Annotated in this window: 51 protein-coding genes and 1 riboswitch (2 of these 52 only partly in view); of the genes, 23 read left to right on the plus strand and 28 right to left on the minus strand. The window is 71.1% G+C overall.

Annotated features, from left to right (window positions below; genetic code table 11):
- On the plus strand, positions 1–415 hold the 3' portion of the coding sequence (locus tag ABZ642_RS04470; RefSeq protein WP_360476915.1) for a TetR/AcrR family transcriptional regulator. It extends 188 nt beyond the left edge of the window; 415 of the gene's 603 nt are visible here — the last part of the coding sequence; the start codon falls outside the window, past its left edge; the stop codon is at positions 413–415.
- Between the two features lie 61 nt (positions 416–476).
- On the opposite strand, the gene ABZ642_RS04475 is transcribed toward ABZ642_RS04470, so the two are convergent.
- The 9 genes from ABZ642_RS04475 to ABZ642_RS04515 form a co-directional block, all read right to left on the minus strand.
- Positions 477–800: a multidrug efflux SMR transporter gene (locus tag ABZ642_RS04475; protein ID WP_360476918.1), complete on the minus strand. Its 324-nt coding sequence runs from the start codon at positions 798–800 to the stop codon at positions 477–479.
- Positions 801–876: 76 nt separating this feature from the next.
- Positions 877–1,887 carry a ribosome small subunit-dependent GTPase A gene (gene rsgA, locus ABZ642_RS04480; RefSeq protein ID WP_360476921.1) on the minus strand — a complete coding sequence of 337 codons (1,011 nt, stop codon included), beginning with the start codon at positions 1,885–1,887 and terminating at the stop codon, positions 877–879.
- Positions 1,888–1,899: 12 nt separating this feature from the next.
- Positions 1,900–3,252 carry a 3-phosphoshikimate 1-carboxyvinyltransferase gene (aroA, locus tag ABZ642_RS04485; protein WP_360476924.1) on the minus strand — a complete coding sequence of 451 codons (1,353 nt, stop codon included), beginning with the start codon at positions 3,250–3,252 and terminating at the stop codon, positions 1,900–1,902.
- A 284-nt stretch (positions 3,253–3,536) separates the two neighbouring features.
- The gene (locus ABZ642_RS04490) at positions 3,537–4,250 is read right to left on the minus strand and encodes a M50 family metallopeptidase (RefSeq protein ID WP_360476927.1); all 714 of its coding nucleotides are present in this window, start codon (positions 4,248–4,250) and stop codon (positions 3,537–3,539) included.
- A gap of 180 nt (positions 4,251–4,430) precedes the next feature.
- On the minus strand, positions 4,431–10,331 hold the full coding sequence (locus tag ABZ642_RS04495; RefSeq protein ID WP_360476930.1) for an amino acid adenylation domain-containing protein: 5,901 nt from the start codon (positions 10,329–10,331) through the stop codon (positions 4,431–4,433).
- Positions 10,328–11,098, minus strand: coding sequence for a class I SAM-dependent methyltransferase (locus ABZ642_RS04500; protein ID WP_360476934.1), 771 nt, complete (start codon positions 11,096–11,098; stop codon positions 10,328–10,330). Before ABZ642_RS04500 ends, ABZ642_RS04495 begins: the two co-directional genes overlap by 4 nt.
- The gene (locus tag ABZ642_RS04505; RefSeq protein ID WP_360476935.1) at positions 11,092–11,850 is read right to left on the minus strand and encodes an alpha/beta fold hydrolase; all 759 of its coding nucleotides are present in this window, start codon (positions 11,848–11,850) and stop codon (positions 11,092–11,094) included. Before ABZ642_RS04505 ends, ABZ642_RS04500 begins: the two co-directional genes overlap by 7 nt.
- A gap of 80 nt (positions 11,851–11,930) precedes the next feature.
- Entirely contained in the window at positions 11,931–13,430 is a 1,500-nt protein-coding gene (locus tag ABZ642_RS04510) for an AarF/UbiB family protein (RefSeq protein WP_360476938.1), read from the minus strand.
- 100 nt (positions 13,431–13,530) lie between these two features.
- Positions 13,531–14,094, minus strand: a complete 564-nt coding sequence (locus ABZ642_RS04515; RefSeq protein ID WP_360476941.1) for a hypothetical protein — start codon at positions 14,092–14,094, stop codon at positions 13,531–13,533.
- Between the two features lie 380 nt (positions 14,095–14,474).
- Between ABZ642_RS04515 and ABZ642_RS04520 the strand changes: the two genes are divergently transcribed.
- The 10 genes from ABZ642_RS04520 (at position 14,475) to ABZ642_RS04565 (ending at position 24,792) form a co-directional block, all read left to right on the plus strand.
- The gene (locus tag ABZ642_RS04520; RefSeq protein WP_360476943.1) at positions 14,475–15,290 is read left to right on the plus strand and encodes an SOS response-associated peptidase; all 816 of its coding nucleotides are present in this window, start codon (positions 14,475–14,477) and stop codon (positions 15,288–15,290) included.
- Between the two features lie 56 nt (positions 15,291–15,346).
- Positions 15,347–15,979, plus strand: coding sequence for an alpha/beta family hydrolase (locus ABZ642_RS04525; protein WP_360476946.1), 633 nt, complete (start codon positions 15,347–15,349; stop codon positions 15,977–15,979).
- A 256-nt stretch (positions 15,980–16,235) separates the two neighbouring features.
- Entirely contained in the window at positions 16,236–16,919 is a 684-nt protein-coding gene (gene sigR / locus ABZ642_RS04530) for an RNA polymerase sigma factor SigR (protein WP_351704908.1), read from the plus strand.
- Positions 16,916–17,254, plus strand: coding sequence for a mycothiol system anti-sigma-R factor (rsrA, locus tag ABZ642_RS04535; protein ID WP_360476949.1), 339 nt, complete (start codon positions 16,916–16,918; stop codon positions 17,252–17,254). The genes sigR and rsrA overlap by 4 nt, the downstream gene beginning before the upstream one ends.
- A gap of 135 nt (positions 17,255–17,389) precedes the next feature.
- Entirely contained in the window at positions 17,390–18,709 is a 1,320-nt protein-coding gene (locus tag ABZ642_RS04540) for an HD-GYP domain-containing protein (protein ID WP_360476952.1), read from the plus strand.
- Positions 18,706–20,121, plus strand: coding sequence for an HD domain-containing protein (locus tag ABZ642_RS04545; RefSeq protein ID WP_360476954.1), 1,416 nt, complete (start codon positions 18,706–18,708; stop codon positions 20,119–20,121). The genes ABZ642_RS04540 and ABZ642_RS04545 overlap by 4 nt, the downstream gene beginning before the upstream one ends.
- A 114-nt stretch (positions 20,122–20,235) precedes the next feature.
- Entirely contained in the window at positions 20,236–21,216 is a 981-nt protein-coding gene (locus tag ABZ642_RS04550) for a hypothetical protein (RefSeq protein WP_360477606.1), read from the plus strand.
- A gap of 169 nt (positions 21,217–21,385) precedes the next feature.
- Entirely contained in the window at positions 21,386–22,036 is a 651-nt protein-coding gene (gene def / locus ABZ642_RS04555) for a peptide deformylase (protein WP_351704917.1), read from the plus strand.
- A gap of 294 nt (positions 22,037–22,330) precedes the next feature.
- On the plus strand, positions 22,331–23,416 hold the full coding sequence (cyc1, locus tag ABZ642_RS04560) for an epi-isozizaene synthase (protein ID WP_360477609.1): 1,086 nt from the start codon (positions 22,331–22,333) through the stop codon (positions 23,414–23,416).
- A complete protein-coding gene (locus tag ABZ642_RS04565; protein WP_360476957.1) occupies positions 23,413–24,792 on the plus strand; it encodes a cytochrome P450 in 1,380 nt (459 codons plus the stop codon). Before cyc1 ends, ABZ642_RS04565 begins: the two co-directional genes overlap by 4 nt.
- Positions 24,793–24,872: 80 nt before the next feature.
- On the opposite strand, the gene ABZ642_RS04570 is transcribed toward ABZ642_RS04565, so the two are convergent.
- On the minus strand, positions 24,873–25,838 hold the full coding sequence (locus ABZ642_RS04570; protein ID WP_360476960.1) for a helix-turn-helix domain-containing protein: 966 nt from the start codon (positions 25,836–25,838) through the stop codon (positions 24,873–24,875).
- A 93-nt stretch (positions 25,839–25,931) separates the two neighbouring features.
- Here ABZ642_RS04570 and ABZ642_RS04575 point away from each other — a divergent pair, with 93 nt between their 5' ends.
- Positions 25,932–26,192: a hypothetical protein gene (locus ABZ642_RS04575; RefSeq protein WP_360476963.1), complete on the plus strand. Its 261-nt coding sequence runs from the start codon at positions 25,932–25,934 to the stop codon at positions 26,190–26,192.
- On the opposite strand, the gene ABZ642_RS04580 is transcribed toward ABZ642_RS04575, so the two are convergent.
- The 6 genes from ABZ642_RS04580 to ABZ642_RS04605 form a co-directional block, all read right to left on the minus strand.
- Positions 26,105–27,133: a ribonucleotide-diphosphate reductase subunit beta gene (locus ABZ642_RS04580; RefSeq protein WP_360476966.1), complete on the minus strand. Its 1,029-nt coding sequence runs from the start codon at positions 27,131–27,133 to the stop codon at positions 26,105–26,107. The genes ABZ642_RS04575 and ABZ642_RS04580 overlap by 88 nt on opposite strands.
- A complete protein-coding gene (locus ABZ642_RS04585; protein ID WP_360476969.1) occupies positions 27,133–29,499 on the minus strand; it encodes a ribonucleoside-diphosphate reductase subunit alpha in 2,367 nt (788 codons plus the stop codon). The genes ABZ642_RS04580 and ABZ642_RS04585 overlap by 1 nt, the downstream gene beginning before the upstream one ends.
- Before the next feature lie 146 nt (positions 29,500–29,645).
- Positions 29,646–29,724: riboswitch (cobalamin riboswitch) on the minus strand.
- Between the two features lie 48 nt (positions 29,725–29,772).
- Positions 29,773–30,309 (minus strand): GNAT family N-acetyltransferase, encoded by a 537-nt coding sequence (locus tag ABZ642_RS04590; RefSeq protein WP_360476972.1) that lies wholly within the window; start codon positions 30,307–30,309, stop codon positions 29,773–29,775.
- Between the two features lie 111 nt (positions 30,310–30,420).
- Positions 30,421–32,049, minus strand: a complete 1,629-nt coding sequence (gene mctP / locus ABZ642_RS04595; RefSeq protein WP_360476974.1) for a monocarboxylate uptake permease MctP — start codon at positions 32,047–32,049, stop codon at positions 30,421–30,423.
- The gene (locus tag ABZ642_RS04600; protein ID WP_360476977.1) at positions 32,046–32,315 is read right to left on the minus strand and encodes a DUF3311 domain-containing protein; all 270 of its coding nucleotides are present in this window, start codon (positions 32,313–32,315) and stop codon (positions 32,046–32,048) included. The genes mctP and ABZ642_RS04600 overlap by 4 nt, the downstream gene beginning before the upstream one ends.
- A 123-nt stretch (positions 32,316–32,438) precedes the next feature.
- Positions 32,439–33,203, minus strand: a complete 765-nt coding sequence (locus tag ABZ642_RS04605; RefSeq protein ID WP_360476980.1) for a GntR family transcriptional regulator — start codon at positions 33,201–33,203, stop codon at positions 32,439–32,441.
- Between the two features lie 358 nt (positions 33,204–33,561).
- Between ABZ642_RS04605 and ABZ642_RS04610 the strand changes: the two genes are divergently transcribed.
- The 4 genes from ABZ642_RS04610 to ABZ642_RS04625 all read left to right on the plus strand — a co-directional run bounded on the left by ABZ642_RS04610 (position 33,562) and on the right by ABZ642_RS04625 (position 38,366).
- Complete coding sequence (locus ABZ642_RS04610; protein ID WP_360476983.1) at positions 33,562–34,848, plus strand: extracellular solute-binding protein; 1,287 nt, start codon at positions 33,562–33,564, stop codon at positions 34,846–34,848.
- A 204-nt stretch (positions 34,849–35,052) separates the two neighbouring features.
- Entirely contained in the window at positions 35,053–36,039 is a 987-nt protein-coding gene (locus ABZ642_RS04615; protein WP_360476986.1) for a sugar ABC transporter permease, read from the plus strand.
- Positions 36,036–36,872 carry a carbohydrate ABC transporter permease gene (locus tag ABZ642_RS04620; protein ID WP_360476989.1) on the plus strand — a complete coding sequence of 279 codons (837 nt, stop codon included), beginning with the start codon at positions 36,036–36,038 and terminating at the stop codon, positions 36,870–36,872. The genes ABZ642_RS04615 and ABZ642_RS04620 overlap by 4 nt, the downstream gene beginning before the upstream one ends.
- 9 nt (positions 36,873–36,881) lie before the next feature.
- Positions 36,882–38,366 (plus strand): glycoside hydrolase family 3 protein, encoded by a 1,485-nt coding sequence (locus ABZ642_RS04625; protein WP_360476992.1) that lies wholly within the window; start codon positions 36,882–36,884, stop codon positions 38,364–38,366.
- Positions 38,367–38,484: 118 nt separating this feature from the next.
- Here ABZ642_RS04625 and nagB read toward each other — a convergent pair whose 3' ends face one another.
- Positions 38,485–39,270 carry a glucosamine-6-phosphate deaminase gene (nagB, locus tag ABZ642_RS04630; RefSeq protein WP_360476995.1) on the minus strand — a complete coding sequence of 262 codons (786 nt, stop codon included), beginning with the start codon at positions 39,268–39,270 and terminating at the stop codon, positions 38,485–38,487.
- A gap of 573 nt (positions 39,271–39,843) precedes the next feature.
- Between nagB and ABZ642_RS04635 the strand changes: the two genes are divergently transcribed.
- Positions 39,844–41,310, plus strand: a complete 1,467-nt coding sequence (locus ABZ642_RS04635; protein WP_360477612.1) for a PAS domain-containing sensor histidine kinase — start codon at positions 39,844–39,846, stop codon at positions 41,308–41,310.
- Positions 41,311–41,514: 204 nt separating this feature from the next.
- Here the strand turns inward: ABZ642_RS04635 and ABZ642_RS04640 are convergent, their stop codons facing one another.
- A complete protein-coding gene (locus ABZ642_RS04640) occupies positions 41,515–41,772 on the minus strand; it encodes a WhiB family transcriptional regulator (RefSeq protein ID WP_010353616.1) in 258 nt (85 codons plus the stop codon).
- A 320-nt stretch (positions 41,773–42,092) separates the two neighbouring features.
- Positions 42,093–43,061 carry a diacylglycerol kinase family protein gene (locus ABZ642_RS04645; RefSeq protein WP_360476998.1) on the minus strand — a complete coding sequence of 323 codons (969 nt, stop codon included), beginning with the start codon at positions 43,059–43,061 and terminating at the stop codon, positions 42,093–42,095.
- A gap of 134 nt (positions 43,062–43,195) precedes the next feature.
- Here ABZ642_RS04645 and ABZ642_RS04650 point away from each other — a divergent pair, with 134 nt between their 5' ends.
- Positions 43,196–43,636 (plus strand): hypothetical protein, encoded by a 441-nt coding sequence (locus ABZ642_RS04650; protein WP_360477001.1) that lies wholly within the window; start codon positions 43,196–43,198, stop codon positions 43,634–43,636.
- 24 nt (positions 43,637–43,660) lie between these two features.
- Here the strand turns inward: ABZ642_RS04650 and ABZ642_RS04655 are convergent, their stop codons facing one another.
- The 3 genes from ABZ642_RS04655 to ABZ642_RS04665 all read right to left on the minus strand — a co-directional run bounded on the left by ABZ642_RS04655 (position 43,661) and on the right by ABZ642_RS04665 (position 45,701).
- The gene (locus tag ABZ642_RS04655; RefSeq protein ID WP_360477004.1) at positions 43,661–44,737 is read right to left on the minus strand and encodes an RNA polymerase sigma factor SigF; all 1,077 of its coding nucleotides are present in this window, start codon (positions 44,735–44,737) and stop codon (positions 43,661–43,663) included.
- A 17-nt stretch (positions 44,738–44,754) separates the two neighbouring features.
- On the minus strand, positions 44,755–45,168 hold the full coding sequence (locus ABZ642_RS04660; protein ID WP_004925829.1) for an anti-sigma regulatory factor: 414 nt from the start codon (positions 45,166–45,168) through the stop codon (positions 44,755–44,757).
- Positions 45,169–45,440: 272 nt separating this feature from the next.
- Positions 45,441–45,701 (minus strand): UBP-type zinc finger domain-containing protein, encoded by a 261-nt coding sequence (locus tag ABZ642_RS04665; protein WP_351704979.1) that lies wholly within the window; start codon positions 45,699–45,701, stop codon positions 45,441–45,443.
- A gap of 61 nt (positions 45,702–45,762) precedes the next feature.
- Here ABZ642_RS04665 and ABZ642_RS04670 point away from each other — a divergent pair, with 61 nt between their 5' ends.
- On the plus strand, positions 45,763–47,358 hold the full coding sequence (locus ABZ642_RS04670; RefSeq protein WP_360477008.1) for a Na+/H+ antiporter: 1,596 nt from the start codon (positions 45,763–45,765) through the stop codon (positions 47,356–47,358).
- A 20-nt stretch (positions 47,359–47,378) separates the two neighbouring features.
- Here the strand turns inward: ABZ642_RS04670 and ABZ642_RS04675 are convergent, their stop codons facing one another.
- Positions 47,379–48,260, minus strand: a complete 882-nt coding sequence (locus tag ABZ642_RS04675; RefSeq protein ID WP_360477011.1) for a pyridoxal-phosphate dependent enzyme — start codon at positions 48,258–48,260, stop codon at positions 47,379–47,381.
- 33 nt (positions 48,261–48,293) lie between these two features.
- Positions 48,294–48,884 (minus strand): N-acetylmuramoyl-L-alanine amidase, encoded by a 591-nt coding sequence (locus ABZ642_RS04680; RefSeq protein ID WP_360477014.1) that lies wholly within the window; start codon positions 48,882–48,884, stop codon positions 48,294–48,296.
- A gap of 287 nt (positions 48,885–49,171) precedes the next feature.
- Between ABZ642_RS04680 and ABZ642_RS04685 the strand changes: the two genes are divergently transcribed.
- The 4 genes from ABZ642_RS04685 (at position 49,172) to ABZ642_RS04700 (ending at position 52,698) form a co-directional block, all read left to right on the plus strand.
- Complete coding sequence (locus ABZ642_RS04685) at positions 49,172–50,578, plus strand: family 2B encapsulin nanocompartment shell protein (RefSeq protein ID WP_360477017.1); 1,407 nt, start codon at positions 49,172–49,174, stop codon at positions 50,576–50,578.
- A 113-nt stretch (positions 50,579–50,691) separates the two neighbouring features.
- Positions 50,692–51,792, plus strand: coding sequence for a family 2 encapsulin nanocompartment cargo protein polyprenyl transferase (locus ABZ642_RS04690; RefSeq protein ID WP_360477020.1), 1,101 nt, complete (start codon positions 50,692–50,694; stop codon positions 51,790–51,792).
- 354 nt (positions 51,793–52,146) lie between these two features.
- Positions 52,147–52,356: a hypothetical protein gene (locus ABZ642_RS04695; RefSeq protein WP_360477023.1), complete on the plus strand. Its 210-nt coding sequence runs from the start codon at positions 52,147–52,149 to the stop codon at positions 52,354–52,356.
- A gap of 9 nt (positions 52,357–52,365) precedes the next feature.
- On the plus strand, positions 52,366–52,698 hold the full coding sequence (locus ABZ642_RS04700) for a DUF952 domain-containing protein (RefSeq protein ID WP_360477026.1): 333 nt from the start codon (positions 52,366–52,368) through the stop codon (positions 52,696–52,698).
- Here the strand turns inward: ABZ642_RS04700 and ABZ642_RS04705 are convergent.
- The 4 genes in view from ABZ642_RS04705 to ABZ642_RS04720 are tightly spaced (at most 37 nt apart) and all read right to left on the minus strand, a layout consistent with a single transcriptional unit that may run on beyond the window.
- The gene (locus tag ABZ642_RS04705; RefSeq protein ID WP_360477029.1) at positions 52,695–53,435 is read right to left on the minus strand and encodes a VOC family protein; all 741 of its coding nucleotides are present in this window, start codon (positions 53,433–53,435) and stop codon (positions 52,695–52,697) included. The genes ABZ642_RS04700 and ABZ642_RS04705 overlap by 4 nt on opposite strands.
- A 19-nt stretch (positions 53,436–53,454) precedes the next feature.
- Positions 53,455–53,871: a VOC family protein gene (locus ABZ642_RS04710; RefSeq protein ID WP_360477032.1), complete on the minus strand. Its 417-nt coding sequence runs from the start codon at positions 53,869–53,871 to the stop codon at positions 53,455–53,457.
- 37 nt (positions 53,872–53,908) lie between these two features.
- Positions 53,909–55,213 carry a Clp protease N-terminal domain-containing protein gene (locus ABZ642_RS04715; protein ID WP_360477035.1) on the minus strand — a complete coding sequence of 435 codons (1,305 nt, stop codon included), beginning with the start codon at positions 55,211–55,213 and terminating at the stop codon, positions 53,909–53,911.
- A protein-coding gene (locus ABZ642_RS04720) for a tetratricopeptide repeat protein (protein WP_360477038.1) crosses the window boundary here: on the minus strand, positions 55,194–56,480 show its 3' portion. Its footprint extends 30 nt past the window's final position; the window shows 1,287 of its 1,317 coding nt (coding positions 31–1,317); its start codon lies off the right edge, out of view; the stop codon is at positions 55,194–55,196. The genes ABZ642_RS04715 and ABZ642_RS04720 overlap by 20 nt, the downstream gene beginning before the upstream one ends.

Here is a 56,480-nt window from a genome sequence, read left to right on the forward strand (position 1 = left end):
CGCGGGGGTGGAGCGGGCGCTGGGCAGCCATACCGAGACGCGGGAACGCCTGACGGCGACGGCCGAGTGGATGGCCGCGGCTGCGCGTGAGAACGCGCTGGTACGGGCGATGCTCACGGGGTGCTGGAGCGAGCGGTTGCCGTCGCCGACGCTGGCCGCGGTGCCGTCCTCCTCGGCGGTGCCGGCGCAGCGGAGGGCGGACGGGCCGTTACCCACGCCCGGGGACTTCGTGCAGATCGTGCGGGACCGTGCGGTGGCGGTGCTGTCCGGGCCGGGAGCCGTGCGGGGGAACGGCGAGCTGACCCGGTCGTGCGAGCTCGTGGTGCGGCTCGCGCTGTCGTGTGTGGCCGCGCCGCCGGGGGAGGGCGGGGTGGCGGAACTGGTGCGGGGGGCGCTTTCGCGGCAGCCGGTGTGAGAGAGAAGGCGGAGGTGGGGTGGGTTGTGTTTCACGCGCCACGTCCCTCCGGGGGCGTGTGTCAGTGCGTGGAGCCCGAGAGCTGGAGGCCGATCACGCCCGCGATCACCAGGCTGATGGAGATGATCTTCAGGGTGGAGACCAGGTCGCCCAGGAAGATCATGCCGTAGATCGCCGTGCCCGCCGCCCCGATGCCCGTCCACACCGCGTACGCGGGGCCCACGTCCAGCTTCTTGAGGGACAGGGTCAGCAGACCGAAGCTGCCCAGGGCGAAGGACGCGAACGCGATCGTCGGCCAGAGCCGGGTGAAGCCGTGGGAGAGCTTGAGGCACACGGCGAAGCCGGTCTCCAGAATTCCGGCCACGATCACCAGCAGCCACGCCATGTGCCGTCCTCCCGTAAGTCCAGCTCGGTGCGATTATGCACTTACCGAACTCGGGTCAGGACAAACAACGCGGTGGTCAGTCGCCTTCCTTGCGCTCGCGTGTCGCGAGGAGCCGGCGCAGCGAGTAGAGGCGGGCCGGGTCCGCGTGGCCCTCGGCGACCCACTCGTCCAGCGCGCAGTCCGGCTCGTCGTGGCTGCACGCGCGCGGACAGTTCACGGTGCCGGGCTCCAGGTCGGGGAAGGCGAGGATCACCCGGGACGGGTCGATGTGCGCCAGCCCGAAGGAGCGGACGCCCGGGGTGTCGACGACCCAGCCGTCGTCCCCTGTCAGGGGAAGGGCCAGGGCCGAGGTCGTGGTGTGGCGGCCTCGGCCGGTCACCGCGTTCACATGGCCCGTGATACGCCGGAGGTCCTCCGGGACCAGGGCGTTCACCAGCGTCGTCTTGCCGACGCCCGAGTGGCCGACGAACGCCGTGATCTTGCCGTCCAGATGGTCCTGGACGACGCGGGCCGCGTCCCCCGTCTCCAGTTCCTCACGGCTCGTGACCACGTAGGGGATGTCCAGGTCGCCGTACAGCTCCAGGAGCTTGTCCGGCGGGGCCAGGTCCGACTTGGTCATGACCAGGAGCGGGGTGAGACCGGCGTCGAAGGCCGCGACCAGACAGCGGTCGATGAGACGCGGGCGGGGCTCCGGGTCGGCCAGGGCCGTGACGATCGCCAGCTGGTCGGCGTTGGCGACGACCACCCGCTCGAACGGATCGTCGTCGTCGGCGGTGCGGCGGAGCACGGACGTCCGGTCCTCGATGCGCACGATCCGGGCCAGGGAGTCCTTCTTGCCGGACAGGTCACCCACCAGGGCCACCCGGTCACCTACCACCGCCGCCTTGCGGCCCAGCTCGCGCGCCTTCATCGCCAGGACCGTGCGGTCCTCGACCAGGCAGGTCAGGCGGCCCCGGTCGACGGTGAGGACCATGCCCTCGGCCGCGTCCTCGTGCGCGGGGCGGATGTGGGTACGGGGCCGGGTGCCCTTGCGGTTGGGACGCTGGCGGATGTCGTCCTCGTCGGTGTGCTTGCCGTAGCGGCGCATCGTCGTACGCCCCTAGGCCCCGTCGCTCCCGAGCATCCCGGTCCACAGGTCGGGGAAGTCCGGCAGGGTCTTGGCCGTGGTCGCCACGTTCTCGATCTGGACGCCCTCCACGGCCAGGCCGATGATCGCCCCGGCGGTGGCCATGCGGTGGTCCTCGTAGGTGTGGAAGACCCCGCCGTGCAGCCTGCGCGGGCGGATGTGCAGGCCGTCCGCGGTCTCGGTGACGTCACCGCCCAGCTCGTTGATCTCCTTGGTGAGCGCGGCCAGCCGGTCCGTCTCGTGCAGACGCAGATGGGACACGCCCCGGAGGGTGGAGGGGGAGTCGGCGAGCGCGGCGACCGCCGCGATGCCCGGGGTCAGTTCGCCCACGTCACCCAGGTCGACATCGATGCCGTGGATCCGGCCGGAACCGGTGAACTCCAGGCCGTACTCGGTCAGTTCGCAGGAACCGCCCATCTCGGTGAAGATCTCGCGCAGCCGGTCACCCGGCTGGGTGGTCCGCGACGGCCAGTCCGGGATCAGCACCTTGCCGCCCGTCACCAGGGCGGCGGCGAGGAACGGCTGGGCGTTGGAGAGGTCCGGCTCGACGGTCAGGTCCCGGCCGAGCAGGGCGCCCGGGGTGACCCGCCAGACGTTCGGCTCGCCGCCCGACTCCGGGGTGTCCACCTGGGCGCCGACCGCGCGCAGCATGTCGACGGTCATCCGGATGTGCGGGAGGGAGGGGAGGCTCGCGCCGGTGTGGCGGACCTCCACGCCCTGGTTGAACCGCGGGCCGGAGAGCAGCAGGGCCGACACGAACTGGGACGAGGACGAGGCGTCGATCGAGACCGGGCCGCCCTCCAGGGCGCCGCTGCCGTGCACGGTCAGCGGGAGCGCGCCCCGGCCGTCGTCGTCGATGCGGGCGCCGAGGGCGCGCAGGGCGTCGATCACACCGTGCAGGGGGCGCTCGTAGGAGCGGGGGTCGCCGTCGAAGCGGATGTCGCCGGCGGCGAGGGTGGCGACGGGCGGGAGGAAGCGCATCACGGTGCCGGCGTTGCCGACGTCGACGGTGACGGGGCCGCGGAGCCCTGCGGGGATTACGCGCCATGCCTCGCCGGAGCCGTCGGGGCCGCCCGCGACGGAGGAGCTGGACGACACCGTCTCGTCGATGCCGACACCCATCGCACGCAGGGCTCCGGCCATCAGCAGGGTGTCGCGGGACCGGAGGGGCCGGCGCAGCCAGCCGGGTTCGGAGGCGAGGGCGGCGAGGACGAGGGCGCGGTTGGTGACCGACTTGGACCCCGGCACGTGGACCGTCGCGTCGACGGCCCCGCTTGCGTGGGGGGCGGGCCAGAGGGCGGTTGGTGCGGTGGGGTTTGCGGCCATGGGGTCACTTTAGTGCGCGGCCGGGGTGGGAGTGCGGGTCGCTCCGCGGGGGAGGCCGTTGTTCGGGTGCGGGTCGCTCCGTGGGGGAGGCCGTTGTTCGGGTGCGGGTCGCTCCGTGGGGGAGGCCGTTGTTCGTGTGCGGGTCGCTCCGCGGGGAGGCCGTTGTTCGGGTGCGGCGTTGTGGGGGCTGGTCGCGCAGTTCCCCGCGCCCCTTGGTCGGCTGCGTCTGCGTTGGCTGTGTCTGCGGCGGCCGTGTCCCTTGGTTGGCTTCGTCTGTGTGCTGCTTACATTCCGAGCAGCCAGCGGCCGCCGCCGATCAGGGAACACAGCGACACCGCGTGGAACAGGAACAGCCACATGCCCGCCGGTACGTGGGTCAGGCGGGACAGCTGGTCCGCGTCCGAGTCGCCGGCGCCGCCCCGTGACCGCTTCGCCTGGAGTTCGAAGGCCGGGCGTACCCCGCCCAGCAGCAGGAACCAGACCACCGCGTACGCGAACGCCGCCTGTACCTGGGGTCCCGCCAGCCAGGACACCAGCAGGAAGGCGCCGCCCGTCAGGAACACCGTCAGGACGCCGTACGCGTTGCGGATCATCACGAGCATGGCGATGAGCAGGGCCGTCGCGGCCCACAGCAGAAGAGTGATGCGGCCGGCGCCGAGCAGGGCCGCGCCGCCCAGGCCCAGGAGCGGGGGCGCGGTGTAGCCGGCCGCCGCCGTGAGGATCATGCCCAGACCGTGCGGCTTGCCCCGGCTCAGCGTGAGGCCGCTGGTGTCGGAGTGCAGCCGGATGCCGGTGAGCTGGCGGCCGGTGAGCAGGGCGACCAGGCCGTGGCCGCCCTCGTGGGCGATCGTGATGGCGTTGCGGGATATCCGCCACACGGTGTGCGGGACGACCACGGCGGCCGCGGCGGCCAGTGTCGCGATCACCACCCACAGGTCCGGGTCGGGCTGTGCGCCGGTCAGCTCGTCCCAGAGAGAGGTCGCTGTGCTGGTGTCCATGGTCTGCGGTCGTTCCCTCTCGTCGTACGGAGTCGGCAGTCTGACACGTATGTATGTGTGGTCGGCGTGTCAACGGCCAAGAGAGAGGGAACGTCCCCGGATCACTGCCCTCGGGCCTGGATCACTGTCCTCGGGCGAGGTCCCTGTCCTCGGGCCCGGATCCCTGTCCTCGGTCCCGGATCAGACCGCTCCGCTCACCTCCCCGCGGCGCCGGTCCACCGCCGTCGCCAGGTCGGCGACCGTCCGGGCGGTGAAGACCTCGCGCAGGCTGATCGAGATCTGGAAGCGGTCGCGGATCCCGGCGATCAGCCGGGTCGCGGCCAGCGAGTGCCCGCCGAGGTCGAAGAAGTTGTCCTGAACGCCCACCCTGGGCACGTCCAGCAGCTCGCGCCACAGGGCGGCCAGCTGGTGCTCGGTGGGGGTGCGCGGAGCGACATAGCCGGTGGTCGTGCCGGCGGCCTGCCGCGGGGCCGGCAGCCGGCGCCGGTCCACCTTGCCGTTGGCGGTGAGCGGCCAGCTGTCCAGGGTCAGGACGTGCTCGGGAACCATGTGGGCGGGCAGCCGCTCGCGGAGCCAGCCGCGCAGCCGGTCCGGAAGGGGCGCCTCCCGCGGTGGCACGGGAGCGGCCGCACGGTCCACCCGGCCGCCGACCAGGGTGTGCACCAGCAGATGGCGGTCGCCCAGGGCGAACAGCGGCCTGAGCGGCTCGAAGTCGAGTTCGCCGATGGGGCACAGGCCGACGTCGGTGCCCGCCGCCCAGTCCATGAGGAGCTGCCCCATGTAGCCGGCCTCCAGCAGGCACAGGTCGCGGGCGAGCGAACCGTACAGCGGCTCGATCGCCGCGAGGTCGGCGACCAGGAACAGGGTGAACCCGGCCGCGTCGACGAGGGCGCGGTTGTGCCCGGCGTGCACCTCGGCGCCGATCCTCGCGTCCTCGCCGAGCAGCACCACGGCGTCGTGCCGCGGGTCGACGTAGTACGCCCCGGGCGCCAGGTCCGCCACCGCACCGGGCTTCACGTGCAGATACGTCTGGACGGGATACAGGCCGCCGGCCGACGGATAGCGGCACTTGGCCAGCCCGTCCACCTCGTCCTGCCCCAGCAGGCCCAGACCGGCGGCCAGTTCGGCGAGGGCGACCGGCGCGCCGAGGAACGCCCGGTCGCTGCGCCGCCGGACCGGCCCGGCGGGGACCCGGGGCAGCGGGACCCGGGGCCGACCGGGCTCCCGGCGCAGTCCGTGCCGGGCCAGCTTGAACTCCGCCCGGGCCAGCGGGTCGAGCAGTGTGATGCCGGCCCGGCGCCCGGCCTCGAAGTCCGCCGTGCCGTCCCGCGGGCCGGGGATGACATAGGCGACCAGACCGTCATGGCCGGGCCGGTCCGCGCCGGAGGTGGCGGCGACGACCGCCGAGCCGACCTCGGGATGGGCGAGCAGCGCCGACTCGATCTCGCCGGGTTCGATGCGCTGACCGCGGATCTGGACCTGGAAGTCGGCCCGGCCCATGAACTCGATGGTGCCGTCCGGCAGCCACCGGCCCAGGTCCCCGGTGCGGTACATCCGCTCCCCGGTCCCCGGGTGCGCCACGAAGACCGCGTCGGTGCGCTTCGGGTCGCGCCAGTAGCCGTCGGCGAGGCACACCCCGGAGACGTACATCTCGCCGGTGACCCAGTCCGGGCAGTCCCGCAGCCGCTCGTCGAGCACGTGGTAGCGGACGTTGGCGATCGCGGTGCCGTACGGGATGCTCCGCCACTCGGGGTCGGTCTCACCGACCGGGAACCAGATGCTCCACACCGTGGTCTCGGTCGGACCCCCGATGGAGACGACCTCGACGCCCGGCACCAGCTCGCGCAGCCGGCCCGGTACGGGGAGCGGGATCCAGTCGCCGCCGAGGATCACCAGCCGGAGCGGGGCAGGGCGGGCCCCGCTCTCCAGGAGCATCTCCATCATCGCCGGGACCGAGTTCCACACCGTGACCCGGTGGCGGGCGATCAGTTCCGCCCAGTGCGCCGGGTCGCGGCGGTCGGCGGCGGCCGGGACGACCACGCTGCCGCCGGCGCCCAGCAGCCCGAAGAGGTCGAAGGCCGACAGGTCGTGGTGGAGCGCGGTTACGGCGAGGCAGCGGTCCGCCTCGGTGACCCGGTAGGTCTCGATCGTCTGCACCAGGCAGTTGACCAGCGCCCGGTGCGGGACCATCACGCCCTTCGGTTCGCCCGTCGATCCGGACGTGAACATCGTGTAGACGAGGTCGTCCGGGCTGCCGGGCGCCGGCAGCGGGGTGTCGGCGACGGCGGGCAGCGGCCGGTCGACGCAGAGCCGCGGGCGCCCCTCCGGGTCCACGTCGAGGTGCGACTGGGTGAGGACGAGCGCCACCTCGCCCCGGTCGAGCAGCTGCCGCACGCGCAGGGCGGGCAGGTCCGGGTCGACGGGCAGATAGGCGGCACCCGAGAACAGCACGCCGTAGGCCGCGACGACCTGTTCCCAGCCCTTCTCCATGACGATGGCGACGAGCTGTCCGGGCCGGGCGCCGCGCGCGTGCAGCCAGCGGGCCACCTGCCGGGAGGCGTCGGCGAGCTGGGCGTACGACAGGGTCCGGTCCGGGGCGATCACGGCGGGGGCGTCGGGGCGGAGCGCGGCCTGCCGTTCGAACAGTTGCTGCACCTGGAGGTCGGGGACGGGGCGTTCGGGGCCGGCGTGGGTGTGTTCCGGCAGGGCGAGCGGTGCCGGCCGGATCCAGGCGTCCACGTCGGTGGCGAGCCGGTGCAGCAGGGCCGTCTGGGCGTCGAACATGGCGTCGACCAACCCGTCCGGGAACAGCGCGTCGACCGAGTCCCAGTTCAGCAGCAGCGCGCCCTCCTGCTCATGGGCCTGGCAGTCCAGGGTGACCTGCGGCGTCTGGGAGATGGTGAACACCGGGGTGAGCAGCCGTTCCAGCGGGGTGCGCTCCGTGGCCGCGAAGGCGAGGTTGCTCGTCATCACCACCGGCATCAGCGCCCGGTCGTAGCCGCCCTGCAGGCGCATCAGCTCGCGCAGCACCTCCACCCCGGTGACGGCCGCGTGCCGCAGATCGTCCCGGAGTCGCCGCTGCACCTGACGGGCCCGTTCCAGGAAGGTCTCGGCACCTCGGTGGTCGACCTCCAGGAGTGTGAAGGAGGCGAACTGGCCGAGCACCTCGTCGTACGACGGGTCGCGCACCGGACGGGTCAGGCGCGGCACGTTGAGCGTGAAGTGGCGGCTGTTGCTCCAGACGGCCAGTACCTCCGCGTACACCGCGAGCAGCAGGGCGCTCGGGGTCAGCCCGGCCCGGCCCGCGCGCTCCTTGAGGTCCTGCCAGGTCCCGGCGGACAGCACGGTGTCCCGGCGCGCGAAGCGCGGTACGTCCACGGCCGCGGCCCGGGCCGGCAGCTGCGGCGCCGGGGGCAGTTCGGGCAGCCGGCGCCACCAGTAGTCGTAGGCGCGCCGGTACTCGGGGGTGTCCCTGCGCCGGGTCTCGGCGTGTACGTGGTCGCGGAACGAGCGGGCGGGGGCGGGCGGTTGGGCGTCGGGCTCGCAGTAGAAGCGGGAGAGGTCGTCGAAGAGCAGCCGGCCGGAGGAGAAGTCGGCGATCAGCGAGTCCACGCTGAGATGGATGCGCAGGCCGTCGTCCAGCCGGGTGGCGGCCACCTCGAACAGCGGCCACCGGTCGGCGGGCCGCACCTCGTGCGACAGGCGCTCCCGCACGGCCGCCAGCCCGGCCTCGGCCGCGTCCTTCTCCCGCCCGCGCAGATCGGTCACCCGGATCTCGTAGGGCGGCACCTCGGGCAGGATCCGCTGCTCGTTGCGGTCGGGCAGCATGACCGCGCGCAGCATCTCGTGCCGGTCGATCACCCGCCGCCAGGCGTGCTCGAATCGGGGCAGGTCGAGGTCGGGCGCGTCGAACTCCACGTACACGTGGGTGGAGACGTTGCCCAGCTCGAAGGTGCCGGTGCGGCCCAGGCAGTAGGCCTGCTGGGTGTCGGTCTGGGGGAAGGGGGCGTGTGGGTGGTCCGGCGGGGTCGGAGCCGGAGCCGGGGCCAGGAGCGGAGCCGAGGTCGGGGTCGGAGCTGGAGCCGGAGCCGAGGTCGGTGCCGGTGCCGACGAGGACCGGGGGTGTTCTGCGACGGCCGCCGCGAGCTCGGCGATGGTCCGGGCGTCGTAGAGCACGTCCTCGGAGAGGGCGATTCCGAGGTCCCGCTCGATCCGTCCCGCGAGCCGCAGCATGGCCAGTGAGTCCAGGCCGAGCCCCGGCAGCGAGTCCTCGGGCCCGGGCCGCCGCCCGGAGGCGGGGGCGAGCGAGGCGACGAGGTCGGTCAGACAGCCCTCCACGGACGCCCCGTCGTAGTCCTCCACGGACGCGCCGTCGGCCCACTCGCCCACCACGCTGAGCGACCCGGCGACGAACGCCGCCCGGGTGGCCCGACGGCGGATCTTCCCGCTGGACGTCTTCGGCACGGTCGAGGCGCGGACCAGGACGAGCCGGTGCAACCGCACGTCGAACTCCGCGGTGATCGCCCGCGCGACCGCACCCGCCACCTCGGCCGCGGGCGGCGCGGCCACCCCCCGCCGCACCTCCGCGACCACGACCAGCCGCTCCGCACCGTCCCCGTCGTCGATGCCGACGGCGGCCGTGGCGTTGGGCCGCAGCGCCGGATGGGCGCCCTCCGCGCAGCGCTCGATGTCCTGCGGATAGAGATTGCGGCCGCGCACGATGATCAGGTCCTTGCTGCGCCCGGTGACGTACAGCTCGCCGTCCCGCAGGAAACCGAGGTCGCCGGTGCGCAGGAAGGGGCCCTCGCCGCTCGCCGTACGGGCGCCGAAGACGGCCGCGCTCTCCGTCGGCCGGTTCCAGTACCCCTGCGCCACGTTGGGACCGCCGACCCAGATCTCCCCGACCTGCCCGGGTCGGCACGGCGTCCCCTCGGCCGGATCGACGACGAGCAGCCGCTGTCCGTCGACGGCACCGCCGCACCCCACGACGGTCCGGCGCTGCCCCGCGCTGCCGGGCACCACCCGGTGCGCCTCCAGCGCGGCGGCGTCCAGGGTGACGGCGGCCGCGTCGGTGAGGTGCTCCCCGCACGACACCATCAGGGTGGCCTCCGCCAGCCCGAAACTGGGCCGCAGCGCCTCCCGGCGCATCCCCCAGGGGGCGAAGTGCGCGGCGAACCGGTCGAGGGTCGCGGCCGGCACCGGCTCCGCGCCGACCACCACCGCCTCCAGACCGGCCAGGTCGAACGGCGCCCCGGCGGCGGGGTCGACGCGCTCGACACACAGGTCCAGGGCGAACGGCGGTACGGCGGACACCGTGCCGCCGTGCACGGAGACCGCGCGCAGCCACTGCACGGGGTCCAGGACGAAGGTGCCCGGCGCCATCAGTACCCCTGGGCAGCCGGCGAACAGCGGCTGGAGGATGCCGCCGATGAGCCCCATGTCGTGGAACGGCGGCAGCCAGCTGACCACGCGGGAGTCCTCGGTGGTCCGCAGCCGCCGCTGGATCTGGGCGGAGTTGTGCAGCAGATTGCCGTGCGAGACCATCACGCCCTTGGGCACCGCGGTGCTGCCCGAGGTGTACTGCAGGAAGGCGAGGTCCTCCCGCCCGGCGCCCGGGTCCGTCCAGGCGTCGGGGTCGGCGGTCGGGGCGGCGCCGGACAGCCAGGCGACGGACCCCACTTCGCTCAGGTGCTGCCGTGCGGTGGCCGTGCCCCGGTCACCGGCGAGCACGGCGGCGGGCGTCGCGTCCGCGGCGATCGCCCGCAGCCGCGCCGCGTTGCGGGCATGCGGCGGATACGACGGCACGGCGACCAGCCCGGCGTACAGGCAGCCGAAGAACGCGGTCAGGTAGGCGGTGCCCGGCGGATGCAGGATGAGAGCCCGGTCCCCCGGGGAGCAGCTCGCCTGTAAGGCCGCCGCCACCTGGCGGGCGCGGCGGTCCAACTCGGCGTAGGTGAGGGTGGACTCCGCCGTGCCGTGGCTGTCGAGAAAGACGTACGCCGGCCGGTCGGGCCGCTCCACGGCGCGAGTGCGCACCAGGTCGACGAGACTGCGCGGGACGGTCGTGAGGGGGGCGTTCATGCTGGTCCTCCGGTTTCCGTTGAGGGTTCGGGACGCTCCGAGGCATCGGGGCGCCCGGGCTTCTCCGCCCGCACCCACCGGGTGGGCACCCACGGTCCGCTCCACCACATCCGGTGGCCGACGTCGGCACAGGTGACGTCCCGGGCGCCGGCGGCGAGCAGCAGGTCGCGGTACTGGCCGGTGTGGAGGATGTCGACGACGAGCAGCCGTCCGCCCGGCCGCAGCACCCGGTACGCCTCACGCACCGCCTCCCCGCGGCCCCGCGCGTCGGTGATGTTGTGCAGGGCCATGCTGGACACCACGAGGTCGAACCGGTCGTCCTCGAAGGGGAGTCGACGCATGTCGGCGGTGACCAGGTCGATCCGGTCGGCGACCCGCTCCCGGCCGGCGTTCGCCAGCGTGGTCCCGGCGCGGTTGCCGGACTGGTCGACGGAGCGCCACAGGTCGACGCCGGTGACCCGGCCCCCCGGCACCCGGCGGGCCACCGCGGTCAGCACCGCGCCGCGCCCGCAGCCCAGGTCCAGGACCTGTTCGTCGCCGCGCAGCCGGAGTCCGTCGAGGAGCTCCTCCCACACCAGGAACTTCCCGCGCACGCTGGCGTGCAGGAACAGCCCGGCCGGGGCGGCCGTCACCGCCGGGATCCGCAGCAGCCAGCGGGGCGCCCCCGCGGCGACCGCCACCAGCGGCAGGACCACCGAGCCGCCCAGCCCGATCAGCCAGCCGGGCGCGTCGACGCCGTACCGGCCCTTGCCGGCCGGGCCTACCACGCCAGCTCCCCGGCCACGAAGGTCAGGACCTGCGGGGCGGCGGCGAAGACGAAGAAGTGGTCGCCGGCGAAGACCCGGACCCTGACGTCGGTGCCGAGGTCGCGCCAGCGCTCGACCTCGGCGGGTGCGGCGGCGGGGTCGTCGGACCCGCCGAGGGCGATCAGCGGGATACCGGGCCGCAGCACCGCTGCGGCACGGTAGGTCTCGGCGGCCTCGAAGTCCGCGCGCAGCTGGGGCAGGACGAGCGCGAGCCACTCCTCGTCGGCCAGCAACTCCGGCGGGATGCCGCCGAGTCGCCGCAGCCCGGCCACGAACTCGCGGTCCGGGAGCGGGTGCATGGCGGGGGTGGAGCGCGGGAGGTGGGGCGGCACGCTGCCGGAGACGACCAGCGCGGCCGGTGGCCGGCCGGAGTCCTGCAGGGTGCGGGCGAGTTCATAGGCGAGCAGGGCGCCCATGCTGTGGCCGAACAGGACGTACGGCAGCCCTTCGGCCCGGCGGGCGAGCGGGGCCGCGAGTTTCTCCGCGAGCCGCACGACCGATGTCTCGGCGGGTTCCGTCATACGGATCTCGCGCCCCGGCAACTGGACGGGGACGACCTCGGTGCCGGGGCCGAGCAGGTGCTGCCAGGGGCGGAACACCGAGCCGCCGGCGCCGCCGTGGGGGATGCAGAAGAACCGGACGCGGGGAGGGGACGGCCGGGACGCGCCCGGCAGGGCGTGCGGGAACCACGAGGGTGCTGTTGTGACACACACGGGCAGACAGAGACCTTCGGTTCACGGGTGACGGGTCACGCCACCCGAAACGGACGGGTGGGAGAGACGGCGGCGGGCACTCAAGCCCGGCGCCGCCGGTGGTCCAGGTAGAGGGCGAGGGCACCGAGGGCGAGCGCCACGTTCGGGCCGGATCTGCCGCCCTGGGACCGGGTCGGCACGACCTCGCTGAACTGCACCCTGAGGGTGCGGTCGGCGATGTCGTCGTTGAGCGCGCGGAGTTGTTCGGCGGCCCCGGCCTGGGTGAGGGTGGCCTCCAGGAGACGCCGTGCCGACTGCTGCGGGGAGGCGGTCTCGCGCACCATGTGCAGGACGATGCGCGGGACCTCGCGCTGGAAGACGTCGACCAGCGCCAGCTCGGGTGCCAGACAGCGCACCGAGCCCTCCAGGTTGGCGAAGGACTTGCCGAGCAGTGAGACCGCCGGGCAGGAGGCGATGCCCCGGCGGGTGGACTTCTCCAGGACGCTGGTGAGTGTGATGCCGAAGTTCAGCTCGTCCAGGGAGGCCGTCGCGATCTTCGGCACGAGCGCCGCCATGTCCTGGGAGAACCCGGGGATGTCCGACCACGGTGTGGTGCGGCCCATCTCCACCCAGGCCTTGGCCAGGCCGTGCCCGTCGTTCTGGGCGACGGCCATGAGCACCAGCAGCAGCCGCATGCTGGTGCGCTGGTCGATCCGGCCGATCATGCCCCAGTCGATCAGCGTCGCCTCCCCCTCGTCGGTCACGAAGACGTTCCCGGCGTGCGGATCGGCGTGGTAGATGCGCTCGATGAAGTAGCTGCGGTACATGAACGCGATCAGTTCGCGGCTGACGCCGAGCCGGTCGCGGTCGCGCAGCGAGGCCGGGTCCGCCTTGCGCACGGAGACCCCCGGGGCCATGGACTGCACCAGGACCCCGGGGGTGGCGGCCAGGACGCCGGGCACGGACAGCCGCGAGAAGCCGCGCAGCGCCTCGCGCGCCCGGTCCATGTTCGCGGCCTCCTTGGTGAAGTCGAGTTCCGGCTCCATGGCGTCGAAGACCCCGCCGAGCATGGACTCGACATCCACGACCGTGCTGAACCGCGGGGCCACCCGGGCGGTCAGCCGGGCGGCCTGGCGCAGCAGCGCCATGTCCGTCAGCACGGTCTCCCGGATTCCGGGCCGCTGCACCTTGATCACCCCTGGCCGGCCGTCGGCCAGGGTGACCCGGTGCACCTGGGCCAGGGAGGCGGCGCCGAGCGGGCGCTCGACATCGATGTCGTCGAAGTACCGCTTCCAGTCCGGGCCGAGGTTCTGCTCCAGGACGGGTTCGAGTTCGGAGAACGGCTGGACGTCCACCTCGTCGTGCAGGTTCTGCAGCTCCTCGATCATGATCGGGGAGACCATGTCGGGCCGGGTGGACAGCATCTGACCGATCTTCACGTAGAAGGGCCCCAGGCTCTCCAGGGCGCCGCGCACGGCCCGGGCCCGCCGCCGCTCCCGCTCGTCCGGGGCGGCGGAGGGCGGGGCCGCCCTGGTCTCACCGACGACCTGTCTCAGTACGGCGGCTACCGTCCGCATCCGGCTGCCGGTGCGCGGGGCCATGAACGGGGTTCCTTCCGGTGGCGCGCGTACCGCGACGGAGTGCGGGTCCGTCTCGGCACGCCGGCGGGCGGGGCGTGCGCGGGGGGTGAGCCGGGCGGCTCTACGCCTTCCTGGGCACGCTCTTGGTGACCGCTCCGATGGCTCCGGCCGCGCCGAGCAGCGGCTCCACCGCCTTCAGCGCGTCCATCAACAGGCCGACCACGTCGGACAGTTGCTGGATCTGCTGGGGCAGCGCCGCGAGTTGCTGGGGGAGCGCGCCCAGCTGCTGGGTCAGCTCCCCGGCCGCCGCCGACGGGGCGCCGACGATCCCGGTGAGGCCGGCGACGGGCTGCTGGACGGCGGCGGCACCACCGATCCCGCCCGGCCCGGTCAACCCGCCCAGCCCGCCGATCCCGCCGATCCCGCCGGCTCCGCCGGACAGCAGGGCGAGGGCCGCGAGATTGCGGTTCTTGTTCTTGTTCTTCTTCTTGTCGTCGTCGTCCTTGAGCAGGGACATGGCCGTGAGCGTGCGCAGCGTGTCCCCGGGCATGGCCGCTAAGGCGTGCGCGGGCAGTCCGAAGGGCAGATCGTCATCGTCGTCCCGGTCGAGCAGGTCGTCCCAGGCCTTCTTCCAGTCGTCGGCGACGTCGCCGTAGAAGTCCTTGATGGTGTCGATGGTTCCCACAGGAATCCTTCCTGGTGCTGAGTGCTGAGTGCTGAGTGCTGAGTGCTGAGTGCTGAGTGCTGAGTGCTGAGTGCTGTGCGCCGTGCCGCGGCAGCCCACGGCCTGCCGCCGGCCGAGGGCGGGGAGGAGAGGGGTGCGGGAGAGGTATCACCGCTGAATGTCCGGAAAAGCCATCCGAAGCCTTGAAAAACTTAGCAAGACGCCCGGAAGGAAGGAAGTAATAGAATTTTGCACTACTTGCGGATGTTTGCCTGATCTGCCTATCGGCTTGAGCTATTGACCAGCACATATGCCAGAGGTGCGTGCCCTGTCCCGGATGGCCCGGCGCTGATTCCGCCGTCCCGGCTTCAGCCCTGGGAGTGAAATGTAGGGTTGTGAAGATGTGCGGACGGTACGCGTCGAGTCGTGGGCCCGAGGACCTGGCCGGAATCTTCGAGGTCGAGAAGTGGGAGCCCGAGGAAACCCTGGAGCCCGACTACAACGTGGCCCCCACCAAGGAGGTCTACGCGGTTCTGGACCGGCCCCTGAAGGAAGCGGACGACAAGCGGCCGGTGCGTCAGCTGCGCAGGCTCAAGTGGGGGTTGGTGCCGTCCTGGGCCAAGTCGCCCGAGGGCGGCGCCCGGATGATCAACGCGCGTGCCGAGACCGTGCACGAGAAGCCGTCGTACCGCCGCGCCTTCGCCGCCCGCCGCTGCATCCTGCCGGCCGACGGCTACTACGAGTGGGTCACCGCCGAGGAGGAGCGGGAGCTGGAGGTCGAGGGCAGGAAGAAACGGCCGCGCAAGCAGCCGTACTTCGTGCTCCCCGCCGACGGCTCGGTGTTCGCCATGGCCGGGCTGTACGAGTTCTGGCGGGACCGGACGCTTCCCGACGAGCATCCGCTGGCCTGGTGGGTGACCTGCTCGGTGATCACCACGGAGGCGGAGACCTCGCCGCTGGCGGTGGCGCCCGCCGAGGGCCCGCGGTCGCTGTTCGACATCCACCCCCGGATGCCGCTGATGCTCACCCCGGACCGCTGGGACGCCTGGCTCGACCCGGCCCGCACGGACGTCGAGGAACTGCGCTCGCTGCTCGCCCCGCCGCCGGAGGGCCTGATGCGGGCCTACCCGGTCGCCACGGCCGTCAGCAACGTCCGCAACAACGGCCCGGAACTGCTGACCGAGCTGGAGGCACCGGAGGAGAGCACACTCTTCTAGCCCCTGCGGCCTTGCGCTCCAGCCCCTGCGGCCCTCCGCTCTTCTAGCCTTCTGGCGTGACCACTTCGAAGATCGTCGGTACGGAGGCGGGGGACGCCCGCATCACCTGGCACGAGGCGGCGAAGGCCCGGCTGGTGCTCGCCGTGAGCCATGGGGCGGGCGGCGGCATCGAGGCCCGCGACCTCCAGGCGCTCGCCGCGGTACTGCCGGAGCACGGTGTGACCGTCGCGCTCGTCGAGCAGCCCTGGCGGGTCGCCGGCAAGAAGGTCGCCCCGGCGCCGAAGACGCTCGACGTGGGCTGGCGGGGCGTGTGGCCGGCGCTCGCCGCGCCGGGGCTGCCGGTGGTGTCCGGTGGCCGCAGCGCCGGAGCCCGGGTCGCCTGCCGTACCGCCACGGAGCTGGGCGCGGCCGCCGTCCTCGCGCTCGGCTTCCCGCTGCACCCGCCGGGCCGCCCGGAGAAGTCGCGGGCCGGGGAACTGCTGGGAGCCGGGGTGCCCACGCTCGTCGTCCAGGGCGGGAACGACCCGTTCGGGAAGCCGGCCGAGTTCCCGGAGGGCGACTACCGACTGGTCGAGGTGCCGGGCGCCGACCACGGGTTCGCGGTGCCCAAAAGGGCAGACATCAAGCCGGAACGGGCAGTGACCATCATCACGGACGCCGTCACCGCATGGATCACGATCCTCGAGTGACGCCCGGGAATGTTGCGCGGCGGACCCATGTTTAAGCCACCAGAAGTGCTGGGGCACCAGCGCCGACGCCGAAGGAGAGGAAGTCCGCCGCATGGGTTCGACCATCTGCCCGAGCCGCAACAGCAGCGCTGACCTGGACTGGACAGTGCTGCACGCGGCCAAGACCGCTCCTATTCGAGCGGCGGCAGGCACGGGTCGTGTTCTATCCTCCGAGTCGAGTGGGATCGGTTTCGGTCCTGCCCTGGATCTTGAGGAGGTGGGTCCGGTCACTGGGACCGACGCAGGGACCGACAACGGCCAGGCGGAGCTGCCCGAGGGCCGGGGCACGAGCGCGGAGTCGACCTCGGAGCGCACCGCGCGCTTCGAGCGGGACGCGCTGGAATTCCTCGACCAGATGTACTCGGCCGCGCTGCGGATGACCCGCAACCCGGCCGATGCCGAGGACCTGGTGCAGGAGACCTACGCCAAGGCGTACGCGTCCTTCCACCAGTTCCGTGAGGGCACCAACCTCAAGGCCTGGCTTTACCGCATTCTCACCAACACCTTCATCAACTCGTACCGCAAGAAGCAGCGCGAACCCCAGCGCTCCGCCGCCGAGGAGATCGAGGACTGGCAGCTCGCCCGCGCCGAGTCGCACATGTCGACCGGTCTGCGCTCCGCGGAGTCGCAGGCGCTCGACCACCTGCCCGACTCGGACGTGAAGTCGGCGCTGCAGGCGATCCCCGAGGAATTCCGCATCGCCGTCTACCTTGCCGACGTAGAGGGCTTTGCGTACAAGGAGATCGCGGACATCATGGGGACACCCATCGGTACGGTGATGTCCCGGCTGCACCGGGGCCGCCGTCAACTGCGCGGCATGCTGGAGGACTACGCGCGTGAGCGCGGGCTCGTCCCGGCCGGCGCCGGGGAGTCGAACGAAGCGAAAGGCTCGGGCTCATGAGCTGCGGAGAGCCGCACGAGACGGACTGCGGCGAGGTACTCGATCATCTGTACGAGTTCCTCGACAGTGAGATGCCGGACGTCGATCGCGTCAAGTTCAAGCAGCACTTCGACGAGTGCTCGCCCTGCCTGGAGAAGTACGGGCTGGAGCAGGCCGTGAAGAAGCTGGTCAAGCGGTGCTGCGGCCATGACGACGTGCCCAGTGACCTGCGGGCCAAGGTGCTGGGGCGGCTGGACCTGATCCGCTCCGGCCAGGCCGTCCCGGAGCACGACGTCACGGCCACCCAGACCACATCGGTCACGCAGGCCTCTCCGGTCGCCCCGCAGGAGAGCTGAGCGCCTTTCGCCGGGCGGTGCCGCCCCCGGTGGTCCGTCACCCGAATGTGCTAATCCTCCGGTCATAACCCCCGGACCCGCCGGCTCCCGCCTAGGCTCCGGAGCCTGGACAGGCATGGTCGGGGGAGGGGCGAGATGGAGGCGGTTCCGGCACGGGTGCGCGCGTACGTGACCTGTGTCGCCCTCTGCGCCCTGTGCTGTCTGCTGCCACTGCCCGCCCTGCGTACACCCTGGTGGGCGGTGGCCCTGCTGGCCGCGCTGTACGCGGTCTGCGAGCACGTCGTACGACGGCGGCTCGGCGGCACCTTCTACCCGGTGCTGCTCGCCGGTGCCTTCCTGCTGCCACCGCCGGCCGCCGCGCTGGTACCGCTGCCGGGTGCGCTGCTCTCGTACGTCGAGCAGCGGCCGCAGGCGCTACGGCGGATCTGGCGGGCCGCCGAACTGGCGCTCGCCGTGTGGGGCGCGGGGCGGGTCCACTGGGCCCTGGGCGGCCGGGACTCCGTCGTCGGCTGCGACTTCCCGTACGCGCTGCTGCCGTGTGCGGCGGCGGTCCTCGCGTTCTGCGGGGTTCTCGCAGTGCTGGACGGTGGGATCCTCGCCCTGGCCGAGCGCGTCCCGGTACGGCGTGCCTGGCGGGGGCTGCTCTCCCGCTCCCTCGCGCCGATCGGGGCGCACGGGCTCGCCGGGCTGATGATGGCCGTGCTCTGGCGCAGCCCCTTCGGTCCCGTCGCGGCGCTGCTCGTCCTGCTGCCGATGTGCGTGTCCTGGTGGGCGTTCGCCCAGTACCACCGGGAACGGGCCGCCCACCAGGCCACCATCCGCGCGCTCGTGCAGGCCGTCGACATCAAGGACGGCTACACCCGCGGGCACAGCGAGCGGGTCGGACAGGCCTCCGTGATGATCGCGCGCGAGCTGGGCATGGACGACGAGCGGGTGGAGGTGCTCCGCTTCGCCGGGATCCTGCACGACGTGGGGAAACTGGGCGTCCCGACCCGGCTGCTGCGCAAGGACGGGCCGCTCACCCCGGACGAACGGCGGATCATCGAGCTCCATCCCGAGTACGGCCACGAGATGGTGCGCGGGATCTCCTTCCTCGGCGAGGCCCGCGCGGCGATCCTCCACCACCACGAGCGCATCGACGGCAGCGGCTACCCCTATGGTCTGGTCGGCAGTCAGATCCCCGAGCCCGCGCGCGTGGTGGCCGTCGCCGACGCGTTCGACGCGATGACCTCGACGCGCTCCTACAGCCGGGCCCGGCCGGTGGCGGCGGCGGTGCAGGAGCTCCGACGCTGCGCCGGCCGGCAGTTCGACGCGCGGGCCGTCGACGCCCTGATCCGAGCGTTGGCCCGCCAGGGCTGGCACCCCGCGGTGACCGCCGACGACGTCCCACCCGACCCACCGGTTCCCAGCCGCCCGAGAAGCGAGGCCCAGAGCGTGGGCCGGGGCACCCCATGACGTCCGGCGACCCGTCGCCCGCCCGGGGCCGGGCCCCGGACGCTGCCGCCGCGACTCCGGGGCCCACGCAGGACGGGTCGTCCGGGGCCGCCGGCCGAGGGCGTGGGCCCGGTGGCTCGGCCGGGTTCCGGGGCGCCGGAGCCGGGACTGCCGGTGGGACCCGTGGACCCGGGTTCCGTCCTCCCGGCGTCCTCTGGGGCATCCGGGGCGCCGCGCTGCTTCTCGGCCTCGGCTGTTTCGGCGGCACGCTCTGGGCAGGACTCGCCGACCGGGAGATCGCGCTCGCCTTCGGGGGGCTCGTCGCCGTCGGCGAGCTCAGCCGGCGGACCGGGACCGAGACACGTGAGGCCGCTCCACTCGCGGCCGCCGGAGGGCTCGCCTACGCCCTGCTCGGTGCCGATGGCGGGGCCGCCACGCACGACGGGGCCTTTCAGGTCGTCACCGTCGTCTGCGCGGCCTCGCTGCTCGGCAGCGTGCCCCACATAGCCGACGGGCGCCGGCCCACCCTCGACCGGCTCGCCCGCCGGGTGCTCACCGTCGGCTTCGCCGCCGTCTGCTTCCAACCCCTCTACAGCCGGGGCGTGTTGGAGCAGTGGGGCGGACCGGCGTACGCGCTGCTGGTGGTCGCGCTGCTGGTGCTGACCGCGCTGTGCGACGCCGTGCTCGCCGCCGCGCAGGCACACTCCCGCACCGGATGGCCGTTCGGGCCGCTGCTGCGGGACGAGCTGCGCGGACTGCTCGGCATCGGGTCCGCGGTCTGCGCCACCGGCGCGGTGATGGCGCTGGCCGTCGCCGTCGTCGGCCTCTGGGCGCTGCCCGTCTTCTGCCTGCCCCTCCTGCTCACCCAGCTGTCCCTGCGCCGGTACGCGGCCGTCCGGGCCACCTACCGGCAGACCATCGCCTCCCTCGCCCGCGCCACCGAGATAGCGGGGTACACCCCGGCCGGACACGCCCGCCGGGTCGCCACGCTGAGCCAGGCCGTCGGGCGGGACCTGGGGTTGTCCGGAGCGGAGCTGACCGTGCTGGAGTACGCGGCGCTGATGCACGACATCGGCCAGCTGAGCCTGGTCGACCCGGTGCCGGCCGGGGCCACGGCCGCCCTGCCGCCGGCGGAACAGCGCCGGATAGCCCTGCTCGGCGGGGCCGTCGTACGGCAGACCGGGGTGCACGCGGCGGTCGCCGTGGTCGTGGAGCGCCAGGCCGACCCGTACCGGGAGCAGCCGCTCGCCGCGCGGATCGTGCGGGTCGTCAACGCGTACGAGGAGAAGACCCGGGACTCCGGGCCCGGCGGGCCGCTGACCGCGCTGGAGGAGTTACGGCTGGCCACCGCCGGGGACTACGCTCCCGAGGTCGTGGAGTCCCTGGCGCGCGTGCTCTCCAGAGACTGTCTGACCCTGCGCGCGGCTGGGTAACCCATGGGTAATGAGCGGCCCTCCCGTCGTACGTGGTTGGATGCGAGGGAGAGGGTGATGTCCGGGGGCACAAGCCAGCCCACTGTGCGGAAATGGAACTGGCAGGCGGGAATCGTGAGGATCTTCGGCAAGGGACGGCACCGGCCCTCCGCCTCCTGGCGGCAGGCCACCGACCGTGCGTTCACGCTGATCGGTGACGGCCGGTACGAGGACGCGGGCGAACTGCTGACACGCGCTGCCGACCTGGAACCCTGGTTGTCCGAGTCCTGGTTCAACCTCGCCCTGCTGCACAAGTTCCGGCACGACTGGGAGCAGGCGCGGGCCGCCGGACTGCGGGCGGTGGCCCTTCTCGACCGGGAGACCGGGGCGCCCGACTGGTGGAACGTGGGGATCGCCGCGACCGCGCTGCAGGACTGGCCGCTGGCCCGGCGGGCCTGGCAGGCGTACGGGCTGCGGGTGCCCGGCGGTGCCACCGCCTCCGGCGAGCCGGACGGGATGGACCTGGGCAGCGCCGCCGTACGGCTGTCCCCGGAGGGGGAGGCCGAGGTGGTGTGGGGGCGGCGGCTGGACCCCGCCCGCATCGAGGTGCAGTCCATTCCGCTGCCGTCGTCCGGGCGGCGCTGGGGCGAGGTAGTGCTGCACGACGGGGTGCCGCACGGTGAGCGGACCACGGCGACCGGGCACGCGTACCCCGTCTTCGACGAGATCGAGCTGTGGGCGCCGTCGCCGGTGCCGACCTGGGTGGTGCTGCTGGAGGCGGCGACGGAGGTGGACCGGGACGCGCTGGAGCAGCTGGCCGGGGACGCCGGGTTCGCGGCGGAGGACTGGTCCTCCTCGGTGCGGCTGCTGTGCCGGATGTGCTCCGAGTCACGGATGCCGTCCGACGAGGGCGACGGGGTGCATCTGGACCCCCACGATCACAGTGAGCCGGGGCACCCGGGGCCGCTGGGGCATCGGACGGACGGGCAGCTGTGGGTGCCGGAGCGGGAGTGCGGGGTGGCTGCGCCGGCTGCGCTGGTGCGGGGGTTGCTGGACGGGTGGGTCGCGGACAGCCCTGATTCCAGGGATTGGCGGGATCTGGAAGAGGTCTGCTGAAGGCCGTGTTTCGGGTGCGGCTGGGTGGGGTGGTCGCGCCCACGCGGCGGTAGCCGCATATCGGATACAGCCCCGCGCCCCTTTGGGGCGCGCCCCTGGCAGGGCGGATCCACGTACCCTGTATCAGCAACATCTCCCCCTGTTTTACCTAGGAAGGCTTACGTCGGTCATGGCGCAGCAGGACACCGATCAGCAGCACGTGGGCGTGCTCCCCGTGGACGACGACGGGTTCGTCGTCGACACCGAGGGGACCGAGGAGCGCGAGAACGCCTGGCGTGCGCGGGGGACCTCGCGGCCCATCACCGTCGTCGGGAACCCGGTGCTGCACAAGGAGTGCAAGGACGTCACCGAGTTCGGGGACGAGCTGGCGCAGCTGGTCGCCGACATGTTCGCCAGCCAGCGGACCGCCGAGGGCGTCGGCCTCGCCGCCAACCAGATCGGCGTCGACCTGAAGGTCTTCGTCTACGACTGCCAGGACGACGAGGGCGCCCGGCACGTGGGTGTGGTGTGCAACCCGAAGCTGGTCGACCTGCCGGCGGACAAGCGGCGGCTGGACGACAGCAACGAGGGCTGCCTGTCGGTGCCCACCGCCTACGCACCGCTGGCCCGGCCCGACTACGCCGAGGTCACCGGCCAGGACGAGCAGGGCAACCCGATCAAGGTGCGCGGCACCGGCTACTTCGCTCGGTGTTTGCAGCACGAGACCGATCACCTGTACGGGTACCTGTACATCGACCGGCTCTCCAAGCGTGAGCGCAAGGACGCCCTGCGGCAGATGGCCGAGAACGAGCCCCGCTACCCCGTGGTCGCCAACGACTGAGACGGACAAGGACGGTTGTGACGCCTGGCCGGGATCGCCCCCGGCCGGGCGTTCGTCATGTCCGGTCAGACTCGTTCGCCTGTCCGTCGTACATTCGATCCTTTGTGCGCCCCTAGCGATCCCTAATCAGTCACACAAGGGGAGATTCGAGGCATCGTGGGGTAGTGAATGGAGCAAATCCGTTCCCAGACCGGTCAGTTGTGGTGCTGAATGGGAAGTGCGGGGATACGCAACGGCGCACGCCCGGCACAGCGGGAGGGGTGTGCGCACCTGGCGGCTGAGAGGGGTATGTTCGTGCACGCTTTCTCACACAGCACCACATCGACGCCGACGGCGATCGCGGTTCCACCACAACTCGCCCTGTCCGTGATCGAGGCCGAGTTTCCTCGGCAACTGCATCCGTATTGGCCACAGCTCCAGGAGAAGACCCGCCTCTGGCTGCTGGAAAAGCGGCTGATGCCGGCGGACAAGGTGCAGGAATATGCCGATGGCCTTTGCTACACCGACCTGATGGCCGGGTACTACCTGGGCGCGTCCGACGAGGTGATCCAGGCGATATGCGACTACAGCGCCTGGTTCTTCGTCTGGGACGACCGGCACGACCGTGACGTCGTGCACGGCCGGGCGGCCGACTGGCGGCGGCTGAGGTTCCGTTTGCACACGGCCCTCGATGCCCCGCTGCACCATCTGCACCACCCGGACACCCTGGTCGCGGGGTTCGCGGACAGTGTCGCCCGGCTGTACTCGTTCCTGCCGGGGACCTGGAACCAGCGGTTCGCCCGGCACTTCCACGAGGTGATCGAGGCCTACGACCGCGAGTACCGCAACCGCACCACGGGATACATCCCGGAGGTCGAGGAATACCTTGCCCTGCGGCGCCTCACCTTCGCCCACTGGATATGGACGGACCTCCTTGAGCCGAGCGCCGGGATCGAACTCCCGGACGCCGTGCGCAAGAATCCCGCATACCGTCGTCCGGCGCTGCTGAGCCAGGAATTCGCGGCCTGGTACAACGACCTCTGCTCGTTGCCGAAGGAAATAGCGGGCGATGAGGTGCACAATCTTGGAATCAGTTTCGTCACCCACGAGGGAATGAGCCTGGAAAAGGCGGTCGAAGAAGTCGGGCGACGCGTCGAGGAATGCATCAGCGAATTCCTGGTCGCCGAGCGGACCGCTCATCGATTCGCCGAACAGCTCGACGACGGCACCGTGCGCGGAAAAGAACTCGGTGCCGCGGTCCTGGCCTGTGTCGCCAATATGCGGAACTGGTTCAGTTCCGTCTACTGGTTCCACCACGAATCCGGCCGATACATGGTCGACAGCTGGGACGACCGGTCCACGCCCCCGTACGTCAACAACGAAGCGGCAGGTGAGAAATGACCGTCGAGTCCGTGAAGCCCGCGACCGCGGAGGCTTCCGAACACGGTGAACTGCGCGAACCTCCCCTGGCCGGCGGTCGTGTGCCGATGCTCGGCCACGGCTGGCAGCTGGTCCGTGACCCGCTGGCCTTCATGTCCCGGCTGCGCGCCGACGGCGACATGGTGCGCCTGCGCCTCGGCCCCAAGGAGGTGTACGCCGTCACCACCCCGGCGCTCACCGGGGCCCTCGCCCTCAACCCGGACTTCATCATCGCCGGCCCGCTCTGGGAGTCCCTGGAGGGACTGCTCGGCAAGGAGGGCGTGGCCACCGCCAACGGCCCGCGCCACCGCCGGCAGCGCCGCACCATCCAGCCCGCGTTCAACCTCTCCGCGATCCCCGACTACGGGCCGATCATGGAGGAGGAGGCGCACGCGCTGACCGAGCGCTGGCAGCCCGGCTCCACCGTCGACTGCACCTCGGAGTCCTTCCGGGTCGCGGTTCGCATCGCCGCCCGCTGCCTGCTGCGCGGCGAGTACATGGACGAGCGCGCGGAGCGGCTGAGCGTCGACCTCGCGAGCGTCTTCCGCGGTATGTACCGGCGGATGGTCGTACCACTCGGCCCGCTGTACCGGCTGCCGTTGCCGGCCAACCGCGAATTCAACCGGGCGCTGGCCGATTTGCATCTCCTCGTCGACGAGATCGTCGCCGAGCGCCGGGCATCTGGTCAAAAGCCGGACGATTTGCTGACAGCATTGCTGGCGGCGAAGGACGAGAATGGCGAGCCGATCGGGGAACAGGAGATCCACGACCAGGTCGTCGCGATACTCACCCCCGGTAGCGAAACTGTCGCTTCCACGATCATGTGGCTGCTCCAGGTCCTCGCCGAACACCCGGAACACGCCGAGAAGGTACGGGCCGAGGTCGAATCCGTGACAGGAGGTCGACCGGTTGGATTCGAGCACGTTCGGCAGCTCACACACACCAACAATGTCGTCGTCGAGGCGATGCGTTTGCGGCCGGCCGTATGGATATTGACGCGGCGTGCCAAGGCCGACACCGAGCTCGGCGGCTATCGCATTCCGGCGGGGGCCGACATCGTCTACAGCCCCTACGCCATCCAGCGCGACGCCGACTCGTACGACGCGCACCTCGACTTCGACCCGGACCGCTGGCTTCCGGAGCGGGCCCGGGAAGTGCCGAAGTACGCCATGAGCCCCTTCAGTGTCGGCAACCGCAAGTGCCCCAGCGACCACTTCTCCATGACCCAACTCAGCCTGATCACTGCGGCGTTGTGCGCCAGGTACCGCTTCGAACAGGTCCCCGGGTCCGATGACGCCACCCGGGTGGGCATCACCCTGCGGCCGCAGCGGCTGCTGCTCACGCCCGTGCCCTGGTGACCGGCCGACCGGCGGATGACTCCTGATACCGGCGCGCGCTCAGGCGGCCTGCGGGCCCCGGAACGCGCGCCGGTAGGCGTTCAGGCGGCCTCCGGTCCCCGGAACGCGCGCCGGTAGGCGTGCGGCGTGGTGCCCAGCTCCTTCACGAACTGGTGCCGCAGCGCGGCCGCCGTACCGAAGCCGGTGCGGCCCGCGACGGCGTCCATCGTCTCGTCGGTCCCCTCCAGCAACTCCTGGGCCAGCAGCACCCGTTGCCGCAGCATCCAGCGGTACGGCGTGGTGCCGGTCTCCTGCTGGAAGCGGCGGGCGAAGGTGCGCGGGGCCATCAGCGCGCGGGCGGCCAGCTGCTCGACGGTGACCTCCTCGTCGAGATGCTCCGCCATCCAGGCCAGCACCTCGCCGACCGTGTCGCAGGGGCCCTGCGGCAGCGGGCGCTCGATGTACTGGGCCTGGCCGCCGTCCCGGTGCGGGGGCACCACCATCCGTCGGGCGATCTTCTTCGCGATCTCGGGGCCCTGTTCCTTGCGGACGATGTGCAGACAGGCGTCGATACCGGCCGCGGTGCCGGCCGAGGTGATCACGGGGTCCTCGTCGACGTACAGCACGTCCGGCTCGACCCGGGTGTGCGGGAAACGGCGGGCCAGCAGCTGAGCGTGCCGCCAGTGCACGGCGCACCGGCGCCCGTCCAGCAGTCCGGCGGCGCCAAGGACGAAGACGCCAGAACACACGCTGAGCACCCGGGCGCCCCGGTCCACCGCCCGGCGCAGCGCGTCGAGCAGCTCGGGCGGGTAGCTCCGCTCGACATTGGAGTCCGAGGCCGGCACCGCGATCAGATCGGCCTCCTCCAGCCGGTCCAGACCGTACGGCGTGGAGACGGTGAGGCCCGGCACATGGGTGCCGAGCGACGGCCCCTCCGCCGAGACCACCGCGAAGTCGTACACCGGCAGCCCCTCGTCGGAGCGGTCGAGGCCGAAGACCTCGCAGACCACCCCGAGATCGAAGGGGTGCACACCGTCCAGGAGCACCGCGGCCACGTTCGTCAGCATGCTGCCAGTATGCCTCGCCCCTGGCAGTAATTCGAGGGTGTGTGGCAGTGCTGCCACTGACGGTAAGGAGCATTTGGCGCGACAGTGGTGTTCATGAACGGAAACCAGATCGAAGGTCTCGTCGGAATGGTCCTGGTCCTCGGCATCCTGGTCCTCATGGCCCTCCCGTCCGTGCTCGGCGTCCTGCGCGACAGGCGCATCGACCGGCAGATCAGGGAGGCCCACGAGGACCGCGGGGAGTGGCAGACCCAGAAGGTTCAGCGGGTTCAGAAGTCCTCGTCCAGGTCGACGGTGCCCTCCACCGCGACCTGGTACGCGGACGGGCGCCGCTCGAAGAAGTTCGTCAGCTCCTGAACGCCCTGCAGCTCCATGAAGGAGAACGGGTTCTCCGAGCCGTACACCGGAGCGAAGCCGAGGCGGCCGAGCCGCTGGTCGGCGACGCACTCCAGGTACTGGCGCATCGAGTCGGTGTTCATGCCGGGCAGGCCGTCACCGCACAGGTCACGGGCGAACTGCAGCTCCGCCTCGACGGCCTCCCGCAGCATGTCGGTGACCTGCTGCTCAAGTTCGTCGTCGAAGAGCTCCGGCTCCTCCTTGCGGACCGTGTCGACCACGTCGAACGCGAAGCTCATGTGCATCGTCTCGTCACGGAACACCCAGTTGGTGCCCGTGGCGAGACCGTGCAGCAGACCCCGGCTGCGGAACCAGTAGACGTACGCGAAGGCGCCGTAGAAGAACAGGCCCTCGATGCACGCGGCGAAGCAGATCAGGTTGAGCAGGAAGCGGCGCCGGTCGGCCTTGGACTCCAGCCGGTCCAGGTTCTCCACCGAGTCCATCCACTTGAAGCAGAACTCGGCCTTCTCCCGGATGGACGGGATGTTCTCCACCGCGGCGAACGCGGCCGTGCGGTCCTCCGGGTCGGGGAGATAGGTGTCCAGCAGCGTCAGATAGAACTGGACGTGCACGGCCTCCTCGAACAGCTGGCGGCTCAGGTAGAGGCGCGCCTCGGGGGAGTTGATGTGCTTGTACAGCGTCAGCACCAGGTTGTTCGCCACGATCGAGTCACCCGTCGCGAAGAAGGCGACGAGGCGGCCGATCAGGTGCTGCTCGGAGGGGCTGAGCTTGGCGAGGTCGGCGACGTCCGAGTGGAGGTCCACCTCCTCGACGGTCCAGGTGTTCTTGATGGCGTCCCGGTAGCGCTCGTAGAAGTCCGGGTAGCGCATCGGGCGGAGAGTCAGCTCGAAGCCCGGGTCGAGCAGGTTTTTCGATGTCACAGCCTTGTTCTGGGCGGTCATTACTGGCAGGCCTCGCAGGACTCGGGGTTTTCCAGGGAGCAGGCGACCGCGTCTTCGGGGGCCGTCTGCTGGGCGGGAACGGTGGGTTGGGCCTGCGCGGCGCGGGCGATCCGGGTCGCCGGGCGCGAGCGCAGGTAGTACGTCGTCTTCAGGCCCGACTTCCAGGCGTACGCGTACATCGAGGAGAGCTTGCCGATGGTCGGCGTCTCCAGGAACAGGTTCAGGGACTGGGCCTGGTCCAGGTACGGGGTGCGGGCCGCGGCCATGTCGATCAGGCCGCGCTGCGGGATCTCCCACGCCGTGCGGTACAGCGCCCGTACGTCCGCCGGGATCCACGCGAAGTCCTGCACCGAGCCGTTGGCGTCGCGCAGCGCCTCCCGGGTGCGGGCGTCCCAGACACCGAGGTCCTTGAGCTCCTGCACCAGGTAGGAGTTGACCTGGAGGAACTCACCGGACAGCGTCTCGCGCTTGAAGAGGTTCGAGACCTGCGGCTCGATGCACTCGTAGACACCGGCGATCGACGCGATGGTGGCGGTGGGCGCGATGGCGAGCAGCAGGCTGTTGCGCAGGCCGGTCGTCGCGATCCGCGCGCGCAGCGCCGCCCAGCGCTCCGGCCAGGTGAACTCGACGCCGTAGTGGTCGGGGTGCAGTACACCCTGTGCCGTACGGGTCTTCTCCCAGGCCGGCAGCGGGCCGCCGCGCTCGGCGAGGTCGGCGGAGGCCTCGTAGGCGGCGAGCATGATCCGCTCGGCGATCCGGGTGGAGAGCGCCTTGGCCTCAGCGGAGTCGAAGGGCAGCCGCAGCTTGAAGAGGACGTCCTGGAGACCCATGGCACCGAGGCCCACGGGACGCCACTTGGCGTTGGAACGGCCCGCCTGCTCGGTCGGGTAGAAGTTGATGTCGACGACCCGGTCGAGGAAGGTGACCGCGGTGCGGACGGTCTCGTCCAGCCGCTCCCAGTCGATGTCACCGCTCGCCGTGTCCACGAACGCCCCGAGGTTCACGGAGCCCAGGTTGCAGACCGCCGTCTCGCCGTCGTCCGTGACCTCCAGGATCTCCGTGCAGAGGTTGGAGGAGTGGACGACATGGCCGGGGGTGGCCGTCTGGTTCGCGGTCCGGTTGGCCGCGTCCTTGAAGGTCATCCAGCCGTTGCCGGTCTGCGCGAGGGTGCGCATCATCCGGCCGTACAGGTCACGGGCCGCGATGGTCTTGCGCGCGAGCCCCTCGGCCTCGGCCTTGCGGTAGGCCGCGTCGAACTCGTCGCCCCACAGGTCCACCAGCTCCGGCACGTCGGCCGGGGAGAACAGGGACCACTGCTCGTCGGCGTTCACCCGGCGCATGAACTCGTCCGGGACCCAGTGCGCGAGGTTCAGGTTGTGCGTACGCCGGGCGTCCTCACCGGTGTTGTCGCGCAGCTCCAGGAACTCCTCGATGTCGGAGTGCCAGGTCTCCAGGTAGACCGCGGCCGCGCCCTTGCGCCGGCCGCCCTGGTTCACCGCGGCGACCGAGGCGTCGAGCGTCTTGAGGAACGGCACGATGCCGTTGGAGTGCCCGTTGGTGCCGCGGATCAGCGACCCGCGGGAGCGGATCCGGGAGTACGAGAGACCGATGCCACCGGCGTGCTTGGAGAGCCGGGCCACCTGGTGGTACCGGTCGTAGATGGAGTCCAGCTCGTCCTTCGGGGAGTCGAGGAGATAGCAGGACGACATCTGGGGGTGCCGGGTGCCGGAGTTGAAGAGGGTGGGAGAGGAGGGGAGGTAGTCGAGGCGGCTCATGAGCCCGTAGAGCGCGGCGACTTCGTCCAGGGCGCGAACGGTGTCGTCCTCGGCGAGACCCGCGGCGACCCGGAGCAGGAAGTGCTGGGGGGTCTCGATGACCTTGCGGGTGATCGGGTGCCGGAGCAGGTAACGGCTGTGCAGGGTGCGCAGGCCGAAGTAGCCGAAGCGGTCGTCGGCGGCCGGGTCGACCAGGGCGTCCAGGCGGGCCGCGTGCAGGCGCGCGAACTCGGCGGTGCGGTCGGCGACAAGGCCCTCGCGGTGGCCGACGGCGACGGACTCGGTGAAGGACGTCACGCCCTGCGAGGCGGCCTCGGCACGGATCGAGATCGTCAGCAGCCGGGCGGCGAGCCGGGAGTAGGCGGGGTCCTCGGAGATGAGCCCGGCGGCCGCCTCGGTGGCCAGCTCGCGCAACTCCGACTCGTCGGCCCGCGCGGACCGGCCGCGCAGCGCGGCGGCGGCGACCCGGCCGGGGTCGGCGTCGGGGAGGTCGGCGGTCAGCCCGGTCAGGGTCCGCAGCAACGCGGTGCCGGGACCGTCCTCGTCCACAGAGATGGTCGCTGAAGCCGGTTCGGCTGGCGCGATGGTCACGTGGGGCTCTCCCTCGCTCGGCACGGGGCCTGGCGGAGGGCAGGAGGCAGCACACGAGCGCACGCACGCGTGTCGCGTCCCCGGCCCACTCCACGAGACCCGGACGTCAGAACACCCGGGCCGGACGGCCGGGCGTGCTGTCGGCAGGTCCTCGGACTGACTCCTGTGCACAGATGTGCGCAAGTACACCGTTGCGGGACAGTTCCGGATTCGCACCGGATTCCCCTGCGGCGACAGCGAGCATGAGCATACATCTAGTGCCGTGCTGTCGCGTCACCCCCACATGTTGTGTCGCGAACGGTCTCGCAGCGTCAACTCATAGGTGAGGAGAGTGATGTCGTCCAGCTGCGGCAAGGGATTCCAGTCCCGCTCGGGTGTGCGGACGAAGCCGAGGCGTCGGTAGATCCGGTGGGCGGATTCCATGGTGCGCTGCGTCGACAGCACGACCCTCTCGCAGCCGTCGAGGGCGCGTGCGCGGTCGACGCAGGCGCGGACGAGGGCCTCGCCGGCGCCATGGCCGCGGGCGGCCCGGTCGACGGCGAGCATCCGGATCTCGGCCTCCCCGGGGGCGGCGAGGTCGGCCATCGGACCGGGGCCGGGGACGAACGTGACTCCGCCGAGGAGGGCGTTGCCGTTCACGGCGACGAGAACGGTGGCCGCGGCTGCCCGTTTCGCGACGTCCTTGAGTTCGGTGAGATACGCGTCGCTCTCGCCGAAGTCCAGGAGGCCGTCCTGGAGGTAGGCCTGGGCGGTTGTCTCGCCGAGGATGTCGTATTCGGTGGGTTGCGCTTCGCGGATGTGGATCGTCATGCGGAGGAGTGTGTACGACAGCGGGCCGCCGAGGGTGGGAATTCTCGGTGGCCCGCTGCGGGTTGTTCGTGGCTGGTCGCGCAGTTCCCCGCGCCCCTGACGGGGCGCGCTCTAGTGGGCGCCCTCCGCGACGGCCGGCGGGAGTTCGGCTTCCACTCCCGGGTCGCCCGCGTCCGCCGTGTAATCCTCCGCCTTGGTCTCGTCGATGCCCTCGGGGGCCTTCAGGGCCTTCAGCACGAACGTCATGACCACGGTCACCACCACGTTCATCACGAACGCCGTGAGGCCGATGTAGCCGATCTCGCCGATGCCCGGGATCTCCTTGGCCGAGCCGCCGAAGTGCTTCTGGGTGGGGGAGGCCACGCCGTACGCCGCGGCCGTGCCGTAGACCATGCCGACCGCCCAGCCCGCCAGCAGGGCCCAGCGGTGGAACCAGCGGGTGAACAGGCCGCCCACCAGGGCCGGGAAGGTCTGCAGGATCCAGATGCCGCCCAGCAGCTGGAAGTTGATGGCGACCGTCTTGTCCATGGTGAGGACGAAGACCAGCGCGCCGACCTTCACCAGCAGCGACACCAGCTTGGAGACCTGGGCCTCCTGCTTGGGTGTGGCGTCCGGCTTGATGAAGTCCCGGTAGATGTTGCGGGTGAAGAGGTTCGCGGCCGCGATGGACATGATGGCCGCCGGGACCAGGGCGCCGATGCCGATCGCCGCGAAGGCCACGCCCGCGAACCAGTCCGGGAACATGTTCTCGAACAGCTGGGGGATCGCCAGCTGGCCGTTGGTGACCTTGACACCGGCCGCGATGGCCATGAAGCCGAGCAGCGCGAGCAGGCCCAGCATCAGGGAGTACAGCGGCAGGATCGTGGTGTTGCGGCGGATCACGTCACGGCTGCGGGAGGAGAGCGTCGCGGTGATCGAGTGCGGGTACATGAACAGCGCCAGCGCGGAGCCCAGGGCCAGGGTGGCGTAGGTCCACTGACCGGCCTCGGGCGGTGTCAGTGCGCCGCGTGGTTTGCCGGTGGCCGGGTTGACCTGCGCGAACGCGTGGCCCGCCTTGGCGAAGATGTCGTCGAAGCCGCCCAGCTTGATCGGGATGTAGATGATCGCCACCGCGATGACGAGGTAGATCAGCCCGTCCTTCACGAACGCGATGAGCGCGGGCGCCCGCAGCCCCGAGGAGTAGGTGTACGCCGCCAGCACGCCGAAGGCGATGAGCAGCGGGAGGTCCTTCACGAACCAGTTGGTGCCGTCGCCGCCGCCGACGCCCATGACGTCGAGGACGGCCTGGATGCCGACGAGCTGGAGCGCGATGTAGGGCATCGTCGCCAGGATGCCGGTCAGGGCGACGGCGAGGGAGAGCCCCTTGGAGCCGAAGCGCCCGCGCACGAAGTCCGAGGTCGTCACGTAGCCGTGCTTGTGGGAGACCGACCACAGGCGGGGCAGGAACGTGAAGATCAGCGGGTAGACGAGGATCGTGTACGGCACCGCGAAGAAGCCGGCCGCGCCCGCCGCGTAGATCGCCGCCGGTACGGCGACGAAGGTGTACGCCGTGTACAGGTCGCCGCCGAGCAGGAACCAGGTGACCCAGGTGCCGAACGACCGGCCGCCCAGGCCCCATTCGTCGAGGGAGTGCTCGTTCTCGGCCTTGCGCCAGCGCGCGGCCAGGAAACCCATGACCGTGACGGCCAGGAAGAAGAAGATGAAGACGCCGAGCGCGACGCCGTTCACACCGTCCTTCACTTCTGCGCACCCCCGCTCGTGCTCTCGGACTTGCGGGCGCGCTGGTCACGCTGCCACAGCTGGTACGCGGTCATCGTGAGCACGGTGGATATCAGCACCCACAGCATCTGGTACCAGTAGAAGAACGGGATCCCGATGAACGTCGGGTCCGTCTTGGCGTAGGAGCCCACCCACAGCATCGCCACGAAGGGCGCGACGAGGCAGACGGTGATGACCACGCGTATCGGTGTCACCACCGGCTGCCTCACTTCAGGTACATCCGACATTCCGCGGCTCCGTCCCCTCACCGTTCGCCTGTGTAATGCGCAGGCAATCTAGGTCACGGCGTCACCGGAGCGGAAGTAGCTGTTCGGCTATCGGCATGTCGATTCTGTGAAGGGCGCTCCTCGTCAGTCCTGCGGCCGCTTGAGCCGGGCCACGAACTTGTAGCGGTCGCCGCGGTACACCGAGCGCACCCACTCCACGGGCTGGCCCTCGCGGTCCAGGGAGTGCCGGGAGAGCATCAGCATCGGCAGGCCGACGTCGGTGCCGAGCAGGCCGGCCTCGCGCGGGGTGGCCAGCGAGGTCTCGATGGTCTCCTCGGCCTCGGCGAGATGGACGTCGTACACCTCGGCGAGGGCGGTGTAGAGGGACGTGTACTTGACCAGGGAGCGGCGCAGGGCCGGAAAGCGCTTGGCGCTCAGGTGGGTGGTCTCTATGGCCATGGGCTCGCCGTTGGCCATGCGCAGCCGCTCGATGCGCAGCACGCGCCCGCCCGCCGTTATGTCGAGCAGGCCGGCGAGCCGGTCGTCGGCGGTGATGTAGCCGATGTCCAGCAGCTGCGAGGTCGGCTCCAGGCCCTGGGCGCGCATGTCCTCCGTGTAGGAGGTGAGTTGCAGTGCCTGGGAGACCTTCGGCTTGGCCACGAAGGTGCCCTTGCCCTGGATGCGTTCCAGCCGGCCCTCGACGACCAGTTCCTGGAGGGCCTGGCGGACGGTGGTGCGGGAGGTGTCGAACTCGGCGGCCAGGGTGCGCTCGGGCGGGACCGGGGTGCCGGGCGCCTGTGTCTCCGTCATTTCGAGGAGATGTTTCTTCAGGCGGTAGTACTTGGGCACGCGCGCGGTACGGATGGCTGTCCCGCTCTCGTTCTCCGCACTGCTGACGTCGGTGCTCATGCTCCGCCTTCCCGGCTCCTGATCCGGCCACTTCGTGGCACGGCAGCGTACCGGGATTCCCCCTGCACGCTGCGTGATCCCCTCTGTATACCGCCGCGGGCTGTTTTGGTCTAGTCCACCACTCGAGTGGTCTACCGGAATTGTCTCGTCCGCGCCCCGGGTTTTCGAGGGCTTCTTACTTAAAGGTTCCTGCATATGTAGGTCGCATAACGGCTGGTCGGAGCCCATTCGACCACCCTTGACAGGCCTGCTGGTCTGGGCCAAGCTTCCCGCACTGGTCTACACCATTGGTCCAGGTCCCGGCCCAACGCTCGCGCGGGGAGGCAGGGGGGTATGTGGCATCCCTGAGGAGGGTGGCGTGAAGCGCAAGCTGATAGCCGCGATTGGTATCGCGGGCATGGTCGTCTCCATCGCGGCGTGTGGCAGTGACAAGAAGGACGACAACAAGGCGCAGGGGGCGGACGCCAAGGAGCTGACCGTCTGGCTCACCGTGGACGCCCAGAACAACTGGCCCGACCTGGTGAAGGCCGCCGACGCGGCCGTGCAGAAGAAGCACCCCGGCATCAAGATCAAGCACGAGTACTACGGCTGGCCGGACAAGAACACCAAGCTGGACGCCGTCCTCGCCACGGACAAGGCCCCCGACGTGGTCGAGATGGGCAACACCGAGATGCTCGGCTACATGGTCAAGGGCGCCTTCGCTCCGGTCGAGGCCTCCCAGTTCACCAACTCCGGCCAGTGGCTCGACGGCCTCAAGGCCTCGGTGACCTACGACGGCAAGACCTACGGCGTGCCGTACTACGCCGGTGGCCGCGTCGCCAACTGGCGCAAGGACATCGCCTCCTCGGCCGGCATCAAGACCACGCCGAAGACCTACACCGAGCTGACCGCCGACCTGGACAAGATCCAGAAGAAGGAAGGCGACAAGTTCAGCGCCTGGTACCAGCCCACCCGCGACTGGTACGCGGCCATGTCCTTCGTCTACGACGCCGGCGGCTCCATCGCCGCGGAGTCCGGCGGCCAGTGGAAGGGCAACCTCTCCTCGCCCGAGTCCATCAAGGGCCTCACCGAGTTCAAGAACGTCATCGACAAGTACATGCACGGTGACAAGACCAAGGACGAGTCCGACCGGTACATCGTCTACGGCCAGGGCAAGTCGTCGATGATCTTCGGCGCCGCGTGGGAGGGCGCCACCGCGGCCGACCCGAAGAACGACAAGACCGGCGGCAAGCTGAAGGACAACCTCGTCAACTTCGTGATGCCCGGCCCGTCCGGCAAGAACATGCCGGTCTTCCTGGGCGGCTCCGACCTCGCCATCCCGGTGAAGTCCAAGGCGCAGGGCGTCGCCGCCGAGTGGATCAACGCGTTCACCGGTCCCTCCGGTCAGAAGGGCCTGATGGCCAAGGGCAACCTGCCCAACAACAAGACCGACCTCGCGACGCTGAAGAACGACCCGGCGACCGCGGTCCCGGCCACCGCGGCCGAGTCCAACTGGTTCGTCCCGATGGCTCCGGGCTGGGGCCAGGTCGAGAAGGCGCAGGTCCTGCAGACCATGCTGCAGAACATCGGCACCGGCAAGCAGACGGTCGAGGCGGCCGCCAAGACCGCGGACGCCGCGATCGACAAGGTCATCAACACCAAGTAGTCGACATCCGGCCGGGCCTGGTCGACGGGGGGTCAGGCCCGGCCGGTGAGTGAGTTCAGAAGGTGCCGCGTCGGATTGTGGGGCGGCTGCGGGTCCGGGTGGGGCTGGTCGCGCAGTTCCTCCCCCAGCCTTCGGCCGGGGGTACCCCCAGCGCCCCCGAAGGGGCGCCACCCCGACGTATCCAGATCTGTTGAGGAGCGCGCGATGAGTGCCGCTGATACGACCACACCTGCCAAGGTGCCGGCGCCGCGGCCGGCGCCACCGTCGGGCACCCCGGTACGACCACGGACCGACCGGAGATCCGGCGGACCCGCCGTCCCCTGGCTGCTGCTCGCGCCCTGCCTGGCGATTCTCGGGCTGGTGCTCGGCTACCCCTTCTACCGGCTGATCGCCCTCTCCTTCCAGGAGTTCGGGCAGTCCCAGCTGTGGGGGTTCAAGTCGGCCGAGTGGGTCGGGTTCGGGAACTTCTCCGACGTGCTGGGCGACACCGAGTTCTGGCAGGTCGTGCTGCGCACGATTGTCTTCGCGGTCGGCAGCGTGGTCTTCACCATGGTCGTCGGCATGCTCATCGCCCTGCTGCTGCAGCGGGTCTCCGGCTGGGTGAAGACTCTGGTCAACATCGTGCTGGTGGCCAGCTGGGGCATGCCGGTCATCGTCGCCACCACGCTCTTCAAGTGGCTCTTCGACTCCGACTACGGCATCCTCAACGCCCTGCTCAGCAAGGTCCCCGGGGTCGACCTGATCGGCCACAACTGGTTCGCCAGCGGACCCCAGGGACTCGCGGTGATCATGCTCCTGGTGGTCTGGGGAGCGGTGCCCTTCGTGGTCATCACGCTGAGCGCCGGTCTGACCCAGGTCCCGGCGGAGCTGGAGGAGGCCGCCCGCCTCGACGGCGCGGGCGCCTGGGGCGTCTTCCGTTACGTCACGCTCCCCATCCTCAAGCCGATCATCGTGATGCTCACGACCCTGTCGGTCATCTGGGACATGGGTGTCTTCCCGCAGGTCTTCGTGATGCGCGGCGGCCACCCCGAGCCCGAGTTCCAGCTGCTGACCACCTACTCCTACGACCGCGCCTTCGTGGTCAACAACTACGGACAGGGCTCCGCGATCGCCCTGCTCACCGTGCTCCTCCTGCTCGGTGTCGTCGCCGTGTACATGCGCCAGATGCTGAAGATCGGAGAGGTCGAATGAGCACCGCAGCCACCCGCAGGGGACCCCGTCTGGGCTGGAACCTGCTCGGCCTCCTGGTCTTCGTCGTCGTCGGTTTCCCGGTCTACTGGATGCTGAACACGGCGTTCAAGCCGGCGAAGGACGCGATCGACCCGGACCCGAGCCTGCTGCCCACGGGCCTGACCCTGTCCAACTTCCGCCGCGCGCTGGACATCGCCGACTTCTGGGGCCCGGTGGGCCGCAGCCTGATCGTCTCCCTGTCCGTCGTGGCGATCGGCATGGTCGTCGGCCTGCTGGCCGCCCTGGCCATCTCCCGGTTCGCCTTCCGCGGCCGCAAGGTCGTGATCGTCGGCATCCTCGCGGTCCAGATGGTCCCGCTGGTCGCCATGATCATCCCGGTCTTCCTGCTCCTCAACGACCTGGGGCAGTACGACAAGCTCACCGGCCTGATCATCACCTATCTGACCTTCATCCTTCCGTTCACGGTGTGGACCATGCGCGGCTTCATCGTCAACATCCCGAAGGAGCTGGAGGAGGCCGCGATGGTCGACGGCTGCTCCCGCACCGGCGCCTTCATCCGGGTGGTCTTCCCGCTGCTGGCCCCCGGCCTGGTCGCCACCTCGGTCTACGCCTTCATCCAGGCCTGGAACGAGTACATCTACGCCCTGATGCTGCTCAGCCAGGAGCACCAGACGGCGACCGTCTGGCTCGCCAACTTCACCACCAAGCACGGCACCGAATACGCCCCGATGATGGCCGGCTCCACCATGATGGCCGTGCCGATCGTCGTCCTCTTCCTCCTCGTCCAGCGCAAGATGGCCGCGGGCCTGACCGCGGGCGCCGTGAAGGGATAACGCCACCCGATGACGACACTCGCCAGCGGTACGGACACACTCACGCGCGACGCGCTGACGGTCCTCCAGCCCGGCTTCACCGGCACCACCGCACCCGACTGGCTGCTGCGCCGGCTCGGCGAAGGCCTCGCCGCCGTCGGCCTGTTCGGCCGCAACATCGCCTCGCCCGAACAACTCGCCGCCCTCACCGCCCAGTTGCGCGCCGAACGGGACGACGTCCTGGTGGCGATCGACGAGGAGGGAGGCGACGTCACCCGACTCGAGGTGCGCACCGGCTCCTCCTTCCCCGGCAACCACGCCCTCGGCGCCGTCGACGACGTGGAACTGACCCGGGAGGTCGCCCTCGAACTGGGCCGCCGCCTCGCGGCCTGCGGGGTGAACTTCAACTGGGCCCCGTCCGCCGACGTCAACTCCAACCCGGCCAACCCGGTCATCGGTGTCCGTTCCTTCGGCGCCGACCCGCACCTGGTGGCCCGCCACACGGCGGCCTATGTCACCGGCCTCCAGTCGGCCGGGGTGGCGGCCTGCACCAAGCACTTCCCGGGCCACGGCGACACCGCCGTCGACTCGCACCTCGCGCTGCCCCGCATCGACGCGACCGCCGACGTCCTGCACGCCCGGGAGCTGGCCCCCTTCCGTGCCGCCATCGCCGCCGGCACCCGCGCCGTGATGAGCGCGCACATCCTGGTCCCGGCGCTGGACCCGGACCGGCCGGCCACGCTCTCCCGCACGATTCTCACCGATCTCCTGCGCGGCGAACTCGGCTACGAGGGCCTGATCGTCACCGACGGCATGGAGATGCAGGCCATCTCCGCGACGTACGGCATCGAACACGGCAGCGTGCTGGCCATCGCCGCGGGCGCCGACGCGATCTGCGTGGGCGGCGGCCTCGCGGACGAGGAGACGGTACGACGTCTGCGCGACGCCCTGGTCGCGGCGGTCCGCTCCGGCGAACTCCCCGAGGAACGCCTGGCGGAGGCGGCGGACCGGGTACGGTCACTGGCCCGCTGGACGGCGACGACGGAGCGGGCCCACCCGGACCACAAGGCCACGGACATCGGCCTGGTCGCGGCCCGCCGCGCACTCGATGTGACGCGCGTCGACCCCTGCCCGCCCCTGACCACGGCCCCCTTCGTGGCCGTGTTCACCCCGGTGTCCAACATCGCGGTGGGCACGGAGACGCCCTGGGGAGTGGCGGCGGAACTCTCCCGCCGGCTGCCCGGCACCGAGACGGCCGGCTTCACGGGCGACCACGCCGGCCAGGAGGCCCTGTCGGCGGCAGGCGACCGCAGGATCGTGGCAGTGCTCCGAGACGAACACCGTCACCCCTGGATGACCACGGCCCTGGACGTACTCCTCAAGTCCCGCCCCGACACGATCGTGGTGGAAATGGGCGTCCCCCAGGCACCCCCCAGGGGAGCCCTGCACATCGCGACCCATGGCGCGGCACGGGTGTGCGGGGTGGCGGCGGCAGAGGTGATCGCACCCCGGTGAGTGGAGCGCCCCTCAGGGGCGCTGGGGGACCCCCGGCCGAAGGCCGGGGGAGGAACCGCGCGACCAGCCCCCACCGGGCGGCCACTCGCCAACGCACCGCACGTGGCCGCCGAATCCGCTAGATCCCCTGCCAGGCCGGCTTGTTGGCGAACGTGTACCGGAAGTAGTCCCCAAGCTTCAGCTTGGAGGCGGCCCCCTCGTCCACCACCACCGTCGCATGCGGATGCAACTGCAGCGCCGACGCGGGACACACCGCGGCGACCGGCCCCTCCACGGTCGCCGCGACCGCGTCGGCCTTCCCCTCACCCGTCGCGAGCAGCACCAGATGCCGCGCCTCCAGGATCGTCCCGATCCCCTGGGTGATCACATGGTGCGGCACCTGCGAGATGTCCCCGTCGAAGAACCGCGCGTTGTCGACGCGGGTCTGCTCGGTGAGCGTCTTGATCCGCGTCCGCGAGGCCAGCGACGAGCACGGCTCGTTGAACCCGATGTGCCCGTCCGTCCCGATCCCGAGCAACTGCAGATCCACGCCGCCTGCCCGCGCCAGCGCCCCGTCGTACGCCTCGCAGGCGGCCTGCACGTCCTCGGCCGCGCCGTCGGGACCGAGGAACGCGTCCATCCCGATCCCGAGCGGCTCCAGCACCTCGCGCCGCAGCACCGACCGGTACGACTCCGGATGCTCGGCCGGCAGCCCCACGTACTCGTCGAGCTGGGCTATGCGTGCCCGCGAGGTGTCCACGGCACCGGACCGCACCTTGGCGGTGAGCGCCTGGTAGATGGGCAGCGGGGTCGAGCCGGTGGCCACCCCGAGCAGCGCGTCCGGCTTGCGGCGGAGCAGCTGGGCCATGGCCTCGGCGATCAGCTCGCCACCCGCGGCGGCGTCCGGAACGATGACAACTTCCACGCTGGGCCTGCCGTTCTGTCTATGTGGTTTAGACCAATCCGATGGGACCAATCTAACAGAACCAGCCCCCCTCACCCCGGGAGCGGGTGCAGGAAAAGGGGACAAGTGCGAGGTTACGTGAATACGTCAGAACGGGTGAATCAAGGAAAAATCCCGCCCGTCGACCGGGGTGTCGGAGATTGCCGCTCGGCATCGGGCCCCACAACCGCCTCCGGCGGGCTACGCTGCGATCGCATCAACTGTGAACAGTCTCCAACGCATGGACACACACCGTGGTCTAGTCCACAATTGCGTACCGGGACTGAAGGAGTACGGCGGGACCGTACGACACAGTCGCACTCTTCCGTCTTCCCCGCACAGGAGGACGGACCGAGGAACCGGAGCTCTCTGCCCTGACTGCCCCGGATCCTCGCCTTCGGCCGATCGGGACCGCACACCCCGTGGCCGTTGCTGCTCCGGGCTGCGGTGCCGGGAGGGTTGAGGGTCCCTCCCAGGCGCCGCGGCCCGCGGGTGTTTTTCGGTCGCTTTTAGGCCATGAACAGACCCGCGGGTACGCTCGCAGACGTGCCCTCCATGAACGAACTGGTCCGCCAGCACACCGCCCTCGACGACTCCGACCTCGAGTGGCTCCATCTGCTGGTCTCGGAGTGGCAGCTGCTCTCCGACCTCTCCTTCGCCGACCTGGTCCTGTGGGTTCCCACCGAGGACGGCACGCGCTATGTCTCGGTGGCGCAGATGCGGCCCAACACCGGCCCCACCTCCTACCAGGACGACATGATCGGCCATCTGGTCCCGCGGGGCCGCCGCCCCATGCTGGACATCGCCCTGGACGAGGGCCGGATCGTCCGCGAGGGTGACCCGGAGTGGCGGGAGGAGGTCCCCGTACGGGTCGAGTCCATCCCGGTACGGCGCGAGGGCCGGGTTCTCGGGGTCATCGCCCGCAACACCAACCTGCTGACCGTGCGCACCCCGAGCCGCCTTGAGCTCACCTACCTCCAGAGCGCTTCCGATCTGGCGCAGATGATCGCTGCCGGATCGTTTCCCTTCCCGAACCAGCAGGTCGACATGGACGCCTCGCCGCGGGTCGGCGACGGCCTGATCCGGCTGGACGCGGACGGCATCGTCCAGTACGCCTCCCCGAACGCCCTCTCCGCCTACCATCGCCTCGGCCTCGCCTCCGACCTGCTCGGTCACCACCTCGGCCGGACCACGGCCGAACTCGCCCCGACCCGGGGGCCGGTGGACGAGGCGCTCGCCAAGGTCGCCAGCGGCTGGGCACCGCGCGAGTTCGAGATCGAGTCCAGCGACGGCGCGATCCAGTTCCGGGCGATCCCGCTCAAGCCCAAGGGCACCCGCATCGGTTCCCTGGTGCTGCTCCGGGACGTCACCGAACTCCGGCGTCGCGAACGCGAGTTGATCACCAAGGACGCGACCATCCGGGAGATCCACCACCGGGTGAAGAACAACCTCCAGACGGTTGCCGCGCTGTTGCGCCTGCAGGCCCGCCGGATCGAGTCCGAGCGCGGCCGGGAGGCCCTGGAGGAGGCCGTCCGACGGGTCGGCTCGATCGCCATCGTGCATGAGACGCTGTCCCAGAACCTGGACGAGCGCGTGGAGTTCGACGAGATCGCCGACCGGGTGCTGGCCATGGTCGCCGAGATCTCGCCGGGCAAGGTCACCGGCCGGCGCACCGGACGCTTCGGAATACTCGACGCCGAGGTGGCGACCCCGCTGTCGATGGTCCTCACCGAGATCCTGCAGAACGCCCTCGAACACGGCTTCCGCGAGGGCGAGACCGGCACCGTCGAGGTCACGGCGGTCCGCGGCGGCACCACCAAGGAGGCACGACTCCTGGTCACCGTCCAGGACGACGGCGTCGGCCTGCCCGAGGGTTTCGACCCGCACCGCTCCGGCAACCTCGGTCTGCAAATCGTACGGACGCTGGTGGAAGGCGAGTTGGGCGGCACGTTCGACATGGTGCCGGCGCCGGAGCGGGGGACCCGGGTGATCCTCGATGTTCCTGTGCAGCCGCAGAAGTAGTCCGATCGGGGGTACTTCGGGCGCCGGGCGACCGCGTCGGGTACCTGTGCACAGCAAAGAGCCCCGGACCTGGTGGGTCCGGGGCTTATTACTCGTTGCTGCTCTTAAGCGCATCGGGGGTACTGCGCGCTGCGGCTCGGGGGCGGGAGATGCGTACTCGCTGTACGCGCCGCCAAGCTCAGGCTGTCACGAGGGGTGGGACTGTCAGGCGGTGGCCTGACGGGCTCGGTTGCGGGCGGCGCGGCGCTTCATCGCGCGACGCTCGTCCTCGCTGAGACCACCCCAGACGCCGGAGTCCTGACCGGACTCAAGCGCCCACTGCAGGCACTGGTCCATAACGGGACAGCGACGGCAGACGGCCTTGGCTTCCTCGATCTGCAGCAGCGCAGGACCGGTGTTGCCGATGGGGAAGAAGAGCTCGGGGTCTTCCTCGCGGCAAACGGCGTTGTGACGCCAGTCCATGGCTGCTACCTCTCCTTGGTATTACATGCACGTTGCTTGTGAATGTGAACGCTTTCACGAATCCCTCAACAAGTGAAGGGCCGACCGCCAGGTTCCCTGGCAGGGGTCCTGTGAGTTGAAGGGGGATTCCGGTGATCAGTGGAGGCCGGTCTTGCGGGCCGTCCCGATCGCCACGTAGAGACTCGCAAACCTCAGCGACGGATACAACCCCTTCCGGAAAGTTTTTTTTGATTCCTCGGTGTCGACTGGGTCACAGCCGTACTTCCATGGGGTGGATCCTGGCCTAAACGTTCGAGTGAAAGGACTTTGGCCCGTTCCGCTCACACAATCACACGCAGTGCGCGGCGTACGCCTGTGAACGTCACGCTCGTACGCAGTCCTAGGTGGTCGCCGTCCATCTGAAGGGGGAGGGGGACCTTCGAATGCAAGGTGAACTGGTCCAGGTCGTGCAGGGACACGGCGTGCTTGCCATGGGGTCCGCGCTCGGGGGACGAAGTGAGCAACTGCGTGCCATACCGGGCAACCGCGGCGGTCGACAGGCGGCTGAGACCGAGTACGTCGATGCCTTTATCGAACGAGGCCTTAGGCGACGTGTACATCGGACGATTGCCGAGATACGTCCACGGCGAGGTGTTCGAGACTATCGCCACCACAAGATCGGTGATCGGGTCGGCGCCGGGCTGTTCGAGGGTGATCGTGCCGTGCCGGCGGTGCTGCTCTCCGAAGAACTGCCGGACGACTTGTCGTACATACAGGGCGTGCGTCGATTTCTTGCCGAGTTCGCGCTGCTGCTCGACCCGGCCGACCACGCCGGCGTCGAAGCCGAGTCCGGCGTTGAAGGTGAACCAGCGGGCCGGGGCCGCCTCGTCCGCGGTGCCGGGGGTGCCGGCCGTCAGCCCGAGGCCGACGACCCGCTCCTGTTTCTCACGCAGCGCGTAGAGCAGGGCGCCGGTGGCCTCGACCGGGTCGTTGGGCAGGCCGAGGGCGCGTGCGAAGACATTGGTGGAGCCGCCGGGGACCACGGCGAGTCCGGGCAGCCGGTCCGGGTCGGGGCCGGCGTGGAGGAGACCGTTGACCACCTCGTTGACCGTGCCGTCGCCGCCGAGGGCCACGACCAGGTCGATGTCCTCGCTCTCCGCGGCCTGCCGGCCCAGGTCACGGGCGTGGCCGCGGTACTCCGTGGTGACGGCCTCCAGTTCGACCTCGCTCGCGAGCGCGTGGATCAGGACATCGCGCCTACGTGCGCTTGTGGTGGTTGCCGCCGGATTGACCACGAGAAGTGCACGCATGGATTGCAGCGTACCTACTGGGAAGTACCGGGCCCAGGCCGTGTTAGGGATCCGGTAAGAGAAAGAGGCGTGAGTCTGAACACGTGACCTGCGGGGCGGGGCCGACGTTTTCGGGCGAGGGCTACCCTTCTGGCGTGAGCAATGCGCCTACGGCTGAGAAGGCCGACGTAACCGACGGGCCCCGTCCGCGACGGCTGACGTATGCGGCCGCGCTGAGCGGACTGGAAGGGCTCGCGCTCGCGGTCGGCGGGGTGTGGATGCTCGTCCTCGGACTCACCGGGTCTCCGGACGACCGGGGGCAGGCGGTCACCGGGGGTATCACCGTGATCGTGCTGGCGCTGCTGCCGCTGCTGGCGGCGCGGGGGTTGCTGCTGCGGAAGAGCTGGAGCCGGGGGCCCGCGGTGATCACGCAGATCATGGCGCTGCCGGTGGCCTACAACCTGCTGCAGGCCGACAGCGCTGCCATTCCGGCGGGGATCGCGTTGGCCGTGGTGGCCGTCGCTTCGCTGGTTCTGCTGGTGAACTCGGCTACCACCCAGGCCCTTGGGATCAAGGGGCCGGGGCGTAGTAGCTGATCTCTGGTCCTCGACGGGGAAGACCTACTCCTCGACCAGCAGCTTCTCCCGGAGCTGTGCCAGCGTCCGGGCCAGCAGCCGGGAGACGTGCATCTGGCTGATGCCGACCTCCTGGGCGATCTGGGACTGGGTCATGTTGCCGAAGAAGCGGAGGAGAAGGATCCGCTTCTCCCGGGGCGGAAGGTCCTCCAGCAGCGGCTTGAGGGACTCGCGGTACTCGACGCCCTCCAGGGCCTCGTCCTCCGCGCCGAGCGTGTCGGCGACCGCCGGGGACTCGTCGTCGGTGTCGGGGACGTCCAGGGAGAGTGTGGAGTACGCGTTGGCCGACTCCAGTCCCTCCAGGACCTCCTCCTCCGAGATCGCGAGCTTCTCGGCCAGCTCGTGGACCGTGGGGGAGCGGCCGTGCTGCTGGGACAGCTCCGCCGTGGCGGTCGTGAGCGCGAGACGCAGCTCCTGGAGACGGCGCGGGACGCGGACCGCCCAGCCCTTGTCGCGGAAGTGCCGCTTGATCTCGCCGACCACGGTCGGGGTGGCGTACGTGGAGAACTCCACGCCCCGCTCCGGGTCGAACCGGTCGACCGACTTGATCAGGCCGATGGTGGCGACCTGGGTGAGGTCGTCCAGCGGCTCGCCACGGTTGCGGAACCGGCGTGCGAGGTGCTCCACGAGCGGCAGATGCATCCGGACCAGCTTGTTGCGCAGTTCCGCGTACTCGGGGCTGCCGTCCGTCAGCTTGCGCAGCTCGATGAACATGGCGCGCGCTCCGCTGCGGTCCTGAGGTTGTTCGTGCTGGGTCGCCTGCACGACCTCCGCGGCCAGCGCCTCGTTCTCGGCGTATCGCTCGTGCTCGCTCATCGTCCCGCCCGTCGCCCTTCCACGAGCCTTCGCCCCGGCTCGGCTCGGGGCCGCGACCCCGTTCCGCCCGTCCGGAGGCGCGCTCTGCACGGCACCGTCCAGCCCGACCGGCGCGGAGGGTTCCTCCGGGTGCGGCCTGGCCTGTTCCGGGATGCCGTCGATGCCGTCAGCCATGCGGCGGGAGCCGGCCTCGGGGTCTTCGCCCCCGGCCGACAGCTCCCGTGTGCCGCGCTCTTCGTCCCGCACCGGCCCGTCCCCGTTCCTCACGCCGGCCCGGGTCCCGCGCCGCGCTGTTTGTAGAGGCTGATCGACACGGTCTTGTCCTCGTCGACGGCCGACGAGACCTTGCCCGCCAGGGCCGAGAGCACGGTCCAGGCGAAGGTGTCGCGCGAAGGGGCGTGGCCGTCCGTGGTCGGGGCGGAGACCGTGACCTCCAGCGAGTCGTCGACGAGGCGGAAGACACAGCTGAGAACCGAGCCGGGAACGGCCTGCTGGAGCAGGATCGCGCAGGCCTCGTCCACCGCGATGCGCAGGTCCTCGATCTCGTCCAGGGTGAAGTCCAAGCGGGCGGCGAGACCGGCCGTGGCCGTCCGCAGCACCGACAGGTAGGCACCCGCAGCCGGCAGCCGGACTTCCACGAAGTCCTGGGTCGCGGGCTCGCCTGCGATCTGGGACACCCTCACCTCCATGGTGGTACAAGCTTTTCGGGGCCGAGGGTCGCCCCTCGGGGGTAACGCACTACGTGGTTCAGCGGTGACGCTACCGCGCTCCGAACTTTTCCGTCCCGGGACCCCAACCCCCTGGCGTCACTCACAGTAAACCTGTGGATACGCTCCGTGTCTAGGGGTCCGGCTTGCCCAATTGGGAAGAGCGCGCGCCGGGTTGACGTACCCCGGCGTCGAACCGTCGAACCGTCACCACGGCCGCCTTCAACGGCCGTACTGCAGTGTCACACGAGGACGTGGTCGACGAAGCACCAGCGCCAATCCTCGCCCGGCTCGAAGGTCCGCATCACGGGGTGACCGGACGTCTCGTGGTGCCCCGTCGCATGTCTTCCCGGTGACGAGTCGCAGCAGCCGACATGGCCACAGGTCAGACAGAGCCGCAGCTGGACGGGGTGCCAGCCCCGCGAGAGACACTCCGGGCAGGTCTCGTTCAGCGGTTCGGGTTCCGGGTGCGGCAGCGCGCCGGCGTGCGTGCACTGTTTCATGATTGCCAGATTACGACGGGTGTGCGGGTGGCCGCGCGAAAAATGAGGGCGGGCGAGGTTCATGGACGTGTTGCCACTGCTGTTGCTGGCCGCGGGCAGCGCGGCGATCGCCGGTGCGGCGCGTCGCACCCCGGTGCCTGCGCCCCTGCTGCTGGTCGCCGTCGGGCTGGCGGTCTCGTACATTCCCGGAGTCCCCGACTACACGCTCGACCCGGACATCGTGCTGCCGCTGGTGCTGCCCCCGCTGCTGTACAAGGAGGGCACCGAGAGCTCGTACCTCGATCTGCGGGCCAACATGCGGCCCGTGGCGCTGCTGTCGGTCGGGTACGTGCTCTTCGCGACCTTCGTGGTCGGCTGGGCCGCCTACGCGATCGTGCCCGGGCTGCCGCTGCCCGCGGCGCTGGCGCTGGGCGCGGTGGTGGCGCCCACGGACGCCGTCGCGGCCGCCGCGATCGCCCGCCGGGTGGGGCTGCCGTCCCGGCTCACCACGATCCTGCAGGGCGAGTCCCTGCTGAACGACGCCACCGCGATCACCGCCTACCGGGTGGCCGTCGCGGCCGCCCTCGGCGAGGGCGCCTCCTGGATCCACGGGGTCGGCGAGTTCCTGGTGGCCGCGATCGGCGGCGTGCTGGTCGGGCTGGCGCTGATGGTGCCGATCCACTGGCTGCGCACCCATCTCCAGGAGCCCCTGCTCCAGAACACGCTGTCGCTGCTGATCCCGTTCGTCGCCTACGGCGTCGCCGAGCAGTTCCACGCCTCCGGTGTGCTGGCGGTCGTGGTGGTCGCCCTCTATCTCGGCCACCGCGCCTGGGAGGTCGACTTCGCCACCCGCCTCCAGGAGGACGCGGTGTGGCGGATGGTCGCGTTCCTGCTGGAGTCGGCGGTCTTCGCCCTGATCGGACTGCAACTGCCGGTCGTCCTGAAGGGCCTCGGCGCGTACCAGGGCATCGACGCCACCTGGTACGCGATCGCCCTCTTCCTCGTCGTGGTCGCGGCCCGGTTCGTGTGGATCTACCCCGCGACCTTCCTGCCGCGCACGCTGTTCCGGCGGATCCGCGAACGGGAGGAGAGCCCCACCTGGAGAACGCCCATCGTCGAGTCCTGGGCCGCCATGCGCGGGGTCGTCTCGCTGGCCATCGCCTTCTCGATCCCGCTCACGGTGCACGACGGCAGCCCCTTCCCACAGCGCAACCTGATCCTGTTCCTGACCTTCACGACCGTCATCGGGACCCTGGTGGTGCAGGGCCTGAGCCTGGCCCCGCTGATCCGTCTGATGAAGTTCCCGCCCCGGGACGTACAGGCCGAGACGCTCGCCGAGGCCAACGCCCAGGCACAGGCGTCCCGCGCGGCCGAGAGCCGCCTCGACGAACTCCTCTCCGACGACCGCAACGAGCTGCCGCCGCCGCTCGCCAACCGCCTGCGCACGGTCCTGGAACGCCGCCGCAACGCCGTCTGGGAGCGCCTCGGCCAGACCAACCCCGTCACCGGCGAGACGGTCGACGACACCTACCGCCGGCTGTCCCGCGACATGATCAGCGCCGAACGCGAGGTGTTCGTCCGCCTCCGCGACCACCGCTACATCGACGACGAGATGCTGCGGACCCTGCTGCGCCGACTGGACCTGGAGGAGGCGGCGGCGTACCGGGAGGCCTCCTGAGTCCGCGGCGGAAGCACTGGTCAGGCGGTGATCACCGCCGCCACCCGGGTCCCGCGCCGCAACGCGCCCTCTGCGGTCAGCTCGACAAGCCCATACAGCAATTTGGCGACATACAGCCGCTCCACCGCCAGCCCGTGCCGGTCCTCGAAGTCCCTCGCGAAGTCGTCGAGTTCGGGCGTCGTCCGCGCGTACCCGCCGAAGTGGAACCGCTCGTCGAGCGACCAGTCCCCCCGCCGTCCCCCGAACGCCTCCCGCTGGAGCCGCTCCGTCTCCCCTGCCAGGAACCCGCCCCGCAGCACCGGCACCCCCAGTGCCCGCTGTCCCGCGCCCAGCCCGGCGGCGAGGCCGGCCAGCGTGCCGCCGGTTCCGCACGCGATCGCCACCACGTCGGCCCGTCCGCGCAGCTCCTCGCCCAGGGCCCGGCACCCGCGTACCGCGGCCGCGTTGCTGCCGCCCTCCGGCACCACGTACGCGTCCTCGGCTCCCGTCGCCCGCGCCAGACCGGCCAGCACCTCAGGCTCGGTCTTGCGTCGGTACGTCGACCTGTCGACGAAGTGCAGACGCATGCCGTCGGCCGCGCACCGCGCCAGTGAGGGGTTCAGCGGCCGGGCCGCCAGTTCCTCGCCCCGGACCACGCCCACCGTCGGAAAACCGAGCAGGCGCCCCGCCGCGGCCGTCGCCCGCAGATGGTTGGAGTACGCCCCGCCGAAGGTGAGCACCGGGCGTCCGGCCGCCACCTCGATGTTCGGGACCAGCTTGCGCCACTTGTTGCCGATCAGCTCCGGGTGGATCAGGTCGTCCCGCTTGAGGAGGAGCCGGACTCCGTGGCGGGCGAACCGGTCGTCGGCCACCTCCTGAAGGGGGGACGGGAGCCGGGGGGTGAGTATGTCGGCGCTGGTCACGCCGTCATTGTCGCCCGGAGCGTGCACAAGGGGTCACTTCAGACGGTCCCGGACGCGCTCGCGCAGCCAGGCCATCGTGAAACCACGGGGGTCCACCTTCCCCGGCTGCCACTCCGCGTGGCCGATCACCGACCGCTCGGACCAGCCGTGCCGCCGGCACACCGCCGCGGCCACCTTCTCGACCGCCTCCAGCTGGGCCTCGGGCCAGGGGTCCTCGCCGTCGCCCAGGTTCTCGCACTCGAAGCCGTAGAAGTGCCGGTTGCCGTCGGTGTTCGCCTCGTTGTCCGGGGGCAGGGCCTTCTCGGCGATCACGGCGCGCAGGACGTCGTCGTCGCCCAGTCCGGCGTGGTTGGCACGGCCGTGGCCGACGAGGTGGACCGTGCCGTCCTTGGTGATCACACCGTGGCAGAGCGGGCCGGGCAGGTCGGGGCGGCCGTCGTAGCAGATCCGGACCGTGGATTCGGTGCCGTGGGTCACCGTGTGGTGGATCATCACGCCGTGCACCGGGCCCCAGAGCCCCTTGTGGTTCCGGTTGTGTTCGCGCCAGTCGCCGACCTCGACGACCGTGACGCCCTCGCTCCGCAACGCGTCGAGGAAGGCGTCCGCGGACATGGGTGGGGCCATGACCGCCTCCTTAGCTTTTGTGATGCCTTGTCCCGAACCTTCTACAGAAGCCGGCTGTCGCGGACCAGCCCCCACGAAAGTGTTCGGATCGTGTGCGAGTCGATCCGGACAAGTCGTCATATCGCAGGTCAGGTGAGCGGATATTCGCCCGGCATGCCCACTTGTTCGATGATCTATTCCCGCTCTTTCGGGTAATGGCCTGGGCACGTTCCGTGATGACAGGGTGGCCGGTGAGACCGATGCGTGGGCAGTTCGGCGTCCACGCAGGTATGGGAGGGCATTTCCTTATGTCGGTAGGCGAAGAGGTCCGCACGGATCAGGGCAAGCCGCAGCAGTCTCTGGACACGGCGGCCGCGCGGAACCTGGCCACCACGACCAAGTCCGCGCCCCAGATGCAGGAGATCAGCTCCCGCTGGCTGCTGCGGACGCTGCCCTGGGTCGACGTCCAGGGCGGCACGTACCGAGTGAACCGGCGGCTCACCTACACGGTCGGTGACGGCCGTATCACGTTCCTGAAGACCGGAGACCGGGTCGAGGTCATCCCCGCGGAGCTGGGCGAGCTGCCCGTCCTGCGGTCCTACGAGGACCAGGAGGTGCTGGGGGAGCTGGCCCAGCGCTGCCGGCAGCGCGACTTCGCCGCGGGCGAGGTCATCGCCTCCTTCGGCAGCCAGGCGGAGGAGGTCTATCTGCTGGCCCACGGCCGTGTCGAGAAGATCGGCACCGGCCCGTACGGTGACGACGCGGTGCTCGGCGTCCTCGCCGACGGCGCGCACTTCGGCGAGCAGGGCCTGATCGACCCGGACGCCATCTGGGAGTACACCGCCCGCGCGGACACGGCCTGCACCGTGCTGACCCTGTCCCGGCAGGACTTCGAGCAGGTCGCGGAGCGCGCCGACTCGCTGCGCGAGCACCTTCAGCAGCTGCGCGCGATCCCCGAGCAGCGCACCAACAAGTTCGGTGAGAAGGAGGTCGCCCTCGCGGCCGGCCACAGCGGCGAGCCCGAGATCCCGCACACCTTCGTCGACTACGAGGCCCGGCCGCGCGAGTACGAGCTGAGCATCGCCCAGACCGTGCTGCGTATCCACACCCGGGTGGCCGACCTCTACAACCAGCCGATGAACCAGACCGAGCATCAGCTCCGGCTCACCGTCGAGGCGTTGAAGGAGCGCCAGGAGCACGAGCTGGTCAACAATCCGGAGTTCGGTCTGCTCAGCAACTGCCAGTACGACCAGCGGCTGCAGCCGCACGACGGCGTGCCCAGCCCGGACGACATGGACGAGCTGCTCAGCCGCCGCCGCGGCACCAAGCTCTTCCTCGCCCACCCGCGGGCGATCGCCGCCTTCGGCCGTGAGCTCAACAAGCGCGGACTGGTCCCCGAGTCCGTCGAGGTCGGCGGCAACCGCATCCCGACCTGGCGCGGGGTCCCGATCTACCCGTGCAACAAGATCCCGGTCTCCGAGGCCCGGACCACCTCGATCATCGCCATGCGTACGGGCGAGGCGGACCAGGGCGTCATCGGGCTGCGCCAGTCCGGGATCCCCGACGAGATCGAGCCGAGCCTCTCGGTGCGCTTCATGGGCATCAACGAGCAGGCCATCATCAACTACCTGGTCACGGCCTACTACTCGGCGGCCGTCCTGGTCCCCGACGCGCTCGGCGTGCTGGAGAACGTCGAGATCGGCCGCTGGAGGTGACGTTTCCGCACTTCGCGGCCGTGTTCCCGCCCTCCGGGGCGGGTACACCCTCGGGGTACGTGCCGAGCCGGGGCGGAGACGCCACCGTATGCGCACTCCGCGAGGGGGAGGCCATGGCCGAGTTCGTGACGGAGCGCCAACAGCGCGCCACGGGGGTGCCACCGGAGGGGTCCGAGTCCCTCGACGGGGCCGAGGCGGCGGCCATACTGGAGCGGGCCCGGGCGTCCGTCTACCCCGAACTGCACGCGGCCGTCGACTCGTTGCCCGGTTCGATGCGGCGGATCGCGCGCTACCACTTCGGGTGGGAGCACGCGGACGGTTCCCCGGCGGCCGGCGACGCGGGCAAGGCCATCCGGCCCGCCCTCGTCCTCGCCGCCGCCGACGCGCTCGGCGGACCGGCAGCCCGCGCGGCCGCCGTACGGGCAGCGGCCGCCGTGGAGCTGGTGCACAACTTCACGCTGCTGCACGACGACGTCATGGACCGGGACACCTCCCGCCGGCACCGGCCCACGGCGTGGACCGTGTTCGGCGACGCCGACGCGATCCTCGCCGGGGACGCCCTCCAGGCGCTGGCCCTGCGGCTGCTCGCCGAGGATCCGCACCCGGCGTCCGGGCCGGCCGCCGCCCGGCTCGCACAGTGCGTCCTCGAACTGTGCGCCGGTCAGCACACGGACACGGCCATGGAGGACCGGGCCCCCGGCGAGGTCACCCTCGACGAGGTGCTCGTCATGGCCGAGGCCAAGACCGGGGCGCTGCTCGGCTCCGCCTGCGCCCTGGGCGCGCTGTACGCGGGGGCGGCGCAGGAGGAGGTGGCGGCGCTCGACGGCTTCGGCCGGCAGGCCGGGCTCGCCTTCCAGCTGATCGACGACGTCATCGGGATATGGGGAGATCCACGGCGCACCGGCAAGCCGGCCGGCGCGGACCTGGCGGCCCGCAAGAAGTCCCTGCCGGTCGTCGCGGCCCTCACCTCCGGGACCCCGGCCGCGGGCGAACTCGCCGAGCTGTACGCCCAGCCGCGGGTGCGGGCCGACGCCGACGAGATCGCGCGTACGGCGCTGGCCGTGGAGCGGGCGGGCGGCCGTGACTGGGCGCAGGCCGAGGCGGCCGACCGGATGGCCCGGGCGATGCAGGAGCTCGCCCGTGCCGTGCCCGACCCCGAGTCCGCCGGCGGTCTGCTCGCGCTCGCCGAGTTCGTGACCCGGCGCAGCAGGTGAAGACCCCGGAGCCCCCGGAACCGCGCGGCTCCTGACCCCGCACGGCCCCCGGGGGCTCCGGCCCAACGGGTCCCGCACATCCCCACGGCGTGCGGGGCCCGTCGTTTTCCACGGGGGGTGAGGGCCGTCGCTTTCCACGGGGTGTGGGGCCCGTCGTTTTCCACAGGTTGCGGGGCTCGCCGACGTTCACGGCGTGCTTGGGTCGCCGACTTCCACAGGGTGTGGGGTCCGCCGTCTTCCACGGCGTGCCTGGGGCGCCGGCTTCCACCGGGCGCCGGGCCCGTCGCCCTGCTGTCGGGCTGTGCCGGTTCTCTTCGGATCCCGGAGATGTCCGTTTCGGCCTAGGCTGGAGGTATGGACAGCCAGGAGCGGGTTTGTCCGGAGTGTGGGCAGGCCGTCGAGAGAGTGGTGCGTCGGCACAAGACGCTGGGCGCGTGGGTTCCGGTCTGGGGGCCCGGTCCCTGCCGTAATCCCGACTGCGCCGGGAACCGTGCGGGGGAGCAGCCGCCGCCGCAGTCCCCGCCGTCCGAGGCCGCCGGGAAGAACGACCCGGCGACGCCCTAGCGTTGCGGTATGACCGGACTTCCGAACATCCTGCACATCACCGAGCGCTCCCTGTGGGAGGAGGCCCGCGCGCGGGGCACCTACGAGCTGTCCACCCGCGGCCGCACCCTCCAGGAGGAGGGCTTCATCCACTGCTCCACCCGCGACCAACTCCCGCGCACGGCCGCCTTCCTGTACGGCTCCTACGACGGCCCGGACGAACTGGTGGTGCTGGTCGTGGACCCGGCACGGGTCGGCGTACCGGTGAAGTGGGAGGCGGCGAAGCCGGGCGGCGAGGAGTTCCCGCACGTGTACGGGCCGATCCCGGTCACGGCCGTGGTGGACGTGGAGCCCTGGGGCTAGCCCCTGCTCGGGAGCCCGCCCGTCTCCGGGTCCCGGCCGGTCAGGCAGTAGACACCGCCCGCCGGGTCGCGCAGCACCGTCCAGTGCCGGCCGTCGGCGACGTGTACGGCGCCGAGTTCCTCGTGCCGGGCCCGGGTCGCCGGGATGTCCGCGCAGGCCAGGTCGAGATGGGCGGTGGCGGCCCGCTCGTCGGCCAGCCGCTGGAGCAGGATCCGCACGGGCAGCCCGGCCGGTGGCCTGAGCACCCGGAACTCCGGCAGCGAACCGGTCAGCAGCTCCCAGCCGGTCAGCTCCGCCCAGAACGCGGTCTCCGTCTCGTACGCGGACGGCGGGATGTCGAGGCTGACCTGGTCGAGCCGGCTGCCCGCGACGACCGGCGGCCGTACCGACTCGCCCTGCCAGGGCACCGCGCACCACAACTGCCCGGCCGGCGACCGCAGTACGGCCCAGCCCTCGTGCTCGGCGACCGGTTCGGCGCCGAGTTCCCGGGCCCGCTTCACCAGCCCCGGCACGTCCTCCGCGCAGAGGTCCAGGTGGGCTCCGCCGGGCCCCGAGTCGACGCCCTGGACCTTGACGCAGGCGTCGACGCCGGTGATCGGCAGCAGCGTCACGAACTCGTCGTTCTCGCCGCGGGGCGCGGAGAGGAAGGTGCCCGTGACGGCCGTCCAGAAGGCCTGGGCGGCGGCGAGATGCGCGGCGGGGCGGTCGGCGAAGGCGTACGTCCAGCGGATGGTCATGGAGGGGATCGTAGAGGGGCTACTTGTCCCGGCGTTCCGTGAAGCGCAGCAGGTTGCCCGCCGGGTCCCGGAACGCGCAGTCCCGGACGCCCCAGTGCTGGTCCGTCGGTTCCTGGATCACGTCACCGCCGTGTTCCCGTACCCGTTCGTAGAGCGCGTCGCAGTCGGTGGTGGAGAAGATCACCCCGCGCAGCATCCCCTTGGCGAGCAGCTCCGCCATGGCCTGCCGGTCGGCGGGGGAGGCGTCCGGGTTGGCGCCCGGCGGCTCCAGCACGATCTCCACGCCCGGCTGCTGGGGCGACCCGACGGTCACCCAGCGCATCCCCTCGAACGCCACGTCGTTGTGGACCTCCAGGCCGAGAACGTCCCGGTAGAAGGCCAGGGCCTTGTCGTGGTCGTCGACGGCGATGAAACACTGCGCGAGTTTTACGTCCATGGGGTCAGGCTAGGAGGAAACGGCCGGCCGCGCCGGGTCAGCTCATGGCCCAGACGTAGGGGTCGTGGCCGGGGGGCGGGGCGGCCCGATCGGTGGGGTCGGGGGCGCGGATGCCGGAGGCGGCGGCGAGGGCCCGGGTGACATGGGCGGCCGTGACGGCCGGCGGGGCGTCCGGGGGCGGGTCCGCGCGGGCGGTGTGGGCGGTGTCGGCCCGGACCAGGGCTGCCGCCTCGTCGAGGAGGCCGAGGGCCGAGCCGGGCAGCGCCCGGTCGGGGACGTGGTCGTGGGCGAGGGCGGCGGCCGCCGCCAGGGCCTCGTCGGTGAGTGTCACGGCGTGGTGTTCCTCGAGGCGCGTCCGCCCGGCACGGAGGATCTCGCGCACGTCGGCGGCCGGCGGTTCTTCGAGCGGGACGGGCTGGACGAGGCGGTCGAGGCCGGGGTCGGGGTCCCGGCGGTCGTAGTCCGTGGGTCCGCAGTCACCGAAGACCAGGACGCCCGGGGTCTCCAGGAGCGGGCGGAGCAGGCCGAGGGGGGTGGTGGTGCCCTCGGGCAGGTGCAGCGGGGTGAGGGCGCCGGGCAGGTGGAGGAGCAGGCCGGTGCTGTCCCCGATCTCGTCGAGGAGGCCGGCGACCAGGGCGGTGCCGCGGGCGCGGTGGCGGGGGTCGGTCAGGACGGCACCCAGGTCGAGGGCGCGGACCCGGCGGCCGAGCAGGGCGTCCGGTACCCGGCCCTCCGCGACGGCCCGGGCGACCCCCACGGCCACGGCCCCCTTGCCCACGCCGGGCGGGCCGGTGAGGAGCGGGACCCGGCGGTCACGGCGGGTGAGGGTGCGCAGGACCCGGTCGATCTCCGTGGCCCGGCCGATGACGGGTGCGGCGCCGGCGGCCGGATCCCGGGTGAGGGAGTCCAGCAGGGCGGCGGGGGCGGTAGGGGCGGTGAAGGAGGCGCGCACCCGCCAGGGATCGACCTGGTGTTCCGCGAGAACGTCCACCAGCACGGTGTTCGCGGTGGCCAGCAGGGCGAAGAGGATGTGAAAGGGCTGCACGAGCCGGTGACCGAGCCGGTCGGCCTCCTGGGACGCCAGCTCGAACACGGCGGTGGCGTCACCGGTCAGCGGCAGGAAGTCCCCCGGTTCGACCGTGCCCCTGCCCAGGGCCGTGGTCAACGCCGCGCGCAGCCGTCCGGCGGGCGTGCCGAGCAGTCGTACGACCTCGGTCTCGTCCGCGTCGAGCAGCCCGAGCAGGACATGCCCGGGCTCGACGTACCAGTGCCGGAGCGTCCGTGCCTCCTCACGGGCGCGGTCGACGACGTCCCGCGCCCGGTCACTGAACCTCTCGTACATGACTCACCCCCGCCAGATCCTCCCGGGCTCTTCGGGTGTGCGGATGCTCCGGGCCCAGCAGCCGCTCCCGTACCGCCACCACCTCCCGCAGCAGCGCCAGGGCCTCCTCCCGGCCGCCCGCGAAGGCCAGGTTGCGAGCCAGCAGATGCCGGGTCCGCAGCGTGTGCGGATGGTCCGTGCCCAGTACCCGCCCGCGGTCCGCGAGCAGTACCCGGAGCATCCCGACCGCCTCCTCCCGGTGCCCCGCCTCGCCCAGGTTGACGGCGAGGAACTGCCGGGTGCGCAGGGTGTCCGCATGGTCGGGGCCGAGCAACCGCAGCTGGTCGGCGAGGAGCCGGCGCAGCAGCCCGGCCGCCGCCACGGGGCTGCCGGCGCCGCCGAGGCTGTGGGCGTGGGACTGGCGGCCGCGCAGGGTGTCCTCGTGCTCGGCGCCCAGGATCCGGGTCTGCTCGTCGACGATCTCCCGGAGCAGCGCGGCGGCCCCGGTCCAGTCCCCGGCCCGGCCCTGTTCGACGGCGGCCGTGTGGCGGCGGCGCAGTTCGGGTCCGGCGGTGGCGCCGAACGCGCGGTTGATGCCCAGGGCGATCGAACCGGCCCTGCCGGCGCCCCGGTTGAGCGGGGTGGGCAGGCCCTCGGCGGCCATGACCGCGCTCAGCCGGCGGTAGAGGTCGTCGACCGTGAGCAACTCGGGCCCGCCGACCACCCCTTCGCGCAACAGCCGTATCAACCGGCCCGAGAACGCGGTGTGTTCCTCGCCGGGGAGGGCGAGGGCGACCTGGTCGCGCTGGGCGGAGGTCAGGACGTAGGTGCCGGCCACCTCCAGCCGGTCGATCCGCCCGGTGTCGCCGCTGAGCGAGTCGCCGACGGCCCGGCCGGAGAAGCAGCAGTCGAGGACGACCACCTTGGTCTCGGCGGGGGAGTCGAGGACGGCGTCGCGCAGCTTGTCGTACTCCAGGGAGTTGAACTCGGGCGCCTCCCAGCGGCTGTCCGGCAGCGCCAGGTACAGGGTGTGCCGGCGCCCGGCGACCAGGCCGTGACCGGCGTAGTAGACCAGCAGGAGGTCCTCGGCGTCGGCGACGGCGGCGCGCAGCCGGTCGCCGACCGTGCGCAGGTCGCCGTCGTCGAGCAACAGGGTGCAGTGGCCCTCGGGGACGAGCCGGTACGGGGGCTCGGTGAGCAGCCCGGCGAGATCGGTGACGGTCCGCTCGACCACCGGCAGGTCGGGTAGCGCCGGGTCGGAGTAGCGGCTCGCGCCGATCAGGACGGC

The sequence above is a fragment of the Streptomyces sp. NPDC007157 genome, from assembly GCF_040634235.1.
In the GTDB taxonomy this organism is placed as follows: Bacteria; Actinomycetota; Actinomycetes; order Streptomycetales; family Streptomycetaceae; genus Streptomyces.

Bases quoted from the DNA above. Each gene is read 5' to 3' on its own strand.
- ABZ642_RS04475 (WP_360476918.1), bottom strand. From the start codon at position 800: ATGGCGTGGCTGCTGGTGATCGTGGCCGGAATTCTGGAGACCGGCTTC.
- rsgA (WP_360476921.1), bottom strand. From the start codon at position 1,887: ATGCGCCGCTACGGCAAGCACACCGACGAGGACGACATCCGCCAGCGT.
- aroA (WP_360476924.1), bottom strand. From the start codon at position 3,252: ATGGCCGCAAACCCCACCGCACCAACCGCCCTCTGGCCCGCCCCCCAC.
- ABZ642_RS04490 (WP_360476927.1), bottom strand. From the start codon at position 4,250: ATGGACACCAGCACAGCGACCTCTCTCTGGGACGAGCTGACCGGCGCA.
- ABZ642_RS04495 (WP_360476930.1), bottom strand. From the start codon at position 10,331: ATGAACGCCCCCCTCACGACCGTCCCGCGCAGTCTCGTCGACCTGGTG.
- ABZ642_RS04510 (WP_360476938.1), bottom strand. From the start codon at position 13,430: ATGGCCCCGCGCACCGGCAGCCGGATGCGGACGGTAGCCGCCGTACTG.
- ABZ642_RS04520 (WP_360476943.1), top strand. From the start codon at position 14,475: ATGTGCGGACGGTACGCGTCGAGTCGTGGGCCCGAGGACCTGGCCGGA.
- rsrA (WP_360476949.1), top strand. From the start codon at position 16,916: ATGAGCTGCGGAGAGCCGCACGAGACGGACTGCGGCGAGGTACTCGAT.
- ABZ642_RS04540 (WP_360476952.1), top strand. From the start codon at position 17,390: ATGGAGGCGGTTCCGGCACGGGTGCGCGCGTACGTGACCTGTGTCGCC.
- ABZ642_RS04545 (WP_360476954.1), top strand. From the start codon at position 18,706: ATGACGTCCGGCGACCCGTCGCCCGCCCGGGGCCGGGCCCCGGACGCT.
- def (WP_351704917.1), top strand. From the start codon at position 21,386: ATGGCGCAGCAGGACACCGATCAGCAGCACGTGGGCGTGCTCCCCGTG.
- ABZ642_RS04565 (WP_360476957.1), top strand. From the start codon at position 23,413: ATGACCGTCGAGTCCGTGAAGCCCGCGACCGCGGAGGCTTCCGAACAC.
- ABZ642_RS04570 (WP_360476960.1), bottom strand. From the start codon at position 25,838: ATGCTGACGAACGTGGCCGCGGTGCTCCTGGACGGTGTGCACCCCTTC.
- ABZ642_RS04575 (WP_360476963.1), top strand. From the start codon at position 25,932: ATGAACGGAAACCAGATCGAAGGTCTCGTCGGAATGGTCCTGGTCCTC.
- ABZ642_RS04580 (WP_360476966.1), bottom strand. From the start codon at position 27,133: ATGACCGCCCAGAACAAGGCTGTGACATCGAAAAACCTGCTCGACCCG.
- ABZ642_RS04590 (WP_360476972.1), bottom strand. From the start codon at position 30,309: ATGACGATCCACATCCGCGAAGCGCAACCCACCGAATACGACATCCTC.
- ABZ642_RS04600 (WP_360476977.1), bottom strand. From the start codon at position 32,315: ATGTCGGATGTACCTGAAGTGAGGCAGCCGGTGGTGACACCGATACGC.
- ABZ642_RS04605 (WP_360476980.1), bottom strand. From the start codon at position 33,203: ATGAGCACCGACGTCAGCAGTGCGGAGAACGAGAGCGGGACAGCCATC.
- ABZ642_RS04615 (WP_360476986.1), top strand. From the start codon at position 35,053: ATGAGTGCCGCTGATACGACCACACCTGCCAAGGTGCCGGCGCCGCGG.
- ABZ642_RS04620 (WP_360476989.1), top strand. From the start codon at position 36,036: ATGAGCACCGCAGCCACCCGCAGGGGACCCCGTCTGGGCTGGAACCTG.
- ABZ642_RS04625 (WP_360476992.1), top strand. From the start codon at position 36,882: ATGACGACACTCGCCAGCGGTACGGACACACTCACGCGCGACGCGCTG.
- ABZ642_RS04635 (WP_360477612.1), top strand. From the start codon at position 39,844: ATGAACGAACTGGTCCGCCAGCACACCGCCCTCGACGACTCCGACCTC.
- ABZ642_RS04640 (WP_010353616.1), bottom strand. From the start codon at position 41,772: ATGGACTGGCGTCACAACGCCGTTTGCCGCGAGGAAGACCCCGAGCTC.
- ABZ642_RS04645 (WP_360476998.1), bottom strand. From the start codon at position 43,061: ATGCGTGCACTTCTCGTGGTCAATCCGGCGGCAACCACCACAAGCGCA.
- ABZ642_RS04665 (WP_351704979.1), bottom strand. From the start codon at position 45,701: ATGAAACAGTGCACGCACGCCGGCGCGCTGCCGCACCCGGAACCCGAA.
- ABZ642_RS04670 (WP_360477008.1), top strand. From the start codon at position 45,763: ATGGACGTGTTGCCACTGCTGTTGCTGGCCGCGGGCAGCGCGGCGATC.
- ABZ642_RS04680 (WP_360477014.1), bottom strand. From the start codon at position 48,884: ATGGCCCCACCCATGTCCGCGGACGCCTTCCTCGACGCGTTGCGGAGC.
- ABZ642_RS04685 (WP_360477017.1), top strand. From the start codon at position 49,172: ATGTCGGTAGGCGAAGAGGTCCGCACGGATCAGGGCAAGCCGCAGCAG.
- ABZ642_RS04690 (WP_360477020.1), top strand. From the start codon at position 50,692: ATGGCCGAGTTCGTGACGGAGCGCCAACAGCGCGCCACGGGGGTGCCA.
- ABZ642_RS04695 (WP_360477023.1), top strand. From the start codon at position 52,147: ATGGACAGCCAGGAGCGGGTTTGTCCGGAGTGTGGGCAGGCCGTCGAG.
- ABZ642_RS04700 (WP_360477026.1), top strand. From the start codon at position 52,366: ATGACCGGACTTCCGAACATCCTGCACATCACCGAGCGCTCCCTGTGG.
- ABZ642_RS04705 (WP_360477029.1), bottom strand. From the start codon at position 53,435: ATGACCATCCGCTGGACGTACGCCTTCGCCGACCGCCCCGCCGCGCAT.
- ABZ642_RS04710 (WP_360477032.1), bottom strand. From the start codon at position 53,871: ATGGACGTAAAACTCGCGCAGTGTTTCATCGCCGTCGACGACCACGAC.
- ABZ642_RS04715 (WP_360477035.1), bottom strand. From the start codon at position 55,213: ATGTACGAGAGGTTCAGTGACCGGGCGCGGGACGTCGTCGACCGCGCC.